54 protein-coding genes, 1 tRNA gene, 1 other RNA gene and 4 pseudogenes (2 of these 60 only partly in view) are annotated in these 57671 nt (G+C 70.1%); 28 read left to right on the top strand and 32 right to left on the bottom strand.

Translation table 11 applies throughout. The features are described 5' to 3' along the window. Positions 1-203: the 5' portion of a DUF4326 domain-containing protein gene (locus tag CED_RS06530; protein ID WP_023840114.1), read on the bottom strand. Its footprint begins 133 nt before the window's first position; the window shows 203 of its 336 coding nt (coding positions 1-203); its start codon is at positions 201-203; its stop codon lies beyond the left edge, outside the window. A gap of 631 nt (positions 204-834) precedes the next feature. Between CED_RS06530 and CED_RS06525 the strand changes: the two genes are divergently transcribed. After that, positions 835-3801: a TIR domain-containing protein gene (locus CED_RS06525; RefSeq protein WP_235186934.1), complete on the top strand. Its 2967-nt coding sequence runs from the start codon at positions 835-837 to the stop codon at positions 3799-3801. Positions 3802-3838: 37 nt separating this feature from the next. Here CED_RS06525 and CED_RS06520 read toward each other — a convergent pair whose 3' ends face one another. From CED_RS06520 to CED_RS06505, 3 genes are all read right to left on the bottom strand, one after another. Continuing rightward, positions 3839-4876, bottom strand: a complete 1038-nt coding sequence (locus tag CED_RS06520; protein ID WP_023840116.1) for a hypothetical protein — start codon at positions 4874-4876, stop codon at positions 3839-3841. A 293-nt stretch (positions 4877-5169) separates the two neighbouring features. Next, positions 5170-5934, bottom strand: coding sequence for a radical SAM protein (locus CED_RS25090; RefSeq protein WP_235186933.1), 765 nt, complete (start codon positions 5932-5934; stop codon positions 5170-5172). Between the two features lie 31 nt (positions 5935-5965). Further along, positions 5966-6439, bottom strand: coding sequence for a hypothetical protein (locus CED_RS06505; RefSeq protein WP_011434739.1), 474 nt, complete (start codon positions 6437-6439; stop codon positions 5966-5968). Between the two features lie 61 nt (positions 6440-6500). On the opposite strand from CED_RS06505, the gene CED_RS24630 reads away from it, so the two are divergent. From CED_RS24630 to CED_RS06495, 4 genes and pseudogenes are all read left to right on the top strand, one after another. After that, entirely contained in the window at positions 6501-6737 is a 237-nt protein-coding gene (locus tag CED_RS24630) for a hypothetical protein (protein WP_023840118.1), read from the top strand. 19 nt (positions 6738-6756) lie between these two features. After that, positions 6757-7302 (top strand): hypothetical protein, encoded by a 546-nt coding sequence (locus tag CED_RS24625; RefSeq protein WP_023840119.1) that lies wholly within the window; start codon positions 6757-6759, stop codon positions 7300-7302. A 627-nt stretch (positions 7303-7929) separates the two neighbouring features. Next, entirely contained in the window at positions 7930-8106 is a 177-nt protein-coding gene (locus CED_RS24215; RefSeq protein WP_023840122.1) for a hypothetical protein, read from the top strand. Positions 8107-8352: 246 nt separating this feature from the next. Beyond that, a pseudogene (locus CED_RS06495) lies at positions 8353-8586 on the top strand (zinc ribbon domain-containing protein); the annotation flags it as partial. A gap of 279 nt (positions 8587-8865) precedes the next feature. On the opposite strand, the gene CED_RS06490 reads toward CED_RS06495, so the two are convergent. After that, a tRNA-Ser gene (locus CED_RS06490) sits at positions 8866-8950 on the bottom strand. 106 nt (positions 8951-9056) lie between these two features. On the opposite strand from CED_RS06490, the gene ffs reads away from it, so the two are divergent. From ffs to recR, 4 genes are all read left to right on the top strand, one after another. Continuing rightward, positions 9057-9153: signal recognition particle sRNA small type (gene ffs / locus CED_RS21835), an RNA gene on the top strand. A 38-nt stretch (positions 9154-9191) separates the two neighbouring features. Next, entirely contained in the window at positions 9192-11630 is a 2439-nt protein-coding gene (locus tag CED_RS06485; protein WP_035909174.1) for a DNA polymerase III subunit gamma and tau, read from the top strand. A gap of 58 nt (positions 11631-11688) precedes the next feature. Then, complete coding sequence (locus tag CED_RS06480) at positions 11689-12165, top strand: YbaB/EbfC family nucleoid-associated protein (protein ID WP_035909171.1); 477 nt, start codon at positions 11689-11691, stop codon at positions 12163-12165. A 15-nt stretch (positions 12166-12180) separates the two neighbouring features. Beyond that, positions 12181-12780: a recombination mediator RecR gene (gene recR, locus CED_RS06475; RefSeq protein ID WP_035909169.1), complete on the top strand. Its 600-nt coding sequence runs from the start codon at positions 12181-12183 to the stop codon at positions 12778-12780. 107 nt (positions 12781-12887) lie between these two features. On the opposite strand, the gene CED_RS06470 is transcribed toward recR, so the two are convergent. Beyond that, positions 12888-13496 carry a hypothetical protein gene (locus CED_RS06470; RefSeq protein ID WP_023840124.1) on the bottom strand — a complete coding sequence of 203 codons (609 nt, stop codon included), beginning with the start codon at positions 13494-13496 and terminating at the stop codon, positions 12888-12890. A gap of 606 nt (positions 13497-14102) precedes the next feature. Between CED_RS06470 and CED_RS06465 the strand changes: the two genes are divergently transcribed. Next, positions 14103-14555: a hypothetical protein gene (locus CED_RS06465; RefSeq protein WP_035909168.1), complete on the top strand. Its 453-nt coding sequence runs from the start codon at positions 14103-14105 to the stop codon at positions 14553-14555. 145 nt (positions 14556-14700) lie between these two features. On the opposite strand, the gene CED_RS06460 is transcribed toward CED_RS06465, so the two are convergent. Next, on the bottom strand, positions 14701-15699 hold the full coding sequence (locus CED_RS06460) for a zinc-dependent alcohol dehydrogenase family protein (protein WP_035909166.1): 999 nt from the start codon (positions 15697-15699) through the stop codon (positions 14701-14703). A 13-nt stretch (positions 15700-15712) separates the two neighbouring features. Then, on the bottom strand, positions 15713-16297 hold the full coding sequence (locus CED_RS06455; protein ID WP_011434730.1) for a TerD family protein: 585 nt from the start codon (positions 16295-16297) through the stop codon (positions 15713-15715). A gap of 299 nt (positions 16298-16596) precedes the next feature. On the opposite strand from CED_RS06455, the gene CED_RS06450 reads away from it, so the two are divergent. Then, positions 16597-17865: an aspartate kinase gene (locus CED_RS06450; RefSeq protein ID WP_011434729.1), complete on the top strand. Its 1269-nt coding sequence runs from the start codon at positions 16597-16599 to the stop codon at positions 17863-17865. Positions 17866-17974: 109 nt separating this feature from the next. Then, the gene (locus tag CED_RS06445; protein ID WP_011434728.1) at positions 17975-19054 is read left to right on the top strand and encodes an aspartate-semialdehyde dehydrogenase; all 1080 of its coding nucleotides are present in this window, start codon (positions 17975-17977) and stop codon (positions 19052-19054) included. A 209-nt stretch (positions 19055-19263) separates the two neighbouring features. On the opposite strand, the gene CED_RS06440 is transcribed toward CED_RS06445, so the two are convergent. The 5 genes from CED_RS06440 to CED_RS06420 form a co-directional block, all read right to left on the bottom strand. Next, complete coding sequence (locus CED_RS06440) at positions 19264-19467, bottom strand: cold-shock protein (RefSeq protein ID WP_009740954.1); 204 nt, start codon at positions 19465-19467, stop codon at positions 19264-19266. 406 nt (positions 19468-19873) lie between these two features. Beyond that, on the bottom strand, positions 19874-21442 hold the full coding sequence (locus CED_RS06435) for a CYTH and CHAD domain-containing protein (RefSeq protein ID WP_035909163.1): 1569 nt from the start codon (positions 21440-21442) through the stop codon (positions 19874-19876). A 186-nt stretch (positions 21443-21628) separates the two neighbouring features. Further along, positions 21629-22429 (bottom strand): CPBP family intramembrane glutamic endopeptidase, encoded by an 801-nt coding sequence (locus CED_RS06430; protein ID WP_232234979.1) that lies wholly within the window; start codon positions 22427-22429, stop codon positions 21629-21631. 141 nt (positions 22430-22570) lie between these two features. Further along, positions 22571-23563 carry a cytochrome d ubiquinol oxidase subunit II gene (locus CED_RS06425; protein WP_011434725.1) on the bottom strand — a complete coding sequence of 331 codons (993 nt, stop codon included), beginning with the start codon at positions 23561-23563 and terminating at the stop codon, positions 22571-22573. Continuing rightward, positions 23563-25230, bottom strand: a complete 1668-nt coding sequence (locus CED_RS06420) for a cytochrome ubiquinol oxidase subunit I (RefSeq protein ID WP_035909160.1) — start codon at positions 25228-25230, stop codon at positions 23563-23565. Before CED_RS06420 ends, CED_RS06425 begins: the two co-directional genes overlap by 1 nt. A gap of 596 nt (positions 25231-25826) precedes the next feature. Here CED_RS06420 and CED_RS06415 point away from each other — a divergent pair. The 8 genes and pseudogenes from CED_RS06415 (at position 25827) to CED_RS06380 (ending at position 34904) form a co-directional block, all read left to right on the top strand. Further along, entirely contained in the window at positions 25827-26384 is a 558-nt protein-coding gene (locus CED_RS06415; protein WP_023840127.1) for a BlaI/MecI/CopY family transcriptional regulator, read from the top strand. Between the two features lie 13 nt (positions 26385-26397). Then, entirely contained in the window at positions 26398-27636 is a 1239-nt protein-coding gene (locus tag CED_RS06410; RefSeq protein ID WP_035909159.1) for a M56 family metallopeptidase, read from the top strand. Positions 27637-28070: 434 nt separating this feature from the next. Continuing rightward, positions 28071-29507, top strand: coding sequence for an ROK family transcriptional regulator (locus tag CED_RS06405; RefSeq protein WP_369807797.1), 1437 nt, complete (start codon positions 28071-28073; stop codon positions 29505-29507). 310 nt (positions 29508-29817) lie between these two features. Further along, positions 29818-30744, top strand: coding sequence for a TauD/TfdA family dioxygenase (locus CED_RS06400; protein WP_035909157.1), 927 nt, complete (start codon positions 29818-29820; stop codon positions 30742-30744). Between the two features lie 189 nt (positions 30745-30933). Further along, complete coding sequence (locus tag CED_RS06395) at positions 30934-31974, top strand: ABC transporter substrate-binding protein (RefSeq protein WP_035909156.1); 1041 nt, start codon at positions 30934-30936, stop codon at positions 31972-31974. A gap of 42 nt (positions 31975-32016) precedes the next feature. Further along, positions 32017-32859, top strand: coding sequence for an ABC transporter permease (locus CED_RS06390; RefSeq protein ID WP_011434718.1), 843 nt, complete (start codon positions 32017-32019; stop codon positions 32857-32859). Continuing rightward, positions 32832-33740, top strand: a complete 909-nt coding sequence (locus CED_RS06385) for an ABC transporter ATP-binding protein (protein ID WP_035909154.1) — start codon at positions 32832-32834, stop codon at positions 33738-33740. The genes CED_RS06390 and CED_RS06385 overlap by 28 nt, the downstream gene beginning before the upstream one ends. A 322-nt stretch (positions 33741-34062) precedes the next feature. Then, positions 34063-34904 (top strand): annotated as a pseudogene (locus CED_RS06380) (transposase family protein). A 52-nt stretch (positions 34905-34956) separates the two neighbouring features. Here CED_RS06380 and CED_RS24210 read toward each other — a convergent pair. Together CED_RS24210 and CED_RS06370 are read right to left on the bottom strand one after the other, a co-directional pair. Then, positions 34957-35136: a hypothetical protein gene (locus CED_RS24210; RefSeq protein ID WP_035909149.1), complete on the bottom strand. Its 180-nt coding sequence runs from the start codon at positions 35134-35136 to the stop codon at positions 34957-34959. A gap of 717 nt (positions 35137-35853) precedes the next feature. Continuing rightward, on the bottom strand, positions 35854-36123 hold the full coding sequence (locus CED_RS06370) for a type II toxin-antitoxin system VapB family antitoxin (protein WP_011434714.1): 270 nt from the start codon (positions 36121-36123) through the stop codon (positions 35854-35856). Positions 36124-36285: 162 nt separating this feature from the next. Here CED_RS06370 and CED_RS06365 point away from each other — a divergent pair, with 162 nt between their 5' ends. Then, the gene (locus tag CED_RS06365) at positions 36286-36693 is read left to right on the top strand and encodes a YciI family protein (protein ID WP_011434713.1); all 408 of its coding nucleotides are present in this window, start codon (positions 36286-36288) and stop codon (positions 36691-36693) included. Positions 36694-36701: 8 nt separating this feature from the next. Beyond that, positions 36702-37847 (top strand): DUF6596 domain-containing protein, encoded by a 1146-nt coding sequence (locus tag CED_RS06360; RefSeq protein WP_035909241.1) that lies wholly within the window; start codon positions 36702-36704, stop codon positions 37845-37847. A gap of 99 nt (positions 37848-37946) precedes the next feature. Here CED_RS06360 and CED_RS26065 read toward each other — a convergent pair. The 5 genes and pseudogenes from CED_RS26065 to CED_RS06345 all read right to left on the bottom strand — a co-directional run. Then, positions 37947-38051 (bottom strand): annotated as a pseudogene (locus CED_RS26065) (RNA polymerase subunit sigma-24); the annotation flags it as partial. 6 nt (positions 38052-38057) lie between these two features. Further along, positions 38058-40010, bottom strand: coding sequence for a molecular chaperone HtpG (gene htpG / locus CED_RS06355; RefSeq protein WP_035909146.1), 1953 nt, complete (start codon positions 40008-40010; stop codon positions 38058-38060). Between the two features lie 166 nt (positions 40011-40176). Then, positions 40177-40386: a hypothetical protein gene (locus CED_RS24620; RefSeq protein ID WP_023840136.1), complete on the bottom strand. Its 210-nt coding sequence runs from the start codon at positions 40384-40386 to the stop codon at positions 40177-40179. A gap of 134 nt (positions 40387-40520) precedes the next feature. Then, positions 40521-40613: pseudogene (locus CED_RS26060) on the bottom strand (VapC toxin family PIN domain ribonuclease); the annotation flags it as partial. Between the two features lie 32 nt (positions 40614-40645). Beyond that, the gene (locus tag CED_RS06345) at positions 40646-41182 is read right to left on the bottom strand and encodes an ABC transporter ATP-binding protein (RefSeq protein WP_051868694.1); all 537 of its coding nucleotides are present in this window, start codon (positions 41180-41182) and stop codon (positions 40646-40648) included. A gap of 67 nt (positions 41183-41249) precedes the next feature. On the opposite strand from CED_RS06345, the gene CED_RS06340 reads away from it, so the two are divergent. Then, entirely contained in the window at positions 41250-42095 is an 846-nt protein-coding gene (locus CED_RS06340) for a TetR/AcrR family transcriptional regulator (RefSeq protein WP_051868693.1), read from the top strand. Positions 42096-42196: 101 nt separating this feature from the next. On the opposite strand, the gene CED_RS24205 is transcribed toward CED_RS06340, so the two are convergent. Further along, positions 42197-42376, bottom strand: a complete 180-nt coding sequence (locus tag CED_RS24205; protein ID WP_035909144.1) for a hypothetical protein — start codon at positions 42374-42376, stop codon at positions 42197-42199. Positions 42377-42550: 174 nt separating this feature from the next. Here CED_RS24205 and CED_RS06330 point away from each other — a divergent pair, with 174 nt between their 5' ends. Then, entirely contained in the window at positions 42551-42964 is a 414-nt protein-coding gene (locus CED_RS06330) for a hypothetical protein (protein ID WP_035909141.1), read from the top strand. 1 nt (position 42965) lies between these two features. Continuing rightward, positions 42966-43997 (top strand): tyrosinase family protein, encoded by a 1032-nt coding sequence (locus CED_RS06325; protein WP_023840138.1) that lies wholly within the window; start codon positions 42966-42968, stop codon positions 43995-43997. Positions 43998-44131: 134 nt separating this feature from the next. Here CED_RS06325 and CED_RS06320 read toward each other — a convergent pair whose 3' ends face one another. The 7 genes from CED_RS06320 to CED_RS06290 form a co-directional block, all read right to left on the bottom strand. Then, complete coding sequence (locus CED_RS06320) at positions 44132-45058, bottom strand: putative protein N(5)-glutamine methyltransferase (RefSeq protein WP_235186931.1); 927 nt, start codon at positions 45056-45058, stop codon at positions 44132-44134. A gap of 288 nt (positions 45059-45346) precedes the next feature. Next, positions 45347-46780, bottom strand: a complete 1434-nt coding sequence (locus CED_RS06315; protein ID WP_235186937.1) for a cell wall metabolism sensor histidine kinase WalK — start codon at positions 46778-46780, stop codon at positions 45347-45349. Positions 46781-46845: 65 nt separating this feature from the next. Beyond that, entirely contained in the window at positions 46846-47574 is a 729-nt protein-coding gene (locus tag CED_RS06310) for a response regulator transcription factor (protein ID WP_011434703.1), read from the bottom strand. Next, on the bottom strand, positions 47571-48452 hold the full coding sequence (locus tag CED_RS06305; protein WP_035909135.1) for an FAD:protein FMN transferase: 882 nt from the start codon (positions 48450-48452) through the stop codon (positions 47571-47573). The genes CED_RS06310 and CED_RS06305 overlap by 4 nt, the downstream gene beginning before the upstream one ends. Next, positions 48445-49026, bottom strand: coding sequence for an FMN-binding protein (locus tag CED_RS25080; RefSeq protein ID WP_023840141.1), 582 nt, complete (start codon positions 49024-49026; stop codon positions 48445-48447). The genes CED_RS06305 and CED_RS25080 overlap by 8 nt, the downstream gene beginning before the upstream one ends. Then, positions 49023-50369 (bottom strand): ferric reductase-like transmembrane domain-containing protein, encoded by a 1347-nt coding sequence (locus tag CED_RS06295; protein WP_035909133.1) that lies wholly within the window; start codon positions 50367-50369, stop codon positions 49023-49025. The genes CED_RS25080 and CED_RS06295 overlap by 4 nt, the downstream gene beginning before the upstream one ends. 139 nt (positions 50370-50508) lie before the next feature. After that, complete coding sequence (locus tag CED_RS06290) at positions 50509-50787, bottom strand: hypothetical protein (protein ID WP_011434699.1); 279 nt, start codon at positions 50785-50787, stop codon at positions 50509-50511. Positions 50788-51366: 579 nt separating this feature from the next. Between CED_RS06290 and CED_RS06285 the strand changes: the two genes are divergently transcribed. From CED_RS06285 to CED_RS24610, 3 genes are all read left to right on the top strand, one after another. Next, positions 51367-52227, top strand: coding sequence for a helix-turn-helix transcriptional regulator (locus tag CED_RS06285; protein WP_035909130.1), 861 nt, complete (start codon positions 51367-51369; stop codon positions 52225-52227). Then, positions 52224-52466 (top strand): DUF397 domain-containing protein, encoded by a 243-nt coding sequence (locus tag CED_RS06280; RefSeq protein WP_035909129.1) that lies wholly within the window; start codon positions 52224-52226, stop codon positions 52464-52466. Before CED_RS06285 ends, CED_RS06280 begins: the two co-directional genes overlap by 4 nt. Before the next feature lie 991 nt (positions 52467-53457). Further along, positions 53458-53616 carry a hypothetical protein gene (locus tag CED_RS24610; protein ID WP_023840144.1) on the top strand — a complete coding sequence of 53 codons (159 nt, stop codon included), beginning with the start codon at positions 53458-53460 and terminating at the stop codon, positions 53614-53616. 287 nt (positions 53617-53903) lie between these two features. Here the strand turns inward: CED_RS24610 and CED_RS06275 are convergent, their stop codons facing one another. The 4 genes from CED_RS06275 to CED_RS06260 form a co-directional block, all read right to left on the bottom strand. Then, positions 53904-54998, bottom strand: a complete 1095-nt coding sequence (locus tag CED_RS06275) for a DMT family transporter (protein WP_011434695.1) — start codon at positions 54996-54998, stop codon at positions 53904-53906. A 52-nt stretch (positions 54999-55050) separates the two neighbouring features. Further along, positions 55051-56358 (bottom strand): glycosyl hydrolase, encoded by a 1308-nt coding sequence (locus tag CED_RS06270; protein WP_035909128.1) that lies wholly within the window; start codon positions 56356-56358, stop codon positions 55051-55053. Positions 56359-56360: 2 nt separating this feature from the next. Next, complete coding sequence (locus CED_RS06265; protein WP_035909126.1) at positions 56361-57338, bottom strand: NAD(P)-dependent oxidoreductase; 978 nt, start codon at positions 57336-57338, stop codon at positions 56361-56363. Between the two features lie 2 nt (positions 57339-57340). Further along, a protein-coding gene (locus CED_RS06260) for a DegT/DnrJ/EryC1/StrS aminotransferase family protein (RefSeq protein WP_035909124.1) crosses the window boundary here: on the bottom strand, positions 57341-57671 show its 3' portion. Its footprint extends 800 nt past the window's final position; 331 of the gene's 1131 nt are visible here — the last part of the coding sequence; its start codon lies beyond the right edge, outside the window — the gene reads right to left on this strand; its stop codon occupies positions 57341-57343.

The following is a 57671-nucleotide window of genomic DNA, read 5'->3' as shown; positions in this document are numbered from 1 at the left end:
CGACCGGACCGGTCGTACCGGACATCCGGCCCACTGCCGGTCATCCACGCCGCGTACAGCTCTACCGCCGCGGACCGCCCCCACTCGCGCTGGTCGAAGGGATTGCCCCATCGGGTCGGCCGGGCGACCACGACCACGTCGTCGGGCCTGCGCCACCCGGCGGCGCGGGAGAGCCGGACATGGGACTGTGCGACGGTCATCATCGGAGGCCTCCCAGCTCGACGACATCCCTGGCGCCGCCCAACTCGCCCGGATCGTCGGTGAGATCCAGATCGTCGGTGAGAATGGCGTGCGTGGATGGTACGGACACCACCATCCCCCCGCACGGGGTTCGCAACCGATCGGCGCGGACCGGGCCGGCTGTCCGTGCCGATCAGGCCNCCTCACCGCCGATCCACGTACCAGAGGAGCCACATCGGGCCCGGGAACCAGTGGACGGTCCACGTTCGGCGGACCCGATTCAACGCCACCCCAATAAACAAGCAATCTCTGTGCAATAACCACACAATAACCGTACGATCGTTAATCGTGTGATCGTTGCAGTAAGAAACGTGCCGGAGGCACGGGAACAGCGCAAAAGGGGGCAGCCACAACCATCCAGCCATTCCCCCTTTACTTTCCGTACACCGGAAATTTGATAACGGGTAAAGTACATTTTTTCGACGCGACGAGGTTGCCGTCCCGGCCCTTCTGGTGATATCTCGCGGCGATGCGGCGGGATCGTTCCAGGGCGCCGACGGGACCGGTTGCGACCGGGCGCCGACGAGTATCCATGCCGCCTGCCGGAGGTAGGACAAGCGGCGCATAGAATGTCCGCGAGAATGTGCGCGGCAAATGCGGCGAGTCCTGGGGGCGATGGTGGCACGAGTCTTCGTCAGCCATGCGGGCTCCGACGCGGAGCTGGCCGACAGAGTGCATCAGACGCTGACCCTTCTTGGCCACCGGGTGTTCCTCGCTCAGAACATCCGGGTGGGCGTCCAGCCCGGCGACATGTGGAAGGATCGGTTGCACCGCGAGCTGCGAGCCGCCGACGCCGTGGTCTGTGTCATCACCAACGCCTACAACGCCTCCCCGTGGTGCGCCTACGAACTGGGAATCGCCTACGAGGTCGGCAGCCTGCTGCTGCCGCTGCGCGTGGAGCCGACGGTCACCTCCCCGCTTCTGGAGGACCGGCAGCACGTTCACCTGCACGAGAATCCGGGGTGGGCCGACAACCTGAACATTGGGCTGCGGCGCGTCGAGGCCGGCGGCGGGCTGGGCTGGGCGGACGACCGGTCCCCGTTCCCGGGTCTGCGGCCGTTCACCCGGGACATGGCCAAGGTGTTCTACGGGCGCGGCAACGAGCTGCGGCGACTCACCCACCGGCTACGCTCCCTCGGTGAACAGCGTCTGCTACTGGTGGTCGGCGCCTCCGGATGCGGCAAGTCGTCGCTGGTCACCGCCGGCCTGCCGGCCCAGCTGGCGGGCGAGCCCGGCTGGGAGGTGGCCGACCCCTTCTGGCCGGGCCGGGACCCGGTCCGCAAGCTCGCCCACACCCTGACCCAGGCTGCGAGGCGTGTCGGCCAGCAGTGGGCGGTCACCGACATCGACCGGCAGCTCAGGGAGGACGACCTGGCCCTGATGGGGCTGGCCGAGGAACTTCTGACGGCCGGCTCCGGCCCGGTGCGGGACAGCCTGCTGCTACTGATCATCGATCAGGGCGAGGAGCTGTTCACCCGATCGGACGAAGAGGAACGGGCCCGGTTGGCGACCCTGTTGCGGCATGGGGTCACCGGTCCCGTGCGGGTGGTCATGGCGCTTCGCTCCGAGTTCCAGGACCAGGTCTTCGCCCTGCCCGAACTGAGCGGCCCCCCCGAACAGGGCGGGGTCAACCTGCACGTCTTCCCCCTCCGCCCGCTGGCCCGGGACATGCTGCCGGTCGTCATCACCGAGCCGGCCCGGGTAGCCGGCCTGCACGTGGAGCCGGAGCTGGTCGCCAGGATGGTCGCGGACACCGAGGACGGCGAGGCGCTGCCGCTGCTGGCGTTCACGCTCCATGAGCTGGCCAAGGACCAGACCCGCGGCGGCACCCTGTCGATGGACCGGTACCACGAGCTGGGTGGCGTGCGGGGGGCGCTGGCCCGCCGCGCCGACGCCGTCCTCGACGACGCCGTGGAGACGAGCGGGCTGGGCCGGGAGGAGATCCTGGTCGGCATGGCCGAGCTCGCCACGCTCGACGAGGCCGGTCGGCGGACCCGCCGACGCATCGACCTCAAGGACCTGCCGTCCGACGCGTTGCGGAGAACCTTCCAGGTCTTCGTGAACCAATGGCTGCTGTCCACCCCCAGCGACAGCCTGGGGACCGCCGTCGGGGTCGTCCACGAGGCGTTGCTGACCGCCTGGAAGCCACTGGATGCCGTCATCCGGGAACGGGAAGCCGCCCTGCTCAGTGAGGGCAAGGTCGAGCGTGCCGCCGCCGAGTGGGAGCACAACGACGGCCCGCTCTGGGACGAGGACCGGCTGACCACCGCCATCACGACGCTGTGGCAGTCCTATGAGCGTTTCCGCGCCGGTGAGGAGCCGGTGGTCCATCTCAAACCGGCCGGGCGGAGGTTCATTGACGCGTGCGACCAGCGGATCGAGGAAGCCCGTCGCCAGGAACGTACGCGCGTCGAGGCGGCCCGCCGCCGGGAACGTCACGAACGTCAACGCCGCCAGCAGGTCATCGCTGTCCTTTCCGTGCTCCTCGTCTTCACCGTCGTCGGGGCCGCGGTCGCCACCTGGCAGTCCCTCACCGCCCGGCAGGCGCAGCGCACCGCGGAACGGGCGCAGCGCACCACCGAACGGGCGCGGCACGCCCTGATCACTCACACCCTGCTCGCCGACGCCGACGCCGCGCGGGCGACGGACCAGGTGCGCGCGTTACGACTCGCCATCGCCGCCGAGGACATCGACCCCGGTACCGGTGGTGCGGCCGGCGGTAAGGCCGACAGGGGCGCCGACAGCCGGGCGAACCTGCTGCAAACCCTCGCCGAGGACCCGAACCCACTCGCCAGCCGCGGCGATCCCGTCACCTCGGTGGCGTTTTCCCCGGATGGACGCATCCTGGCCGTCGGCGGCGCGAACGCAACGGTCGTGCTGTGGGATGTGACGGAGGGTCAACATCGTCGGATCGACCCGCCCCTCACCGGCCAGCACAGCGGGATCACGTCGGTGACGTTCTCGCCGGACAGCCGGAACCTCGACGCGACCGGCGTCGACGGGACGGTGCTGCGGTGGGACGTCACCGACCCAGACCGGCCACAATTGCGGGGGCGTGTGAACGCCGCCGCGGCCCTCCCCACGCCGTGGGATGCGTTCTCCCCGGACGGGCGCCTCAGAGCCACCGGCCAGGACGGATCAATCATGCTGGCGGATGTCACCGCCCCGGATCGGCCCCGGCCGCCCAGCATCCTTCTCGCCGACCCCGGACCGGTCCGGGCCGTGGCCTTCTCCCCGCACGGGCAGGTCCTGGCCGCGGTCGGATCTGGCCGGAGGGTATGGCTCTGGGATACCAGCGTCACCCCGCCGCGGCAGATCGGGCAGCCGCTGACCGGGCACACCCGCTCCGTCCTGTCGCTGGCGTTTTCCCCGGACGGCGGGACGCTGGCCTCCGGCGGCAACGATGGCACCGTCCGGCTGTGGCGGCTCGCCGCGGTCGACGCGTTCCGCCGCAACGGCGTCGTCGAGTACGCCTGCCACGAGGCCCAGGGCGGGCTCGACCGGTCGGCGTGGAGCTTCCACATTCCCGGCCTGCCCTACCAGGACACCTGCGCGGGGTGACCGCCGGCGGCACCGGCGGCTACCTCGGCAACGACGGCTACCTCGGCAACGACGGCAACGACGGCAACGTCCAGGTGTCGAGGCGTTCGGCGATGTTGTTCGTGCCCTGGCGCCGCCCGGCGATCCGCCGGGCGTCCGCGAGGAACCGGTGGGTCCGCGTGACCATCACGGCGTTCGGCCGGTGCTCGGAGATGTCCAGTGCCTCGGTGACGAGCGCTTCAGCCTCGTCGACGTGGTGGCGGTACAGGGCCGCTGTAGCCGCGGCGATCCTCGCCATCGACCGCAGGCCGGTCGCCCCGGCGACATCGAGATGGTGCACCGAGGCGTCGGTATAGACCGATGCCGCGTCCGGCTGGCCGAGTTCGACGTACGCTGCCGCGGACAGTTCGGCGAGCGTCAGCATGTGCAGGGTGTCGATCGAGAACCCGGGGTTACCCGACTGCGCGCGACTCAGCGTCCCCTGGATGCGCCAGGCACGATTGATCGCTTCGTGCACGCCCGCCCGTTCACCGAGCGCGCCCAGGGTACGGGCCTCTATCGCCGCGGCGCGGCTGGCGGCCGGCGAGCCCGCACCGACGTGGGACGTGGCGGCGCGGGCCAGCGCGAGGGCGGAGGTCAGGCGGCCGGACTTNCGGGCCAGGGAGCTCTGCCACAGCCGAACCCAGCACTGAAGTGTCCGGTCCCGCGCCTCCTCGGCGTGGCCGAACGCCTCGGCGAACGCGGCCGTCGCCCCGGGGATGTCACCGAGGTCGTGGCGGGTGGTGGCCCACAGGGCGGCCAGGCGGCCGGCGGCGCGGTGCAGGCGGGCGTCGACGGCGGTCGGGTGCCCGCCCTCGGCGAGCAGGGAGCGGACGGCCGGCAGATGCCGGCGTAGGTACACGCTCGTCGCGCCGATCGGAGTCCGCTCGTACGCCCCGGTGATCTGCTCGATGCGGACGTCGATGTGGTTCAGGACGTCCTCGGACGCGATCACTCTCGGGATCACTCGCCCGCTCCGGACCATGAACAGCCCGGGTGGCAGGGATGCCCCCGCCGCCAGCCGGAGGAACCGCCGTCGATCGGACTCGTCGCCCATGCCGCACCTGCGCTTCGGGATGTCGCCCGCCTCCCATGACCATGATCCGTCCGTGGGCAGTCGAGAAACGGGTCATCGTCCATGGTCACGCCCCGTCTTCCATGATCATGCCCCGTCTGCCGGTCCGACTGCACACTCGCTGGACGCTAGCCGGGGCGGCCGCCCGCCGGAAGCGGAAACACCCAGCACAACGTGGTCTCCCGCGGCCTGCGGGCCACGGCCCACGGCGTCCCACGGCGGCACCGGTCGACCCGGCGCAGGTCACTAGCCGTGACTTTTGCACCGGCGGAGCCTCAGTGCGGTCGTGGCAGCCGCCCGCCGGCAGCCGGCCGCGACGGGCGAGGTCGGCGGNGNTGTGGGNGAGGNTCGCCGCGTTGTGCAACCGCCAGCGTTCCCAGCCGGGAGTGCCCTTGCGCACCCGCTCCGGCCGGACGTCCGCGGCGTCGGTAACGGTCTCGAAGGGTTTCTGCTCGTGCGGCCGCACGTCCGTGACGTGGCTCAGCCCCTGCGGTGGGGTGCCGACGAAGCCGCAGCGCAGGATGCGGATGGCGGCGAGCAGCCGGTCCACGAGGGCCGGCTCGCAGAGCACATCGTCGTCGAGGTAGAGCACATANCGGCCGNGGGACGCGTCGAGCAGGANCNGGCGCTGCNCCNCCATGCCCCGCCACATCCGCCCCCGGTGCACCTCGACGGCGCCGCCCCGCGGTGTAGTAGCTGGTGGACATCCGTACCCCAGGCCGCGTCAGTGTCGGCCAGAGGCCATCCGGGATCCGGACCAGATTGGTGAAGATCTCCACCGTCATGCCGGTGTCGAGCGCCCGGCCGACAAACTCGGGCAGCGCCGGGTGCAACGTCGGCTCACCGCCGATCATCGACACCAGGCGGACCCCGAGCTCGGCGGCAGCGTCGATGACCTCCGCCCAGTCGGCCGCGGTCATCGGCCCGTGCCCGCCGGCCGGGCCCGAGTCGGCGTAGCAGTGGGAACAGGAAAGCTGGCAGCGGCCGGTGAGCTCCAGCGACAGCCGGTCGATCGGCGGTGGGGCAAGGGNGGNGGTCACTTGTTCTCCTTGCGGGNGGNTGCGGNGGGGNTCAGTGGGCGGTGAGGGCTCGCGGGGGATGGAGCTCGCCGCCCTGGTGGAGGGCGGCGCGCTGCGTGAGCTGGTCGGGGGTGAGGGCCTTCATCCCGTGGTAGGTGCCGGCGACCTGGGCGCGGGCGAGTTCGAGCGCGAGCGCCGCCCACTGGACGAGCTGGCGGTCGATCTCCTCCATCTGCTCGGTCGCGGGCAGCGTGCCGCCGTACAGGAGGTGGTGGACGAGCGCGACGGTCCGCGCCATCTGGCGGACGTTGGTGTCGGCGGTGCCCTGGTAGCGGGTGCACTCCTCGGTGAGGATCTTCACCTGCTCGTCGCTGAGGTTCAGGGCCTCGCGGTGCTCGACGTCCTGGCCGAACAGTCGGCCTGCTCGGAGCCGCTGCCGTTGCCGCCCAGATCTCCGGACGGATCGCGGCCGCCGCCGCCATCGCCCCCCGACGCTGCGGGAGATCGAGGCGAACATCAACCGCATCGCCCGCGCCTACATCGTCACCCCGCCGGCCGAGCTCGCCGCCGAAGCCGAACGGGAGTGGATGGCCGTCGAGCAGATGCTCGATCGCCGGGTGCGAGGGAAGACCCGGACCACGTTGGACCTCCGCGCCGGCCAGTACGCGATCTATCTCGCGTTGACCGCCAACGACCTCGGCGCGCAGGAGGATTCCGACACCTATCTCGATCTTGCCGGTCAGCACGCCCAGGAAGCCGGCGACCGGCTCCTGTCCGACTGCGTCGCCGCGGTCGGACAGCTCGTTCGCCTACTTCCGGAATGATCCGCATCGCGCGCGGAGCGTGGCCGCGGAGCGGCGCCGTGACGCGCACCCCTACGCGCGGCCCATGCTGGCCGCCTGCGAATCGCGGTCCGCCGCCCGCGGGGGCGACGAGTCGACCGCGCGAGCCGCGCTAGACGACATGTGGGACCACCTGTGGAACGGACCCGTCATGCCCGGTGAGGTCCGCATCGATGAAGGCCAGGCCGTGGCTCAGACAGCGGCGATCCTCGCCACCCTGCGGGACCCGGCCTCCGAGAAGTTCGCGCAGCGCGCCGTCGACGCCTACCTCGGAAGCGGCCGGTCGGCGAACCTCGGCGGCTCCTACAACGCCCTCGCCCGCAGCTACCTGCACCGGGCCGAACCGGACCCGGAACGGGCCACCGCTGCGACGCGCAGTGCGTTGGAGGCGGTCGGAGACCAGCGGACTTCGTGGGTCGTCGGACCAGCCGCGAAGACCTGGCGCACCCTGGATGCCCGCTGGGGAACGATGCCGGCGGTCCGGGAACTCGGCGAACCGGTCGCGGCAGCGCAACGCCCGGCACTGACGTCCGGAACGAACGTCTGAGCCGCGCCTTTCTGCATGCCTACCGCGTGCTCCGCGGCCATAGGGACCGCGGCGGCGCCCGTTCTGCCCATAGCGGGCGGGCAGCGTCACGGCGTCGGTGTGCGACGCGCAGATGCAGTAACGGATCCCGAGGCCGCAGATCTGGCCGCGAGGGTCGTCGGTGGCCAGATGTCCGCAAATGCCGCCGCGCGGGAAATGGGCTGGCGGCACCCGCGGATCGTCGTCTCCTCGCCTACCGCGGNCGCTGCCGCTCTCCGTAAGCACATGTCCCGCGATGACCTAGCGCGCCTGATCGCGATCCTCCAGGAAGGCAACAGCCATGGATGACCTGTACGCCCGCGCCGGGCTGATCCGTCACAAGGTCAACGTGTTCGCTGCGATGGACACGGACGGGAAGGCGTATTCGCCGCTCCGTCCCGAACCGGAATCCGGCCCGGAACCCGCAGCCCCGGCCCCCAATCGCGTGATCTCAGTCACATAGCGGGTCAATCAATAGAAGNTCATAGATCTTGNTGTTTCAAGATCAATAATTTGCCGTAGCCGGATGATCGTCGATATGAACGGATGTGGGTCGCCCTCGGTCGGTCCGCTCCACAAGGGAGTGGTCTGGCTAAAGGGAGGAACCCCGTGTTTCTGATCGTTCTGATGACCGCGGTACCCGAGGCGCTGTACCGCGGTGTCTGGCTGCTGGGGCTGATCGTGGTGCTTCGCGGCGCGACTCCGGCGGAGCGGGAAGCCCTCCTCAGAGCCTACGGACGGGCATATCCAGCACCGCGAGCTCAGAGAGTGTCACGGCAGCGGTGACCGTCAGCCGGCGCGGTGTCCAGCGAGGGCGTAGGCGGGGTGCCGGGCGCGGTTGTACCGCTGAGTGGTGCGCGGGTCGGCGTGGCCGGCGGCGTCCTGGACGTCGTGCAGGGGCAGGTCGGATCGCCACGTTGCGGAGCGGGTGGTTCCTGCGGAGGTCGGTCTGCCGGGTGTACCGGTCGAGCGCGGTCGACGTTGGAGACCACCGGCCTCCCTCCGCGATCGCCGCGCGGGGCGCGCCTGCGGACGCTGTCCGAGCGCACGTTCACCTGCCAGTCCTGCGGACTGGTACTCGACCGCGACCACAACGCCGCAATCAACCTGCACAACCTCGTCGCCGCCAGTGCGTCGGAGACGGTAAACGCCCGTGGAGACGACCGTAAGACCCGCGCAAGCGGGCAGGTGGCTAAGAAGCGGGAACCGAGCGCGGCTTCGGCCGATCAGACTCGGGGCGCCTCGCCGAGAGGCAAGGCGGCATGAGAGCACCATTGGACGCTCACATGCAACGGTGTCGACATCACGCTGGTGTCCAAGCGGCACGGGCACAGCTCCACCGCGATCACCGGCAACCTCTACGTCCACCTGATGCGGTCGTCCGGCCAGCGGGCCGCCGAGGCGGTGGCTACCGCGGTGCCCCGCACACGCCGGACTCTCACGGGACTCTCACAACGATCATCGGAGGATGGTGACCCTGTGTCCGACCCGGAATCCGCCCAGGTCAGGAGCCTTGATCATAATTGCCGGAATACAGCGAAACGGCGGAGGATGCGAGATTCGAACTCGCGAGGGGTTGCCCCCAACACGCTTTCCAAGCGTGCGCCCTAGGCCACTAGGCGAATCCTCCGTGGATGAGACTATCTGATCGTTGCGGGGCCGGGCGCCGGGCCTGCCGCCGTGCCGCCCGGCAGACCTCGGAATTCATGATCGTCCATCACGGGCTAGACTGCACAGCAGACCCCTCGTGCGGCGTTACCCTCGTGAACCCCCCCAGGGCCGGAAGGCAGCAAGGGTAAGCGGGCTCTGGCGGGTGTGCGGGGGGTCCTCTCGTTTCGCCGATCGTCTCGTCGAGCACGCGGAGCAGGTCAGTGAGCACAGCGTTGTACAACCGCTACCGTCCCGCGACGTTCGCTCAGGTCGTCGGCCAGGAGCACGTGACCGACGCGCTGCGCAAGGCCCTGCGCACCGGTCGGCTGCACCACGCCTATCTCTTCAGCGGCCCCCGGGGCTGCGGCAAGACCTCCTCCGCCCGGATCCTCGCCGCCTCGCTGAACTGCGTCCAGGGCCCGACCCCTGAACCCTGCGGGGTGTGCGACGAGTGCGTGGGCATCCGGACGGGCGCCTCGATGGACGTCACGGAGATCGACGCCGCGTCGCACGGTCTCGTTGACGACGCCCGTGACCTGCGCGAGCGGGCGTTCTTCGCCCCTGCGTCGGCCCGGTTCAAGGTCTTCGTGGTGGACGAGGCGCACATGGTGACCGCGGCGGCGTTCAACGCGCTGCTGAAGGTCGTCGAGGAGCCCCCGCCGTACCTCAAGTTCGTCTTCGCCACCACCGAACCGGACAAGGTCATCCCGACCATCCGGTCCCGGACGCACCACTATGCCTTCCGGCTGGTTCCGCCGGGCGTGCTGCGCGAACATCTGGCGTCGGTCTGCGCCCGGGAGGGGGTCGTCGTCGATCCAGCCGTGTTGCCGCTGATCGTGCGGGCGGGCGCCGGATCGGTTCGCGACTCGCTGTCCGTTCTCGACCAGCTGCTGGCCGGCGCGGACGACGACGGCCTGCGCTACGACCGGGCGGTGGCGCTGCTCGGCATGACCGACGGCGTCTTGCTGGACGAGACCGTCGACGCGCTGGCCGACCGCGACGGCGCGGCCCTGTTCACCGTGGTCGACAAGGTCGTCTCCGCCGGTCACGACCCGCGCCGGTTCGCGACCGATCTCCTCGACCGGTTCCGCGACCTGATCGTGATGGCGGCCGTTCCGGACGCGGACGCCCGCGGCCTGCTGGAATCCTTCTCCCCCGACCAGATCGACCGGATGCGGGCGCAGACCACCCGGATGGGCCCCGCCGAGCTGTCCCGGACGGCGGACGTCCTGCACAACGGCCTGGTCGAGATGCGGGGGACGGCGAGCCCACGGCTGATACTGGAACTGATCATGGCCCGTGCGTTGCTGCCCACGGCGTCGACCGACCCGGCCGCGCTGCTCACCCGGTTGGAGCGGCTGGAACGGCGGGCCGTGCTCGGCGGGGNAGAANCGGAGCCGGGCCCCCCGGCCCCGCTGCCGGTCGGCCGGGCTCCCGCGCCGGTCCACCCGCCCGCCGCGGACCCGGAGCCCATGCCGCTGGCAGTCCGGGCATCCGCTCGGACCGGACCGGTGTCTCGACCGGCGGCGGGCCCCCAGCCTGGTTCGCCGGGTCCCGCGTTCACGTCGGGTGATCGCCCCTCGGGCCCGGCAGGTGTTCCGGGCACGGCCGGCACGCCCGGGACCGGGCGGATCGACGCCGCCGGCCTGCGGATGCTGTGGGACGAGCTTCTCGCGCTCGCCGGCCGCCACAGCCGGAAGACGCATGCGATCCTGAAGGATCACGCGACCGTTGCCGACGTTCGGGGCGACGAGGTCGTGCTGGCCTTCGCCACCCCGACGATGGGCCGGATGTTCGGGCAGGGGAACAACGCCGAGCTGTTCTGTACGGTGCTGGCGGAGAGACTCGGCGGGACCTGGCGGGTCACCGTCGCTCCCGCGGGCGGATCTGGTCGCGGCAGCGGGCGGCCCGCAGCGGGTCCCGGTCCGGGCGGCGGTGGCTACTCCGGCCCGCCCGGTCCCTCCAAGGCCTCGGGGTTCGCCGGCTCGGGCGGAGCCCCCGGGCCCACCGGCCAGGCGGGAGCATCCCGCTCACCGGCACCAGCACCGGCGCCGGCACGGGCCGCCGGCCCGGCAGGACAATCCTCCGGCCCCTCCTGGGGCCCGCGGCTGGATCCGCCCGTCGGCGCCGAGAACCGCGCCGTCTCGCCGGGATCCCCCCGAGCCATGCCCGGCCAGATGCGCGGACCGGCGGGGNTGTCCCCCGACACCGGGAACGGCTACGGCGGCTCCACCGACGGAACCGAAGGCGGCACGACAGACCCCGGCCGCGGCCCGGACGGCTACGGCGACCCCCGCGAACACGGCGACCCCCGCGAACACGGCGACCCCCGCGAACACGGCGACTCCCACGGCGCCGGGCACGGTTCCACCGGCCCGGGCCCCGGCCCCGAGGGCGGCCCCGGCCCCGAGGGCGACAGGCCCTGGTCCGCCACGGGCCGGGACGGCTCGTCGCCCGGACCGGCGAACGGGGTCGCCGCCGCTGCCAGCGCACCTCCCGCCGGGGACGAGCCGGGTCCGCGGCGCGAGGACGAGCCGTCCCTCGACGACGAGGCCGTCCCGTCCGGTCCCGGCGGGGCCCGCGGGGGCGAGGAGGCCGCCGTGTCCCTGCTACGGAGCGGACTGGGTGCCACGATCATCGAACAGATCTCGTCCGGCTGATCTCGTCCGGCTGAAGGAACAGATCTCGTCCGGTTGAAGGAGACGTAGGCTCATCGACATGTCTAACCCACAGAACCGCGCCGGGAGTGGGGCCTCCGCCGGGGGCGGGGCGCTGGGGCAGCTCTTCGAACAGGCGCANAAGATGCAGGCCGCGATCCTCGCCACCCAGGAGGACCTCGCCACCGCCCGGGTGGACGGGACGGCCGGCGGCGGCCTGGTCCGCGCCACCGTCAACGGCGGCGGGGAACTGGTCGATCTGACGATCAGCCCCGAGGCGGTCGACCCCGAGGACACTGAGACGCTCGCGGATCTGATCCTCGCGGCGGTCCGTGACGCGACCACGAATGCCCACAAGCTCGCCGCCGACCGGATGGACGCGATCACCGGTGGCCTCGGCGCGGGCGGCCCGGCAGGTCCGGGTGGCGCCGACGGACTCGGTGGACTCGGTGGACTCGGTGGACTCGGTGGCCTGCTGTCCGGTGGCGGCCTCGGAGGCCCGCTTCCGGGTGGCCCGGGCCTTCCCGGGCTCGGCTGACAACCGGCGGCACCGGTGTACGAGGGCATCGTCCAGGATCTGATCGACGAGCTCGGGCGGCTGCCCGGCATCGGTCCCAAAAGTGCCCAGCGGATCGCGTTTCATCTGCTGGCCGCCGACCCCGTGGACGTCCGCAGGCTGGCCACCGCCCTGACCGAGGTCAAGGAGAAGGTCCAGTTCTGTCGGAGTTGCTTCAACGTGGCGCAGTCGGAACTGTGTCGGATCTGCTCCGATCCCNGCCGCGATCCGAGCTCGATCTGTGTGGTCGAGGAACCCAAGGACGTCGTGGCGATCGAACGCACCCGCGAGTTCCGGGGGCGGTACCACGTGCTCGGGGGCGCGATCAATCCCATCGGCGGTGTCGGTCCCGACGACCTGCACATCCGGGAACTCGTCGCCCGCCTGGCGGACGGCACGGTGACCGAACTGATCCTCGCCACCGATCCGAATACCGAGGGTGAGGTCACCGCATCCTNCCTGGCCCGGCAGATCGCTCCGATGGGCCTGAAGGTCACCCGCCTCGCCAGCGGCCTGCCCATGGGCGGTGACCTCGAATGGGCGGACGAAGTGACCCTGGGACGCGCCTTCGAGGGACGCCGCGTCGTCAGCGCCTGACACCCCGGCCTGCTGTCACCCGGTCCCACCCCGAAGCCACCCGGCTCCACCGGTCCGCCACCGGGTCCGCCGGTCCGCCACCGGGTCCGCCGGGGCCGCTGCAGCCGCTAGAACCCCAGGATGGGGGCATAAGCCGAGCTGGGAATCGAGGCCAGGGCCAGCAGGACCACGCTGACGTCAAGGTGGTCGGCCTCGGCACTGAACACGGCGTGTAATCCTCTGGTGCGGTAGATCCGTACCTCGGGATCCCGGACGACCTGTACTCCGAAGACGTTCGTCGCCCGTAGCCACCAGACCCGCCCGGCCGCCCGGACCCTGACCTGACGGGCGTCCCGGCGCAGCCCGGTCGTGAGCCGGGCGAGTCGGGTGGCCGGCAGGCAGGGCTGATCCAGATAGCCGATGATGTCCCGGTCGGAGCCGTGCACCACCAGCCGGACCGGCCGGGCCGCCGAACCCGGCTCGACGAGGTCGGCCTCCGCCGCGATCTCCCGGTCCCGCGGATACATCTCGGCCGCCCAGATCCCCTCACCGTGCAGGACCCGTTTACCCTGCGGGCCAGCCCCCGGATGGCCGCGGGGCACCATGCCGCCGATGATCCGCCCGGCCCCTTCCAGCCGCCACGCGACGGAGACGACCACCCCCGACGGCACCGGCGTGGCCAGGTCGCAGACGGCTGGTAGGTGGCACATGCGTAGATCACGGACGCGCCTATCCATCCACACCGCTCAGGTCTCCAGCGCCGCGGTGCCCCGGACCCACGCCGCCGCGGTGCCCCGGACCGCCCGGCGAACCGCCATCCTCACCGGAGGACATCCCGGTAGCTTCCCGCACCAACGCCACCCAAACCTCAAAATTGATCACTCTGAGTTATCTCCTTCACGCTACAGCAGCCCTTCATCCATGGATTGCCGCCGAGTCGCTCCGCTACGCGCCCAGATGCTACGAGGCGCGCCGATCTACCCATGATGCGCATTCGCCCGAGCATCTGCGCGGGCATTCGACGAATTCGTCGGCTCGCGCGTCGGCGTGGGAATCGGCCGGAGCATCGACGAACGCATCGAGACGGGCGGCAGCAAGAGCATCCAGAGAAAGGTGGGACGGCGTCCGCGCGCACCTTCGCGCGAGCATCGGACACCCGGATCCGATCCCGGGAGCGGTGGTACCCGCGCCCCCAAACACGGAGACCACCGGGCGACCACTGATGGTGACCACCGGAAGGCCCCACCATCACCCCGCGGTACGCATCCTCCAATCGGGACGTCAGGGTAGGGGGTACCCGGCGAACGCTCTGCCGTCCGTCTGCCACCAGGAGGTCCTGAAGCATGATCATCAGTTCACATGTCGGGGCGGGCGCTTTCGTGGGCATGGCGATCCGGCACCCGGTGTCCGCCCTCGCCGCCGGCTTCGTCTCACACCTGGTCATGGACGCGTTGCCCCACTGGGGAACGGGTCCGAACACCGAGCCGGAATGGTTGCCGATCGCACGCAAGGNCGGCGTGGCGGGACTCGCGGCCATGGCCTTGTTGACGGCGTCCGCCCCCGCCGGGCGCCGACTCGCCGTCCTCGCCGGCATGACCGGTGCCTGCCTACCGGACACCGACAAGGTGGGCCGGTACTTCGTCGGGGTGAGTCCCTGGCCGAGCCGGTTCGACCGTTTCCACGAAGCGATCCAGAACGAGGCCCGACACCGCCTGCCGCGCGAGATTGCGACGGCCGCCGTACTGACCACCGCGGGCACCCTACTCCTGCGCCGACTCGCGACCCGCGGCGACTGAACGCGGAAGCTCAGCGCGCATCCCCCGGCAAGGTCGCCAAACCTCCGGGCCCTTCCGGATCCCGGGCCCTTCCGGATNTACGAACCAGATCCGGAAGGGCCGGCATCGGCAGGAAGGCCCGGCACCGACAGGACAGGCAAAACGGTCAGGGCAGCAGCACGGCCGCGCCGGTGACCCGGTNGGCGGCGAGGTCGGCGAGGGCCCGGTCGGCCGCGGACAGCGGGTAGGGCGACACGGTCACCGCGAGCCGGTGCTCGGCGGCGATCGCCAGGAACTCCTCACCGTCGGCGCGAGTGTTGGCGGTCGTGCTGCGTACGGACCGTTCCTGGAACAGATGGTCGGAGTAAACGAGCGGCGGGATGTCGCTGAGGTGGATGCCCGCGATGGACAGCGTGCCGCCACGGTCGAGCGCGGCGAGCGCCACCGGCACCAGGTCACCCACCGGGGCGAAGAGCACGGCCGCGTCCAGCGGCTCGGGCGGTGCGGCATACGCCTCGCCCGCCGAGGCGGCGCCGAGTTCCAGAGCAAGCTCGCGGGCCCGCGCCGAGCGCGTCATCACGTGGACGGTGGCGCCCTGTGCGATCGCCACCTGGGCGGCGAGATGGGCGGACGCGCCGAACCCGTAGATGCCGAGCCTCCCGCCGGGCGGCAGCTCCGCCCGGCGCAGCGCCCGGTAGCCGACGATGCCGGCGCACAGCAGCGGGGCAAGCTCCGCATCGCTGTAGCCGTCGGGCAGCCGGTAGGCATAGTCGGCGCGCACGCAGGCGTACTCGGCGTATCCGCCGTCGACATCCCATCCGGTGTAGGTCGAGGCCGGGCAGAGGTTCTCCGCTCCGCGCCGACAGTACCCGCAGGTCCCGTCGGTCGAGGCCAGCCAGGCGATGCCCAGCCGGTCCCCGGTGCGCACGCCGCTCACCCCCTCGCCAACCGCGTCGACCCGTCCGACGACCTCATGTCCGGGCACGGTGCGCGGTCGGTGCGGCGGGAGATCACCCTCGGCGAGGNGCAGATCGGTACGGCAGACTCCGCAGGCGTCGACGTGGACCCGAACCTGGCCCGGCCCTGGCCGGGGCACGGGCAGCTCGGCCGGGCGCAGCGGGCGGGTGCTCATCGGCCCGGGAGCGACTACTTGCCAGGCACGCATCCGCTCGGGTAGCTCAGATGTTGACGCCATGATCACGAGCCAGACCACCAAGGTCATTGTGGCCCTGGCCGACGGCGCGGAACTTCCAGTCGGCGCCGTTGCGGTAGACCTCACCGAAGATGACGACGGTTTCGGTGGAGTAGTCCTCGGACAAATCGTAGCGGACCAGCTCGTTTCCGCCCTGGTCGACCACGCGGATGTAGGCGTTGCGCACCTGGCCGAAGTTCTGGTTCCGGTTCACCGCGTCGTAGATGGAAACCGGAACGATAATCCGGTCAATGTCGACTGGAACCAGTGCAAGGTTGATGATAACGGACTCGTCGTCCCCCTCTCCCTGTCCGGTCAGGTTGTCACCGGTGAGCGTGATCGCCCCCTCGGGGGACGCGAGGTTGTTGAAGAAGACGAAGTAGCCGTCGTTGAGGACCTTGCCGTCCGCCCGGACGCCGATGGCAGAGGCGTCCAGGTCGAAATCGGTCCCGGTGGTTGTGCGGGCGTCCCATCCGAGCCCGACGTTCAACGCGGTGAGCTGGGGGGTGCCGGCCTCGGCGGCCTGCTTCGTGAGGCTGACGTTGCCGCCCTTGGCAAGGCTGACTGCCATTGAGGATCGTCCTTCCTGAGCTGGTCCTCGGCGTCGGGGACCATCGCGTGGACCGCGTGCGTCGCAGTCGGTCATACGGGTGAGCCGGTCGTACGGGTGAGTCGGTCATACGGGTGAGCCGGTCGTGCGGATGTCATCACCCTGGCACACCGGAAGGAATACGCCCAGCACCCCGTCGCCGGGGCGACATCGTCCCGGCGGCGGAAAAGGGACACCGGACCAGATCCGGGCAAGGCCGCCGAGCAAGGGCGACGGGCGGCCGCGCTCGGTCAGCGGCCGCGCTCGGTAACCTGGCTGCCATGGCGCTCTTGGTCGCGAAGTTCGGTGGGTCCTCCGTTGCCGACGCGGACCGCATCAAACGAGTCGCTGAGCGAATCGTGGAGAACCGGCGGGCCGGCAACGACGTCGTCGTGGTGGTCAGCGCGATGGGTGACACCACCGACGAACTTCTCGATCTGGCCGAACAGGTCTCGCCGCTTCCGCCCGCCCGGGAGCTCGACATGCTGCTCACCGCCGGTGAGCGAATCTCGATGGCGCTGCTGGCCATGGCGATCACCACCCTCGGCGCCGAAGCCCGCTCGTTCACCGGCTCCCAGGCCGGAGTCATCACCGACTCGGTGCACGGCAAGGCGCGCATCATCGACGTTACCCCCGGGCGGATCCGCGCCGCCCTGGACTCCGGCGCCATCGCGATCGTCGCGGGCTTCCAGGGTGTGAGCCAGGACACGAAGGACATCACCACGCTCGGTCGAGGCGGCTCGGACACGACCGCGGTGGCGCTCGCTGCCGCGCTGGGAGCAGACGCCTGCGAGATCTACACCGATGTAGACGGCGTGTTCACCGCCGACCCGCGCATCGTCCCCGACGCCCGCCGCATCGACACGATCTCTTATGAGGAGATGCTGGAGATGGCGGCGTGCGGCGCGAAGGTCCTCATGCTGAGGTGCGTCGAGTACGCCCGCCGTTACAGCGTCCCCGTGCATGTCCGATCGTCCTTCTCTGCGAAGCCGGGCACGTGGGTCACCGAGATTCCGGAGGAACAGCTCGTGGAACAGGCCATCATCCGTGGGGTCGCGCACGACCTCAGCGAGGCGAAGGTGACGGTCGTCGGATGCCCGGACAAGCCCGGGGTGGCGGCGGCGGTGTTCCGGGCCGTGGCGGACACCGACGTCAACCTGGACATGATCGTTCAGGTCGGCTCGGTCGCCGGGTCGGGGCGGACGGATATCTCGTTCACCCTGCCCAAGGCGGATGGACGTACCGCGCTCACCGCGCTCACGAAGGTCCAAAGCGAGATCGGCTTCGAGCGCACCCTCTACGACGACCACATCGGCAAGCTGTCGCTGATCGGCGCGGGGATGAAGTCGCACCCGGGGGTGTCCGCCCGGTTCTTCGGCTCCCTCGCCGACGCGGGGGTCAACGTCGAGATCATCTCCACCTCTGAGATTCGCATCTCAGTAGTGGTGCGCGACACCGACCTCCCGCTCGCCGTGCGGGCCGTGCACGGCGCCTTCGACCTGGGTGACCCGAACGGCGGGGCGATCGTGTACGCGGGAACCGGACGATGACGTTGGCGACGTCGTGGGTCCTCGAGACGGCGGCACACCGCGGCAGCTGGACACGCCGCGGCAGCTGGACACGCCGCGGCGGCACAGTGGCGAATCAGGAGGATGGATCGTGACGAGCAACGAGGCGGGCCGGCGACCGACGCTCGCAGTGGTGGGGGCGACCGGCGCGGTCGGCACGGTGATGCTGTCGCTGCTCGACGAACGCCCCGGCATCTGGGGAGAGATCCGGCCGATCGCCTCGGCCCGATCCGCGGGACGGACGGTACGGGTGCGCGGCGCGGACGTCGTCGTCCAGGCCCTGGCACCGGAGGTCTTCGACGGCGTGGACGTGGCCGTGTTCGACGTTCCCGACGAGGTCTCCGCCCGGTGGGCACCGGTAGCGGCGGCCCACGGCGCGGTCGCGGTCGACAACTCCGGCGCGTTCCGGATGGACGCCGACGTGCCGCTGGTCGTGCCGGAGGTGAACGCCGACCAGATCCCCACGCGGCCGCGGGGCATCATCGCGAACCCGAACTGCACCACCCTGTCGATGATCGTTGCGGTCGGCGCTCTGCACCGGGCGTTTGGGCTGGAGTCGATGTTCGCGGCCTCCTACCAGGCCGCGAGCGGCGCCGGGCAGGCCGGCATCGACGCCCTCTACGACCAGCTCACCGTCGTCGGTGGCACCCGCGAGCTGGGGCGGACCGCCGGTGACGTGCGTAAGGCCATCGGTGAGGACGGCCTCGGCCCCTTCCCGGCGCCGCTGGCGCTCAACGTCGTGCCCTGGGCCGGTTCACTGAAGGACGGCGGCTGGTCCTCGGAAGAGTTCAAGGTCCGCAACGAGTCCCGCAAGATCCTGGGTATCCCGGATCTGCGGGTGTCGGCTACCTGTGTGCGGGTGCCGGTCATCACCACGCACGCGGTCGCGGTGCACGCCCGCTTCACCCGGCCGGTGACCGCGGACGAGGCGCGCACGGTGCTGCTGAACGCTCCCGGCGTCGCCGTCGTCGACGATCCGTCAGCCGGCGAGTTCCCGACCCCGGCCGACGTCGTCGGAACGGACCCGACCTGGGTCGGCCGAATCCGGCAGTCGCCGGACGACCCGCACGAGGTCGCGCTGTTCCTCTGCGGGGACAACCTGCGCAAGGGCGCCGCGTTGAACACCCTGCAGATCGCCGAACTTCTCGTGCAGGATTGGCTGTACCTTTAATCAGGCGTTAAGCTTTTGGCCGCGAACCACGCCATCCGGGAACCGATGAACGCCCCGCGCTTTCCGGCCCGAGAAAACGATCGAGATCAGCCGGAAAAAACATACCTTCCACCGAACTGTCGGATATCGAACTGATCGAGAAGTCGAGAAGCGGTCAGCCCGCCCCAGGAGGACCCTTGGGCGGGCTGACCGTTGAAGTCTCTCGTGGCTCAGACGACGCGGACGGCGTCGGCCTGCGGACCCTTCTGACCCTGGGTCACCTGGAACTCGACCCGCTGGCCCTCCTCAAGTGCCTTGTAACCGTCCATCTGAATCGCGCTGTAGTGAACGAAGACGTCGGAACCGCCGCCGTCCACGGAGATGAAGCCGAAGCCCTTCTCCGAGTTGAACCACTTCACCGTGCCCTGAGCCACGTGCCGTTCTCCCTGCTGGTGCAGTCAGGACCCGCACCGCGCGGGCCCCGGGCCGAACATCAGGAAGCTGCAAGAGCCCCTGACGTTGTTCCGCCGCGCCTCGGTTGAGACGCGAACCGCCGAACTCCGGCCAGGGACGACGCTACACGGACGGAGGCCTTCGCGGGAGTCCTCCGGGCAAGGAAGTCCACTTCATACCCCGGTCACAGAACAACGCAGCAGGTCCGGCCGCCGGCAGCTCCACCCGTCCCGTCCCGCAATCCGTCGAGCTGACAGGGATTTCCCGAGCGCGCCGACCCGTGGCGGATGGTCGTGCGCCCGATGGCCCGGATGTGGCGCACGAATGGGTGACGCGGAGGAGGTAATCGGTCAGACCACGGCAGAGCCCACCCGGCACGGCCTCAGGTCAGCGGATCCAGCGACGGTGCCGGGCTGCCGAGATCGCGGGCCACGCATCGAAGAAGTCTCGTTCCGCCATGCGTGCCCGGCACTCCTCCAGGCCCAGCAGGACACCCAGAGTAAACGCGGTGGGGGCGCCCTGGGCCTGCGCTGCCGTCCCCCAGTCCCCCAGCAGCCTGCGCGCGATGGTGGCGTCCTGATGGGTTCCGAGCAGCTCCTGCGCGATCTGGGCCTGCTCGACCAGCCGCGCCGCGTCATTCCCGTACAGCGGTGCGACGGCTTCCGCCGCGTNCCGTAACCGCTTGGCCTGCTTGCGGGCGGAATGCAGCAGTTCGTCCCGTTCCGAGCCGGCCTTCAGGGCGCTCGCGGCACGGACCTTCTTCGCCAGCTTCCGGTCGGCGCCGAGCAGCAGATCGGGGAGGGCCTTGCCGGCCGGACGGGCCGCCGCGGGGGTGAGCGGGCCCCGCAGTAGGGTGAGCAGGTTGGAGACGAGCGCGAAGTACCGGTCACTGCGCAACATGGCCAACGCCTCCGCCCGGCCGTTGGCCGTGCCGGCGCCGAGGTGCGCGGTGACCGTCTTGCGCACGGGCCCCGCGACCAGCTCGGTGGGCAGCTCCGCCAGGCGGGTCTCGAAATAGGCGGCCTGGACCTCGGCGTCGCGGGCGCCGGAGAGCGCGCCGGCGAGGTCCCGCAGCTCGCCGTCCAGGAAGAGCGCTCTCTCGGGCGGGAACAGCGGCGCGAACGTCCGCAGGGTGCTGCGGGCCCGACGGCAGGCGACGCGCATCTTGTGGACCGCCTCGGGCTCGTCGAGCCGCACCCGCGGATCGGCCGCGAGCAGGGCACGTGCCTGTTCGATCAGGTAGGCCCGTACCACCTCGCCCGCCGGCGTCCCGCGTCGTGGCTTGCGCGGCGGCGAAGGAACGTCCGGCCCGGGGCCGGCGGCCAGCGCCTCACCCAGGACCCGCGCGAGCTTCGAGGAGTCCGCCGCCGGGGTGGCGCCCGCGGCCGTGAGCAGACCGGCGNCCTCGTCGAGCNCCTCGGGCCCGCCGTTGACGAGTTCGACCTCGATCTCCCGCCAGCTGCTCAGTACCGTCGTCTCCCCCAGGGTCTGCGCGGAGACCTGGTCATCGACGACCTCGGCCAGGTCGACTCCGACCGTGTCCCGCAGTCGGCGCGCTGTCCGCAGTGTCCGCAGCCTGGCGACCGGCCGCGGCTCGGCGCCGCGCAGATGGACCGACACCAGATCGACGAACTCCGCGGGAGGGCTGTACCGCGGGCCCTCCGCCCCCACGCCCACGCCCACGCCCGCGTCGAGCGGGAGCTGGAGCTCGTCCCGCTCCCCCACCCGGACGGGCAGCTTGAGGTGCCATCCGGCGTCCGCCCCACCGGTCCGACGCCGTATCGTGATCTTGTTACGGGCCAATCGGAGATCGTCGCTGTCGTAGTAGACGGCCTCCAGGCTGACGGTCTTGCGGGTGCGCGCGGTGGCGACGCCCGCAACCTCCCCCAACTTCGGGAGCACAAAGGTCGGTTCGACCGAGAACTTGCGCTCGATCTCGCGGATTCCGTTGACCATCGGTCCTCCCCGACCAGCCGTACCGCGGCAGGCACTCGACGGCTATGCCTTCCGGCGCCCCATGGCCTTCCGGCGCCCCGAACCCGCCGACGTTGACGTCCTCGAACGATCCACCGCCTCCGCGATACACCGTTGAGATACGCATCGTATGCCCATCAGACGATCTCTATTTCCCCACCCGTAACCTTAGCGCGGCGCCGGGATCCAGGAGATCTTTCCGACCAACGCTACGTATCCGACGAACGCGACGGTGTCGATGAGTGCGTGGGCGATGACGAGCGGCAGCACCCGGCCGGTCCGCTGGAACATCCGGCCGAACAGCAGGCCCATCGCGAGGTTACCGGTGAACCCACCGAGCCCCTGGTAGAGGTGATAGGAACCGCGGAGCAGGGCGCTGGCCGCCAGCGCCCGGTTGGCCGCGACACCAAGTTCACGCAGCCGCACCAGCAGGTACCCGGTGACGATGACCTCCTCGGCGAGGCCGTTCTGCGCCGCGCTGAGGACCAGGACCGGTACACGCCACCACACGTCCGGCAGGCCCGAGGGCGCGACGGTGAGGTTCGCCCCGCTGTGCCACGCCAGCAGGTAGAGGCCCAGGCCGAGCCCGCCGACCCCGGCCGCGATCGCCGCTCCCCGGCCGGCGTCGCGACCGGTGTGCCGACCGTCCAGGCCGATCGCCCGCGGTCCGCCTCCGTGCCTCGTCAGCAGGTATACGGCGAGCAGCGCTGGCACCAGCCCGGTGACCAGGTCGGCGAGTTGGAGCGCAAGGTCGAGCCAAGGCCGTCCCGGCGCCGCCGAGGTGTTCAGCCGGGCCACCTGGGAACGGACGGGGCCCGGCCGGGTCAGCACCCCGACGTAGCGGATGACCGCGAACAGCGCCGAGGTGGCGAAGGAGACCCCGAGCACGAGCCAGACCTCGACGACGAGCTGCCGGCGGGTGAGCGACTCACCCGCGATGACCGGCGCCTGAGCGGGGGCAGAGGTCACGCGATGACCGTAGCCCACCGCCGCGGCGGGCCGGCCCGATCACTGCACCGGCCCGATCACTGCACCAGCCCGATCACTGCACCAGCCCGATCACTGCACCGGCCCGATCACTGCACCGGCCCGATCACTGCACCGGCCCGATCACTCCGCCGGTTCCGGCCGGGAGAACAGCCGGAACAGCATCATCAGGGACGGCACAAGCACCACCAGACCGCCGGCGATGGCGAACAGCATGGCCCGGATGTTCGTCGTCGGCGCCGCGGCCGTGTCCACCGTGGCCTGCCCGACCACCAGGTCCGGGTACTGGGCCACCGCCCAGCCCCAGAGCATCGCGCCGACGGCGAGACCGGCCGCGATGCGGGCGGCACCGAACTGCTCGCGCCAGAGCGCGACGAGGGCGCCGATCCCGCCGAGGGTGGACAGGGCTACCAGGGGAAGCGAGCGGTCCCTGAACCGGCCGGCGACCTGCGGGGCGTCCGCCCACAGCAGGGGCAGCAGGATCGCGGCGAGTGCACCGCAGAGCACGGCGCCGCCGATGGCCCGCCGGCGGAAGTCGGCCACCAGGTGCGCGGTGGCCGGGGAAGAGGCGGCGTCCCGGCAGAGGTAGACGGCGGCGAGGAAGGCCGTCGCGGCGACCGCGAAGGCCCCGCAGACGAGCCCGAACGGGCTGCGCACCGGCGCGAACGGGTCGTCGGTCGACAGATCACCGCTGGCCAGAGCCGCACCGGCCACCCCGAGCGCGAACGGGGCGATCGTCGAGGAGACCGCGAAGACGTGCCCCCACCAGTGGTCGGGACCGGCCCCACCCGCCCCGTAGGACCGGTACACGTACGCGGCGCCACGCAGCACGATGCCGACGAGGGCCACGGACAGCGGCACCTCCAGAGAGGAGCCGATCACCCCGTAGGCCTCGGGAAACCCGCTGAACATCGCCACCACGATGAAGATCAGCCAGACATGGTTGGCCTCCCACACCGGGCCGAGTGACGCCGAGATCAGTTTCCGCTGGTCGCCGGCGTGCCGTCCGCGTGCCAGTAGGTCCCACACCCCGCCACCAAAGTCCGCGCCACCGAGCAGCGCGTAGGCGGTGAGCCCTACCACCATGATGATCAGAAGGAGGTCAGCGCTGGTCATCAGTCTTCTCCCCGCCCGCCGAAACCGGTGGTGCCGTCGGATCCCGTTCCCGTTGTCTCACCCGGGTGCGCCGAACCGCGGGATCCCTCGGGACCGCCGCCGGTGCGCCGCCTGCCGGCCACCGGCGGTTCGACCGGCAGTTCGACCGGCAGTTCGACCGGCGGTTCAACCGCCGGTTCAACCGCCGCCGGTTCAACCGCCGCCGGTTCGGGTCGCGGCTTCGGGATGGATGGCGAATCGGAATCGGTTGTCCGTCCGGGCCTGGCCGGGCTCGCCTGCCCCGCGCCGTGGACGGCCGTGCGGTGGACGCCCGCGGCGGGCCGCCCGGACCGGATCTCCGCGACGGCCGGGCCGCCGGTGGCCATCCGGCGCAGGATGAGGATCAGCGCACCCGCGAGCCCCAGGTACAAGACCAGGGAGCCGGCGAACATCGGCGCGACCCCGTCGGCGCCCGTCACCGCGTCGTGAACCCGCATGTGACCGCCCACGATCCACGGTTGACGACCACCCTCGGTGACCTCCCAGCCGGCCATCATCGACAGCGCGGACGCCGGTCCCGTGGCCGCCGCGGCGAACAGCCACGGCCGTCCGGTGGGCAGCAGCGTCTTCTCGCCGCGACGGCGCCGGCGGACGACGGCGGCACCAGTCAGAGCGGACAGTCCGATCAGCGCGGAACCGAACCCGACCATCGTCGCGAACGACCCGTGCACCAGCAGGCCGTTCGGGCGCTCGTCCGGCGGCGCGGCGTCCAGACCGGTGATCACGTGATCTGTACTGAATCCCTCCATCAGCGAGAGCAGACCGGGGATCTCCAGCCCGTAGCGGACCTCGCCGCTCTTGTCGTCGTAGAACCCGCCGAGGGTCAGCGGCGCGTGCGACCTGGTGTGGTAAAGCCCTTCCATCGCGGCCAGCTTGAACGGCTGGTTGGCCCCGGCGATCCGGGCCGCCCAGTCCCCCACGATCAGCTGAAGCGGCGCACAGACCANCNCCNCCGCCAGGCCGATCCGCAGCCCGCGCTGGTGGTAGGCGTCCCGGCGACCGCGCAGCATGCCGACCGCGTAAATGCTGGAGACGGCCCCGCCGGTGCACATCAGCGCGGCCAGCAGCATGTGGACCACCTGGGGCGGAGTCCCCGGGCTCAGAAAGGGCGCGAACGGCTCGGCGGCGACGACCTTGCCGTTCACCTCGGTGATCCCCCGTGGCACGTTCATCCAGGCGTTCACCGTGATGATGAACAACGTCGACAGGGTGCCGGAGATCGCGATCGGCCATAGCGTGAGCCAGTGCGCGCGCGGCGACAAGCGCTTCCAGCCGTACAGGTACATCCCGACAAAGATCGCCTNGGTGAAGAACGCGAAGCCCTCCAGGGAGAACGACAGTCCGAGCGCACTGCCGTACTTCGACATGAACGCGGGCCAGAGCAGGCCGAACTCGAACGAGAGCACCGTTCCCGAGACGGCCCCGACCGCGAACAGCACGGCGAATGCCCGCGACCACTTCTTCGTGAGCGCCAGCCAGGTCTCGTCACCGGTCCGCACCCAACGCCCCTCGGTGTAGATCAGCAGCCACGGCATGCCGACCCCGAACACGGCGAAACAGATGTGAAACGCGAGGGAGAACGCTGTCTGGGCGCGGGCAAGGTCGACGGCATCAGCGGCGAGAACCATGCGCACAGCTCCTTCGGTGGGCCGCGAGGGGAAAAATCGGCCGAGAGCCAACCGATCCTCTACGAGGCATAGAGGTTTCTACGGTATGTAGCCAATTCTCCTGGCGACGAGCAAAGCGCAGTGAGCTCGATGACATGGTCAAGACCGACGGCACTACCGACGGCGCTGTCGAGACGTGCGCCACGGTCGACGGCACGGGGCGGGACCGAAAGATACCTCCATTGCGGCCGTCATCCTGTTTGATGGATAGCCCGTTCGATGGATAGCCCGTTCGATGGATAGCCCGTTCGATGGATAGCCCGTTCGGCGGATAGCCCGTTCGGCGGATAGATAGTCCCCTAAGTCATGAAGATGTTTCCTTGTAAAGGAATTCGGGCCGCGTGAACGGCGGCGGATCAGTCAGCCGGCGGGTTCGCACTGGTCCGGAGCCGGGCGCCGATCGGGAGCCGGGAGGCAGATCGGGGGCTGGAAGGCCGGTTCCTCCCCGGTTCCTCCCCGACGGCCGGCACCGTTGCCGCGTGGCTGTGACGCAACAGGCCTCAACGAAGCACCCCGTTCGGTTCCACGAATGTTCTACGCCACGTAGGATTGGCACCATGGCGCGCCTGGGTGACCTCGAACGGTCGGTCATGGACGTGTTGTGGGCGAGCGACGACTGGCTGACCGCCCGCGAGGTCGCCGGCCGTCTCCAGCATGAACGCGATCTCGCGTACACCACCGTGCTGACCGTGCTCGAACGGTTGGAACGGAAGGGATTCGTGCGGCGTCAGCGTTCGGCGCGCGCGCATCGCTACGCGGCCAGCGACAGTCGCGAGGCCGTCGTGGCCGAGGCGATGATGGAGGCGCTCGGCACGGCGGACGATCGTGGTTCCGCCCTGGTCCGCTTCGTGGGGTCGGTGTCCGCGGAGGAGGCCGAGATCCTTCGCCGTGCCCTGGAACCCGTCGGTTCCGGGGCACCCGGCATCTTCGTGCCTGGCGGAGAGGCCCCGCGCGCCGAGGATCCGCAGGCCGAGGATCCGCACACGGAGGTCCGGCACGCCGAGGCCCGGCGCGGTCCGGCGATCGGAGACCCGCCCCGCGACGACCCGGAGCAGATCGTCACGGTAGCCACCGACCCGGATCGAACGGCCCAGATTCCGCCCGACCACCGGTAGCGTTAGCCGGGACATGACGACCGCGGCACTTCTCGCCCTGTTCGCGGGCGTGTTGGCCTGGCCGGTCCCACGCCTGCTGGCCGCCGCGCGCTGGCCCTACCGATGTCCACGGGCGGCGATCGTGCTCTGGCAGGCGGTCGGTCTGGCCGGCGGAGTGTCGGCGCTACTCGCGGCGATCGCGTTCACCGTCTCACCGCTGTCCGGCGACACCCCGACCGCCATCGTCGACCATCTCGACAACATCGCGGCCGGCGCGCCGCTGACGGGCCTGGGCCTGATCAACCTCATCGGCCTCGCTGTGGCGGCGGCCTTGGCCTCCCGGCTGTTCGGGGTGCTCGGCACCTCCAGCGCCGCCACCCTTCGCGAGCGTCACCGACACCGCGACCTGGTCGATCTGGCTGGCCGTCGGCATCGCCGGCATGAGACCTGCGTCCCGCCCGGCCATGCGTCCCATCATTCCGGCACAGCCGCGGACTCTGGTGCGGCCACCGACCCTGGCACAACCGCCGACGGCGGGGGCGCAACCGGCTGCTGCCTGTGCGAACACCGGGACCGGGCCGGCATTCTACTGCGTATCCTCGATCATCCCGTCGCGGTCGCCTACTGCGTGCCGGGGGTGCGGCACGCCCGGGTTGTGGTCTCCCGCGGGCTACTGAACACCCTCGANGCCACCGAACTGGACGCCGTGCTCGCCCACGAGGCGGCCCACGTCGCCGGTCGTCACGACCTCGTCATCCAGCCGTTCGTCGCGTGGGAGCGGACCTTCCCGTTCCTGGACCCGGCCAGGGAGGCGACCGCGGCCGTCTCGCTCCTCGTCGAGATGCTCGCCGANGACGCGGCGGCCCGGCAGACAAGCCGCCGATCGCTCGCGCGGGCCTTGGCCCAGCTGGGCGGGGCAAGGGCACCGGTCCCCGCCGGGGCGCTGGGGATCATCGATTCTCCGGCCGCTGTGCTGCCCGCACTCGGCTCCCACGAGCCTACGGCGGTCGGCGTCCGCGATTCCNGCCCNCCCNGCCCGGGCAACCCAGACGCCGGCGGGCCAGACCCCGGCGATGCGGCGCCCGGCGATGCGGCGCCCGGCCAGACACGACCGGTCGGCGGCGGCCCCCGGCGCGGCACGGCCAATCCGGTCATCTCGCGGATCACCCGGCTCCTCGACCCGCCGGAAGTGCCATGGTGGATGCCGCCGTGCGCCTACTTCGGGGCGATCATCGTGCTCGCCGCGCCCCCGCTTATTCTCCTAGTCGGCTGAGTGGAAGGCGATAATCTCTACTTTTTTTATTGACAAGCGGCGGAATGATATCTACTGTCAGCGTCATGAGCCGGCGCCCGCTTCTGGTCTGCCGTGCACACATTGACTTTCATCGCGTCGCGAGCGCGCTCTGTCACCCTTACCATCGATCCCGCTGATCATCAGGCCCCGTTCCGCCGACTGGNATCCGTCACCGTAAGCCCCCGGCGCCCGGTGACGGCACCTGCCGCCTCGTACCCGAGCCGGCCAACGGCCGCCGACCTGATGTCAGCGAAGGGTGGGCCCCTCCCTCCGGTCCACCGTCCCTGTGGTCAGCCGGGCCCCCGGTCCTGACTTTTCCGTGCGTTCCACCTGCCCTGTGTTTGCACGCCTTGCGCGTGCGCGGCGACGAGAGGCCCCGTCGGCCGCGTGGTCGCATCGCGAGGAGGTTCTCCGTGCCCGTACGCGACAAGGCGCCAGTACGCGACAAGATGTCGGCGCGGGAAACGCTGCCGGCGCAGGGAAGGCCGCGGGCCGCGGCGGGGGTCGTCTCCAGGCTTGGAGCCGGGAGAACCACTGCCGGCGGCCCAGGCAGCCCAGGCGGCTCCGGCGGCTCCGGCGGCTCCGGCGCCCCCAGTGGTTACGGTGCCCCGGGCGGCCCCGCGGGCTCCGCGGCGGCGATCCTGCGGGCGGTCCTCGACCACGGTCCGGTCGCCCGCACCGCCATCGGGAGGGCAACAGGGCTCAGCCCGGCGGCGGTCTCCCGGCAGACAGCCGGGCTGATCTCCCTGGGTCTGCTCCGAGAGCTTCCCGCCTCCTCGCTGGCTCCCCGGGCCGGGCGGCCGCACGTGCCCCTGGACGTGGACACCGACCTTCATCTGGCCTGCGGGGTGCACATCGCCGTCCCGTTCGTCACCTTCAGCCTTGTCGACCTGCGTGGACAGGTGGTGACGCGGGAGCAGTTGCCGCGGGAGGGGGGCCCGGCGGACGTCCTTCGGATGATCGCCCGACATCTGCCCGACTTCCTCGCCCGGCGCGCCCAGGGCAACCGTGTCCTCGGCCTCGGCGTCGTCACCGGCGGCCGGGTCGACCCCGACCTCGGCGTGGTGATCGAACACGAGCCCCTGGACTGGCATGACGTGCCGGTCCGGGAGGTGCTGGCGGCGGCCATGGGCATGCCGGTGCACGTCGACGGGCACGCCCGCGCCCTGGCCCAGGCGGAGATCCTCTTCGGCGACCCGCGCGCCCGGCGCAGCCTGCTGCAGCTGTTCGTCGGCAACGTGGTCGACGCCGCGTTCGCCACCGACGGATCGGTGCACATCGGACCGCATTCCGCTGCGGGCGGCATCGCTCACCTGCGGCTCGCCGACAGCGACGTCCCGTGCCGCTGCGGCCGGTCGGGCTGCGCGCAGGCGGCGCTGTCGGAACGGACCATGCTGCTGCGGGCGACCCAGGACGGGATCATCTCCCGTCCGGACCTGCAGGTGCTGCTGCACGCCGGGCTCGCCGGCGACCCGCGCGCGCTGTCGCTGTTGCGCGCCAGGCTCCGGCTGGTGGGTCGGATGATCAGCCTGCTCGTGGACATGATGGACCCGGAAATCGTCGTTCTCACCGAGGCCGCCGCGCTCTGCCTGCCGGATCTGTTGGTCGACCTGCACGAGGAGATCGCCGCGCACTCACGTGTGTGCACCGATCCCGAGCGGATGGTGCTGCCGAGCAGCTTCGGCATGAACGTGCTGGCCGTCGCGGCGGGAGCGACCGTCCTCGACGCGGTCCACCGCCGCCCGCACAGTCTGCCCGTCCCGCTGCCCGCCCCGATGCCGTCGCGGACACCATCACGGACACCATCACGGACACCGACAGTCGCCGCAGCCGCCCGCCGGAGGTATTAATTCCACCAGAACACAAAACGTTGACGGCCCGGAAGGGCGAGACCGAAGATTGACCGGTGAGCGACTCCAGGAACGGCGGTACGGGAAGATTTCCCGCAGCCAGCGCTCGTTGTCGCCGATATTGCCGCCCGGCGTCACGTTCCGCTGTCCGTCGCGACAGAATCCGTAGTCGATCGCAATAGTGCCGATCACGATAGCGCAGGCGTTCCCGGCACTCCCCGAGAACGCGTCCCACCGGTCCGTCACCCGGAATTCCGGCTGCCCTCCCCGCCGTCTTCGCATCTTTTCCCAACCTCTGGAGGAACACAGGATGACAACCACGACCCCTCTTCTGGGACTCGACGTCCGCCCGCTTTCCGGCTATATCGGGGCCGAGATTCACGGAGTGGACCTGCGCGAGGACCTGGACGACGCGACCATCGCCGAGATCCGCTCCACGCTGCACCAGTGGAAGGTTGTCTTCTTCCCCGGCCAGAACATCGACCACGCCCAGCAGGTCGCCTTCGGCCGACGCTTCNGCAAGCTGACCCCGGCCCACCCGCACGAGGACGCGCCGCCGGCGGGCTTCCCGGAGATCCTGCCGATCGACAGCCGGCGGTACGCCAGGTTCTTCGGAACGAAGAAGAAGGTCACCTACGACAATGGCTGGCACNCCGACGTCNCCGCGCTGGTGANCCCGCCCGCCGCGTCGATCCTGCGGGCCGGCATCGTCCCGCCATACGGCGGCGACACTGCGTGGACCAACCTGGTCGCCGCCTACCAGGAGCTGCCCGAGCAGCTTCGGGACCTGGCCAACGGCCTGCGCGCCCGGCATAGCTTCGGAAACTTCCCCAGCGAGAGCGAGTACGGGCGGAAGGTCGCCGCAAACCCGCTGGTCGCGATCCACCCGGTGGTGCGCGTCCATCCGGAGACCGGCGAGCGGGCGCTGTTCGTCAGCCCGAGCTTCACCTCCAAGGACAGCGAGATCATCGGTTTCTCGCCGAAACAGAGCCGCCGGATCCTCGACCTGTTCTACGAGCAGATCTCCCGGCCCGAGTTCACGGTGCGGTTCAAGTGGAACCCCGGTGACATCGCCTTCTGGGACAACCGCGCGACCTCCCACCTCGGCCCGTCGGACCTGGGCCACCTCGACTTCGACCGGGTGCTGTACCGGGTGACCATCGAGGGCGACATTCCGGTCGGCGTCGACGGCAAGGAATCCGAACTGGTCGCCGGGGAACCGTTCCTCGGCTCCTGATCCGCTGTCCGCCGATATCCGCGGACACCACGAATACCGGAGCCGGCAATCCGCTGACAGCCGCGAGGGCCAAGTCCCTCGCGGCTGTCGGCACCCCGACCAACGATCCACCTCGAACGACAAGCCACCCCGAACGGCCACCGTCTGTCCGCCGGATCACGACCGAACGACCCGATAGGGAGATTTCCGATGCAGCATCGACGACCGCGCGGGCGGCGTCTTTCCCTCCTGGCCGCCGGACTTGCCGCAGCCGTCGCGGTGACCCTGGCCGCCTGTGGGAACGACGGCGGCAGCGGCAGCGCGGGTTCGGCCGCTACGGGTGGCCAGGTGACGCTGCGGATCGGCGACCAGGGCAAGTATTTGGAACTGCCGCTCACGCTCTCCGGCGAGGCGCGGGGCACTTCCTACGGGTTGAGCTGGAACACCTTCGCCGACGGTCCGCACATGAACGCCGCGTTCAGCGCGAGCAAGATCGACGTGGGCTTCATGGGCGATACACCGGTACTGTTCGCGAACGGGGCGCACGCCGGCGTGACCGCGGTCGCTGTCGCGGAGAACCCGGTGAACACCCAGACGATCATCGTCAAGGCCGGCTCCGGGATTCACAAGCCAGCCGACCTCAAGGGCAGGCGCATCGCCCTCACCCTCGGTACCTCCCTGCACGGTTATCTGCTCAACCAGCTCGCGTCCGCCGGTCTGAAGCAGAGCGACATCACCCCGGTGAACGTGCCCATCACGAGCCTCGGAGCGACACTCGCCTCCGGTCGGGTCGACGCCATCGTGTACGCCAAGCAGTACGTCGCCGCGGTCGGCCAGCAGGCTCCCGGTTCCTATGAGATCGAGACCAAGCCGCTCCCGGTCTTCTCGGTCGTGCTGGCATCGAAGAACACCCTCAAGGATCCGGCGAAGCGCACGGCGGTGCAGGACTTCCTGATCCGCCTGTCCCGGGCATCCGCCTGGCCGAAGGCCCATGAGGACGAGTGGATCAAGAAGTACTACGTGGGCCAGCTCAAGCAGAACCCGCAGACGGCGAGGAAGTACTTCGACTCGCTGCCGCGGGCACTCTACAAGCCGGTCTCCGAAAGCTTCATCGAGAGCCAGCGCGTGCAGGCCCGACTGCTGATCGACGTCGACCAACTGCCGAAGACCCTGAACGTCAACNACGAGATCGACAAGGGTTTCAATGCCGAGCTGACCGCCGCGTTCACCAAGGCCTCGCTGGCCACCTGAACCTCAGGGCACCGGGACGTTCCATCCGAGGGGATGATAAACGTGAACGAACTCATCTTACCCGACGGCGTCATCGCTGACGGCCGGACCGAGGCCGGGCCGCGCGGCTCCGGCGGGCGCCGGTGGATTCCGCCGGAGGTCCGCCGGTTCACCGGTCCCGCGCTGTTGTTCGCCGCCTGGTGGACGGTCACGGGATTCGGCCTCGTCAGCGACCAGTCCTTGGCCTCCCCGGCCGCGGTGTTCGGCGCGGGACGGGAGCTGTGGAACAGCGGCGAGCTGCTGGACAGCCTCGGCATCTCGCTCTACCGGTGCGGGGTCGGCCTGATCCTCGGAGTCACCATCGGGCTGACTCTCGCGGTGATCGCCGGTTTCTTCCGCGCCGGCCAGGACGTCGTCGACTCCGCGATGAACTTCCTACGGACGATCCCCGTCATCGCGTTGCTGCCGCTCATCATCGTATGGATCGGCATCGGCGAGGAAGCAAAAATATTCCTGATTACCGTGGGGGTCTCCTTCCCCATCTATATGAACACCTACTCCGCCATCCGCGGGGTCGACATCAAACTGGTGGAGGCCGGCCAGACCTTCGGCCTCGGCCGGTTCGGGCTCATCCGGCGAGTCATCGTTCCCGGCGCGCTCCCGGGCTTCCTCGTCGGTCTGCGCTGGGCTCTGGGAGTCGCCTGGCTACTGCTGGTCTTCGCCGAGCAGGTCAACACCGACAAGGGCATCGGCTACCTGCTCAACAGCGCGCAGTCCTGGAATCGGACCGACATCATGGTCCTCTGCCTGGTCATCTACGGAATCCTGGGACTCGTCAGCGACGGAATGGTCCGCATCCTGGAAAGGACGCTGCTGTCATGGCGCCGCGGCTTCGACGGAACCTGAGCACCGACACCGACACCAACACCACGGCGGCGGCCACGGCCGTCGCCACCCTGGAGCGCCCGGCCACCGCCGACGCTCAGCACACCGCCGACGCTCAGCACACCGCCGACGCTCAGCACACCGCCGACGCTCAGCACACCGCCGAAACCGCCGAAACCCGCGGTGCCGACGGCGCCGCCATCCGGATCCGCGGCCTGCGTCGCACCTTCGGGAATCACACGGTCCTCGACGGCCTCGACCTCACGGTCGCCTCCGGGGAGTTCGTCGCCCTGCTGGGCCGCAGCGGGTCAGGGAAGAGCACGCTGATCCGCATCCTCGGCGGCTTCGACGGCGGCATCTCCGGCGAGGTTCTGGCCACCCGGCAGCGTTCGGTCGTCTTCCAGGAGGCCCGGCTGCTTCCATGGACGCGGACCCTGGCCAACGTGACGATCGGTCTGTCCGGCCGCGACGTCGCCGAACGCGGACGGGTGGCGCTCGCAGAGGTCGGGCTGGCCGGGCGGGAACGGTCCTGGCCGGTGGCGCTGTCCGGTGGTGAGGCACAGCGGGTCGCGCTCGCCCGGGCGCTGGTTCGGGAGCCGGACCTTGTCATGCTCGACGAACCGTTCGGGGCCCTCGACGCCCTGACCCGGATCAGGATGCACGCCCTGCTCCAGCAGCTGTGCCGTCGCCACCGGCCGGCGGTACTGTTCGTCACGCACGACGTTGACGAGGCGATCCTGCTCGCGGAGCGGGTGCTTGTCCTCACCGAGGGACGGCTCTCCCTCGACGTTCCAGTCGATGTGGCGTCCCCTCGGCGACGGACCGACCCCGCCTTCGACCGGCTGCGTTCCACGCTGCTGGCCGAGCTCGGCGTCGACGAACTCGCCGAAGGCGATCATTGACCTGCCGCCGCCTCGCGGACGCGCAGCCCGTCCGCCGACGATGTGGGCACCCGTACCGGGGACGGCCTGCTCGGACTCCACCGCCTCCGCCTCGGCGGCTTCGGCATCCTCGGCCGCGTGCTCGGCTCGGATCGTCTCCCGCCGGGCACGTCTGGACGGATCAGTCATTGAGCCTTTCCGCGCAACGATCGGTCGCTCTGCGTGAGAGTTACGGATGGTAGTCGGCGGGCGGTCCGAAAGAGGGCGGTGAAAGAAGAAACGCGGGACCCCGGTAGAAGTCTGTTCCGACCAAAGACCAGCTTCAGGGAGTCCCGCGCGCGCCATGAGTGCGACATACACGGCCGTACTGCCGTTCCAGGACCACACGGTCGAGTTCGTCACCGGCCTGCTGGAAGCGGAACGTGTCCGCCGCGGCACCCGGAAGGGGACACGGAAGCTCACCAGTCGTGAGCAGGCGGTGCTCGTGCTGCGCTGGTTCGCCGACGCCACCCAGGTCGCCCAACTGATCGTCGACCATGGGATCAAGAAGTCGACCGGCTACGACTACCTCCACGAAGGGATCGCCGTGCTGGCCGAGCGCGCCCCGAAGCTGGAATCCGCCCTGCTCGCCGCGAAAGCCGCCGGTCACAGCCACGTCAGTGTCGATGGCACGCTGATCGAGACCGACCGGAACGCCACCCCGGGCCCGACCGCGGGAGTGGACCTGTGGTGGTCGGGCAAGCATGCCAATCACGGCGGGAANATCCAGGNCGTCACCGCGCCCGATGGCTGGCCGCTGTGGACTTCCGAGGTGCGCCCCGGCCGCGAACACGACACCACCGCGCTGCGCGCGCACCCGCAGATCTTGCCGGCGCTGGCGGTCTGGATCGCCGCAGGCCTGCCGGTCCTGGGCGATCTGGGCTACGAAGGCGAACGCGACACCGTGACCGTCGCGATCAAGAAGCCCAAGGGTGGCTGAAGCCCAAGGGTGGCTCGCTCACCGACGACCAGAAAGCATCCAACAAGGCGCACAACGCCCAACGGGCCGTCGGCGAACGCGGGAACTCGCTCTTGAAGATGACGTTCAAGGCGCTGCGCAACGTCAGCGTCTGCCCGTGGAAGATCGGGAAGATTGTCGCCGCCGCTCTCGTGCTCCTGCACATCGAGCATGATCGAACGACGTGATCACTAAACGTGACGATCGGTTACGCGGAAAGGCTCAATGGTCGTGTCGGCATCACACTGCCGGGCGAAACCGGCCGCGGCACCGTCCAACAGGCCGACGAAGGCCTCCCTCGCCCGCTCGAAATCGGTCCTCCAGGGTTTCCCTGCCCATCGCGGTGAGCAACAGCAGCTGCGCGATCGCCGCGGGGTCGACGAACACCAACCGCTTCCACAGCTCGAACTGGAACGCCATCCTCGGGTCCGCGCTGATCCATCCGGCATGCGCCGTCAGGGACCGTACCCTGTCGGGTACAGCCCTGCGGTGGCCGTGGCCACGACGGCGCCGAGCGAGTGACCGACGAGGTGCAAGTGATCGATGCGGGCGTCCCGGGCCGCAGCGACGACTGGCCCTAGCCAAGGGGACATGCGGCAGGCTGTCACGATCAAGCGGAAGAAGGCCGGGCCTGGTGGGCATCACCGCGCTGGTGAGCACCACCACGCTGGTGGGCAGGGACAGCGTGCCGTCGAGAACCCCCGGCGGCCAGAAACTCTCGCTGAAGTATGGAAAGACGCGCGCCCCGTGCCCGACCGCGACCGACACCGCCATACTGAATGACAACACGTCCACGACGACGTGGATGTCGCTTGTTGGCGCAAGAACGGCAAGATCCTCAAGTCCCCAGCCAAAACGAAGGGAGAAGCGGCGCTGGCCCGCAAAGCCTGGTGCGTCAGAAGCCAACGGAATGCCTACTCAGCCGGTCATTCGTCGGTGTGCCTATTCGTCGTCCAGCTCCGCGGCGATCAGATCAGTGTGGACGAAGTCCTCACCCTTGAGCCGACGAGTGCCGACGAGTGCCGACGAGTGCCGACGAGTGCCGACGAGTGCCGACGAGTGCCGACGAGTGCCGACGAGTGCCGACGAGTGCCGACGAGTGCCGACGAGTGCCGACGAGTGCCGACGAGTCTACGATCACGCTGGCAACCCATGCTCATCGTAGAGATCCTCGATGCTCAGGCCGGGCGGGGGCACCGCGGCCGCTGTCTGACGACCCAGGGCAACGATGCGGGCCGCTCGCTGCTCACCTTCGTCGCGGTCGGCGCGCATCCGCTCCAGGCGTTCCCGGACAGCGACGAGCACGGCCGTCGTGACGGTCTCCCCCGTCAGCTCCGCAAGCTCGCGGCTCAGACGCTGGGCTTCCTCATTTTTGATGTTCAACACCGTCAAGGCTCCGTCCACCATGGAGGCGGGTCCTTCCACCAAGGTACCCGCCGTCCGTTGGGTCTTACCGGCTGAGACTCCGGCGCTCGGGATGCAACCGGCGATGTCGAGAACCCGCGACTGGCTCCGTCCCCGCGGTGAACGTGACCAAAATGGGTAGCACCAGCACCGAGGAGAAACACGATGGCTAAGTACTTGCTGCTCAAGCACTACCGCGGCGCTCCGGCTCCGGTCAACAACGTGCCCATGGACCAGTGGACCCCGGAGGAGATCTCGGCGCATATGCAGTACATGCACGACTTCGCGGCCCGGCTCGAGGGGACCGGCGAGTTCGTCGATGGCCAGGCGCTTGCCCCCGAGGGGACGTTCGTCCGGTACGACGGTGAGGGGCGCCCACCGGTCACCGACGGCCCGTTCGCCGAGACCAAGGATCTCATCGCCGGCTGGATGGTGATCGACGTCGACAGCTACGAGCGCGCCATCGAGCTGGCCGGGGACCTGTCGGCCGCCCCTGGGGCGGGCGGGAAGCCGATCCACGAGTGGCTCGAGGTGCGCCCGTTCCTGACCTCACCGCCCACCATCACAGAGTGACCTCTCAGATAAACGAGGCCCTGCTCCGGAGCCTCACCCCGAGCGTGCTAGGGATCCTCGTCCGCCGCGGAGCCGACTTCGCGGCGGCCGAGGACGCCATGCAGGACGCGCTGGTCGAGGCGGTCCGCGTCTGGCCGGCCGACCCNCCNCGGGNCCCGAAGGGCTGGCTGGTCACCGTGGCCTGGCGCCGGTTCCTCGACGCGACCCGGGCGGACGCCGCCCGCCGCCGGCGTGAGGACCTCGTCAACGAGGAGCCGGCGCCCGGGCCCGCGCCCACGGTGGACGACACGCTCCAGCTCTACTTCCTGTGCGCCCACCCCTCGCTGACGCCGTCGTCCGCGGTCGCGCTCACGCTGCGCGCCGTCGGCGGGCTGACCACCCGCCAGATCGCCCAGGCCTACCTGGTGCCCGAGGCGACCATGGCGCAGCGCATCAGCCGTGCCAAGCGCACCATCTCCGGCGTGCGGTTCGGCCAGCCCGGCGACGTCGCCACCGTGCTGCGCGTCCTCTACTTGGTCTTCAACGAGGGCTACTCCGGCGACGTCGACCTTGCCGCCGAGTCCATCCGGCTCACCCGGCAGCTCGCGGCCGCGGTCGACCATCCCGAGGTGGCGGGGCTGCTCGCCCTCATGCTGCTCCACCACGCCCGGCGCGTCACCCGGACCGCGCCCAACGGCAGCCTGGTGCCGCTCGCCGAGCAGGACCGCAGCCGGTGGGACACTGAGCTGATCGCCGAGGGCGTCAAGATCCTGCAGGCGGCCCTCGCCCGCGACCGGCTGGGCGAGTTCCAGGCCCAGGCCGCCATCGCGGCACTCCACGCTGACGCGCCCACCGCCGAGGAGACTGACTGGGTCCAGATCGTCGAGTGGTACGACGAGCTCGCGCGTCTGACCGACAGCCCGGTCGTCCGGCTCAACCGCGCAGTGGCCGTCGGCGAGGCCGACGGACCGCGCGCCGGGCTGGCGGCGCTCGCGGCGCTGAACGACTCACTGCCCCGCCACGCCGCGGTGGCGGCGTACCTCCACGAGCGCGACGGCGACCTGGCGACGGCGGCACGGCTGTACGCCGAGGCGGCCCACAAGGCACCCAACCTCGCCGAGCGCGATTACCTGACGCGCCAGGCCGCCCGGCTCAACGCCCGCCGGTGTCGCTGACGGGTCGCGCTCGGATTTTCCCGCAGCACTTGGCGCGGCCCCGCGGCCAGGGCTGTCGCCTCACAGTGAGTTCGAATCTCATTACGGTGTGCGGTCGCCTGCATGCTGACGGACCGCGGCAGGATTCCTGTCGACAGCCTGCGCCACTTCGGCGCACTCGAAGTCGAATACGTCGCGCGGCACAAACACGGCCCGCTCGGTTGGCGGCCGCTACAGCGCCTCCGCCAGGCGTTCGGNGAGGAGGCGGGTGAATCGCGCGGGATCGCGCAGTTCTCCGCCTTCGGCGAGCAGCGCCATGCCGTACAGCAGCTCCGCGGTGTCGCCGAGGGCGGCGGAATCCGCGTCCCGTTCGTGTGCGGCGCGCAGGCCCATGACCAGCGCGTGCGTCGGGTTGAGTTCGAGGATGCGCTTGGGGCGTGGCATCTCGTGCCCCATCGCCCGGTACNTCTTCTCCAGCGCGGGCGTCATGTCGAACGTGTCGCCGACGAGGCAGGCCGGCGACGTGGTGAGGCGGCTGGACAGCCGGACCTCCTTGACGTCGTCCTCAAGCTTGGCCGCCAGCCAGGGCAGTAGGGCGGCGAAGTCCTTGCGCAGCTGTTCCCGCTCGGCCTCGCTGCTCTTCTTCTCGTCNTCGGTGTCGAGGTCGACTTCGCCCTTCGCGATCGACTTCAGCGGCTTGCCGTCGAACTCCGCCACCCGTTCGACCCAGACCTCGTCAACCGGGTCGGTCAGGATCAGGACCTCGTAGCCCTTGGCCCGGAACGCCTCCATGTGCGGCGAGTTCTCGATCATTCCGCGCGAATCGCCGGTCAGGTAGTAGATCTCGTTCTGGGCGTCCTTCATACGCTCGATGTACTCGCGCAGCGTGGTCGGCCGATCGGCGTCGTGCGTCGAGTCCACCGAGACGAGGCCGAGGATCGCATCCTGGTTGTCGGCATCCTCGAGGAGGCCCTCCTTGAGGGCGGCGCCGAACTCCTTCCACAGCGTGCGGTAGCGCTCGGCGTCGTTCTCCTGAAGAGCCCTGATGGAGGCCAGTATCTTCTTGACCAGCCGGCGCCGCACAAGTTGGATCCGGCGGTNCTGCTGGAGGATCTCTCGGGAGATGTTGAGCGACAGGTCGTGCGTGTCGACGACGCCCCGGACGAAGCGCAGATAGTTCGGCAGGAGCTCCGCACAGTCATCCATGATGAACACGCGCTTCACATACAGCTGGACGCCGCGGCGTGCATCCCGGGTGAACAGGTCGAGCGGCGCTCGCGACGGGATGAACAACAGGGCCTCGTACTCGAACGTCCCCTCGCCCTTCATGTGGATGACCTCGAGCGGGCCGGTCCAGTCATGGCTGAGGTGCTGGTAGAACTGGTCGTACTCGGCCTTGTCGACCTCGCTCTGCGGCCGGGCCCACAGCGCCTTCATCGAGTTGAGCGGCCGGTCGCCGGCATTCTCGGCGCCGGCGCCGGACTCGGCTGTCCCGTCGTCGTTCGAGTCTCGGTCCTTCGCGGCGGGGGCCGACACCAGCCGGATGGGCCAGGCGATGAAGTCGGAGTACCGCTTGACGATCTCCCGGATCTTGTTCTCGTCGGTGTAGTCGTAGAGACGGTCCTCGCTGTCCTCGGGCTTCAGGTGGACCGTGACCGCGGTTCCCCGCGGCGCGTCGTCCACCGTCTCGATGACGTAGGTGCCCGCGCCGTCGGACTCCCACCGGGTGCCGCCGCTCTCACCGGCCTTCCCAGTCAGCAGGGTGACCTTGTCGGCCACCATGAAGGTGGAGTAGAAGCCGACGCCGAACTGCCCGATCAGATCGGATGACGCCGCGCCGTCCTCGGATTCCCGCAGCTTGCGCAGCAGCTCGGCCGTGCCGGACTTCGCGATGGTGCCGATGAGCCCGACGACCTCGTCGCGGGACATCCCGATGCCGTTGTCGCGGACGGTCAGAGTGCGAGCGTTGACGTCGGCCTCGATCTCGATGCGCAGGTCGGCGCTGTCGACCCGCGGGCCGTCCTTGACCAACGACGCGATGCGCAGCTTGTCCAGGGCATCGGACGCGTTAGAGATCAGCTCCCGCAGGAAGATGTCCTTGTTCGAGTAGATCGAATGGACCATCAGCTGCAGAAGCTGACGCGCCTCGGCCTGAAACTCCAGCGTCTCGACCCGGGTGCTCACGGGGCTCCTCCATGCGGACACGAGCAGACTGCACGACGGCTACCCGGTCCCGCGCGTGACGGCCAGCGCCCAGCGACGCCTCGGGCACGCAGCGGAACGGGCAGCCCGTATCATATCGGGCGTCCACGAACCTCCGCCGACGGACCAGCCGGTGGGCGGCCCGATGCTAGCCCTGCTGACGGCGCTTGAGGCGGAACGCAACCTGCAGTTCGGCGGGCAGCACCTCGGCCTCCCAGGGGTCGACCAGTTCCAAGCCCAGGCCGGTGAAGTCGCTGGTGTTGCGGGTAGCCAGGACGGCGTTGCGGGCTCGACAGATAGCCGCGATCTGGGCGTCGAAGCCGCTGATCGGAGTCCCGGCTTGTTCACGCTCGACCACGAGGCTGGCGTAGTGACGGGCCGCCGTGGCGCGAAGGGCAGGACTCTGTCCTGGAACGCCGAGAAGACATCGTCCGCGGCTGCCATCAGCAACTCACGGCGGCGACCGGATGGCAGTCGGACGAGGCTGTAACGGACCTCAGCCACGGTGATCGAGGTCGTGTTCAAGGCGTCACCGGGTCGGCTGGTTACCCACCTTACGACGCGGTCGGCTGGTGCTGCGCGCATGAGCTCGGAGATGACATTGGTATCGAGAACAATCATTCTGAGGGTGGCACCCGGTCACGCGAGCAGGTCCGCTGCCCGCGGTGCCTGTGCCCGCGCTGGCACAGGAGGGGCCGCTTGACCATGCTGGCCGCCAGGTCGAGGCGCCGGCGCATCCCGCCGGAGTACGTCTTCACCCGGCGGTCCCGGGCGTCGGCCAGGTCGAACTCGGCCAGCAGGTCGTCGACCCGGGACCGGACCACGCGCCTGGGCAGGTGGCGCAGCCGCGCCATCATCTCGAGGTTCTCCCGGCCGGTAAGCAGATCGTCGATCGCGGCGTACTGGCCAGTCAGGCTGATCGCGCCCTTGACGCCGACCGGGTCGCGAAGCAGATCACAGCCCGCGATCACGGCCGTCCCCGTGTCAGGGGCGACCAGGGTTGCCAGGATGCGCACCATCGTCGTCTTGCCCGCCCCGTTCGGACCGAGAAGCGCGAAGACGGAACCCTGCTCGATAGCCAGGTCGACGCCGTCGAGCACCGCCCGGCCATCGTAGGACTTGCGGATCCCGTCCGCGATTACTGTGTATGGCATACATGAAAGGTATGCGCCATATACAGTTGACGTCAAGCCGTATTCTCGCAGTCAAGGAGGGAGGTCGATGGTCAGCGAGAAGTCACCGCCGCTACCGCCGGGCCTCGACCTGCTCTGGGGCCGCCGCGAGCGTGGTCAGCGCGGGCCGCGGCCGGAGCTGTCGGTAGACGCGATCGTGGCGACGGCGACCCGGATCGCCGACGCCGAGGGCTTGGACGCGGTGTCGATGGCCCGCGTGGCGAAGGAGCTCGGCTACACGACGATGTCGCTCTACCGGCACTTGGCCACCAAGGACGAGCTGCTCCAGATGATGTGGAACGCCAGCGCCCAGGGCGCCGAAAGCCTCGTCATCGAGGGCGATGGTTGGCGGGCCCGGCTGCGAGCCTGGGTGATCGTCCAGCGCCAGATGATCGACCGCCATCCCTGGATCACCCAGATGCCGATGGCCGCGCCCCCGCTTGCGCCGAATTCGCTGACCTTCGTCGAAAAGGGGCTGGAGACCCTCGACGGCACCAGCCTGTCTGACGCCGACAAACTCCGCGTGATCGGCCTGCTCAGCTCGTACGCCCTCAGCGAGGCCCGAATGGCCCACAATGCCGCCCGGGCTGCCGCCCAGGCCCGGACGGCTGTGGCTCCTTGCGCTGGGGCTGGAGCTGACGCGGAGGCAGGGCCGGCTGGGGGCGACGCGCCGCCTGTCTGGGGCTTCGAGGCGTTGCTGCGCGAGCTCGTCGACGAGCGGACCTATCCGCGGCTGCANCGCATCGCCTGGGCGGGCGAGATCGGCGACGGCCCGGCGGGCTTCGAGGAGACCGAGGAGTTTCTCTTCGGCGTGGACCGGATCCTCGACGGCATCGCCGCTCTCATCGACCGAACCTCGGCAGCCGGCGGGACGTTGGGCATCGGCTCGAGCTGAGCGACCGCCGCGGTGATGACATCATCCCGCGCGGCGGCTACCCGGCCCTCTCCAAGCGACGGCGGAGGCCCAGGTCAAGGCGGACCTCAACGATCTCGCGATCAGCAGCCCGCATCGGCGAGCTCGTCGAGGTCCTCGGCGACCCCGGCCATCCGGAACACGACGAACGCCTGGAATGGCTGGGCCTGCGGGACGCAGACGAGTTCGACCCGGTCGAGTTCGACCCGGTCGAGTTCGACGCCGAAGACGTGAACAAGGCGCTGTCGACCATCCGATAACACCTCGGTCGGCAGGTTGACGCATCCCCGGCACCGGCGGCGCCGCGGCGTCGCCGGCCCACGTGACGCACAGACGCCTGGACGACACCTCGTTGCCAGACCCGTACCGTCGGTAGATTCTTGGTCACCTCACCGCCTCACCACCTCACCGCACCGCCTGGAATTCGGGGGAACTACATGCCACCGGACCCGACAGACGTCACTCATCCCGCCTTTCTCGCCAACTATCTTGCTAGCCTTCCCCGGCCGGAACACGTACATGGCGACCCGGCCCGCAGTGTCCGCGAGGACGACTTCGACGGTCACCACGTCGTCATCACGACCACCTACGAGATCACCNTCGACGGCCAACCATTGAACGTCCACATTGGGGTTTCCAACGACGGCACGGCACACTGCCACGGCCTGCCCAACTATCAGATCCCCTCGGTCGTCGACCTGGTACGCCTGATCATCACCGCCTTCCCCGAGGAGTTCTCCCCCGGGGCCTCTGGCGACGACCATGGCCCGCACGGCGATCCGGGCGAGCACCATCACCACGACGCCCACGACGCCCACGACGCCCACGACGAGCTCCCGGAAGGGGCATGACATGGCGGTCGTCCGGCGCGACATCCTTCTCGACGACGACGCGAGAAAGGCCTATATCCGCGGAATCAAGCTCCTCAAACACGAACCTACGACGCTGCGCACGAATCAGTTCGGCATCCCCGGTCCGAGCCGACCGGTACGGACCTACGACCTGTTCGTCATCTGGCATGTCATCGCGATGAACACCCCCGTCCCCCCGGGAGGGTCACCGAGCAACCGCAACGCCGCGCACGCCGGCCCCGTCTTCCTGCCCTGGCACCGGGTCATGCTTGGCTGGCTGGAAGTGCACCTCCAGCGCGTTCTCGGCGACCCGAACTTCGGGCTGCCCTACTGGGACTGGGCGCGCGACGGGACACCCTCCGCCCCCGCCACGGCGCCGAACCCCGCTGCTTCGGCACTGTGGCGGAACACCCCGGACGGTTTCGGGGGCCAGGGCACCCCGATCCCCGGCGGTGCGTTCTTCTTCGACCCCGCCGACCCGACCAGCTTCCGGGTACGGATCTCCACCAGCAGCAGCGGCGCGCTCCAGCAGGTCGCCGAACGCGGCGTGCGGCGTAGATTCGGCAGCGCCACGTTCGGATCGTCGATCCTGCCGAGCAACGCCGATATCACCGCAGCCTTCGACACCGTCGCCGATCCGACACTCGCGAGCTACGACGAGGCTCCCTTCAACGTGAGTTCGCGGGGGTTCCGCAACCGTCTCGAAGGCTTCATCGGCACCGGACTGCACAACCAGGTCCACCGCTGGGTTGGCGGGGGCAGGGACATGTCGCTGGCGTCGTCCCCCAACGACCCGGTCTTCTTCGTGCACCACTGCAACGTCGACCGTGTCTGGGAGGGTTGGATGCGGCGTCACGGCCGCGTGTACCAGCCGGACATGACCGCCCCGGCAAGCCTCCTCGGCCATCGGATCGACGACCCGCTGGTCTCCCCGTTCGCCCCGTCGAGCACGTCGAGCACGCCGAGCACCCCGGCGACCCCCCGCAGCGTGCTCGACATGACCGACACCTACACCTACGACGTCCTGCCCTGAAACATCTCCTGTTGGCTGACGAGCAGGTCCCGGGGATTCACCGAGGACGGCTTCGGTCCATCCGCATCCATTGCATCCGGCCGCATCCGGCTGCCCGCGGCCTTTCCGCGGGCAGCCGCGGATAAGGGCTGGGCCTACCCGACTGGCGGCAGCTGTCCAGCTGCCGCGCCCACCGCGGACACGGGAGCCGCGGCCGGCCTGGTGGCGATGACGACGGTGGCGTTCAGGTCGGCGGAACTGGCGACCGTGGGGATCAGACCGGCCTGGGCGCTGGCTTCGACGATCGATGCCGCCTGCCGCTCGCCGGTCTCGACCAGCAGGTGACCGCCCGGGGCCAGCCNCCGCGGCGCCTCGGCGGCCACCCGCCGCAGAACATCGAGCCCGTCCGCCCCGCCGTCGAGCGCCACCCGCGGCTCGTGCTCGCGAGCCTCCGGCGGCATCAGCTCGATCGCGTCGGTGGGTACATAGGGGGCGTTCGCGGCCAGCAGGTCCACGTGGCCCCGTAGGACGGCTGGCAGCGGCTCGTAAAGATCACCATCGTAGACCTGGCCACCGGCGGAGGCGAGGTTGCGGCGGGCGCACCGCACCGCGGCCGGTTCGATGTCGGCGGCGTGTACTTCGATCCCGGGCAGGGCTGCCACCAGCGCGACCCCCNTCNCCCCNGAGCCACAGCACAGATCGACGACAGTGACCGGCCGGGACCGGCCGGCAACCCGTTCGACCGCCTGATCGACAAGGAACTCCGTGCGGCGGCGGGGCACGAAGACCCCGGGGTCCACGGCTATCCGCAGGCCGTGGAACTCCGCCCAGCCGAGCACGTGTTCCAGGGGCAGACCGGCGACGCGCCGCCGCACCATCGCGGCGAGTTCGCCCGGGGTCCGGGCCGCATTGACGAGCAGCCGTGCCTCGTCCTCGGCGAAGACGCAGCCGGCGGCCCGCAGCCGCGTGACGACGACGGACCGCGGCAGGGACGAAAACGGTGAGGAAGACGGACGAGAAGAGGAGGGAAAGGACGGACGAGAAGGGGAGAGAAAGGAAGGAGAAGGGCCGGATGTCGACACGGGAAGCCTTTCGGGATGCCGAAGGGCACCCTCCCGATCGCCTACCTCGAGCGAACCGCGCGACCGCGGGAGGAGAGCACCCACCCTGACACAGCGGAAATGGGTCTCACCCCCTCAAGACGATCACCTGTGGTGACGGCCATCTTACCCGAGCTATCTGATCCGGATCGCCGCGGGCCCAGGGCGCCGGCCAGCACGACCGAGGTGATGAACCAGAACNCCNCCCCCTNCGCCGCCTAGCGCGCGCCCGCCACGTCTCCGGGCCCGTTTCCGGCGAAGGTGAACAGGTCAGTCGGGCTGCGACGGACCGGGCAGGACGAGACGGAACGTCGCCCCGCCGCCCGGGGTCGGCCGGTACTCGACCCGCCCGCCGTGCGCGGTGGCGACGGCGTCGACGATGGACAGGCCCAGACCGGTCCCGCCGGCGTCCCGGGACCGCCCGGCATCGGCCCGGAAGAAGCGTTCGAAGAGGTGGGCCACGGCATCCTCGGGGACGCCCGGGCCGTGGTCGACCACCGAGACCACGATCCCGTCGGTGGGACCATCGCCCGTCGGCCCCGGGGAGCCGGCTTCGAGGGGGCCCACGGAGACGGAGATCCCGGCGTCGGGCGGGGTGTGGACGACGGCGTTGCGGACGAGGTTGCCGACGGCCTGCCGCAGCCGGCCCTCATCGCCGAGCACCTCGAGGATCGGCGGCACGTCGACCTCGATCGTCCGTCCCGGGCTCACCACACGGGCGTCGGTGACGATGTCACGGACCATCGCCGCGACGTCGACCGGCTGGCGCTCCAGCACCGGTCGCTGGTCCAGCCGGGCGAGCAGCAGCAGGTCATCCACCAGCTCGCTCATGCGCGCGGACTCCTCCTCGATGCGGCGCATGACCATCGCCAGGTCCTCGGGCCGCTCCGCGGCGCCGCGGTGGAACATCTCGGCGTACCCGCGGATCGATGTCAACGGGGTCCGCAGCTCGTGGCTCGCGTCCCCGACGAAGCGGCGCAGACGCCCTTCGGAGACCTCACGCGCCCGGAACGCCGCCTCGATCCGGGTGAGCATCGCGTTGAAGGCGAGCCCGAGCCGACCCACCTCGGTCCGGCGGTCCGCGTCGGCGACCCGCCTGGTCAGGTCGCCGTGGGCGATCAGGTCCGCGGTCTGCTCGATCCGGGTCAGGGGACGCAGCCCAAGCCGGATGATGACGTATGCCATCACGGCCAGCGCGGCCGTGACCACCGAGGTCGCCACGACCTCGATCCTGGTGACCCGGTCAAGGGTGGCGTTCACCTCCGCGAAGGGCACGGCGACGATCAGCACATACCCGTTGTCGAAGCGCTCCGCGAGCATCCTGAACCGGCCGCCATGGTCCTCGGCGCCCACCGTGCACAGCGGGACGGTCGCGAGGTCCGGATGCAGCCGGGCGGTGGCGAGCAGGCGTGCCGACACCGCCGGACGCTGCGTCGGCGCCGCCGGGCCACCCGGACCACCCGGGCCACCCGGGCCGGGGCTGGCCTCGGCGAGCCGGCGGCCGGCGCCGTCGTACAACGCGCCGTAGGTGCCCACCAGGAACGTGGTGCCGAAACCTGGGTAGTGGTCATCCCCGTCCCCGTCCCCGCCGGCCCGCAGGAGCAACTGCTCCATCAGCGGATGGGCGTCCCGGACCTGCTGGTCCAGCCGGCCACGCAGGTAGGCCCCCAGAGCCCCTCGCGTGCCGACGGCGCCGAGAGCCATCCCGACGGCCAGCAGGCCCACCAGGGCCAGCAGCAGCCGGGCCCGCAGGGACAGGACCGGCCGGCTCAACGCGGCAGGCGCAGCACGTAGCCGACGCCGCGCACCGTGTGGATCAGCGGGGGTGGCACGTCGTCGATCTTGCGCCGCAGATAGCTGACGTAGGTCTCCAGGACCCGCGCGTCACCGCCGAAGTCATGTCCCCAGACGTGGTCGAGGAGTTGGGCCCGGGTGAGCACCTTGCGGGCGTTCGCGAGCAGGTAGTGCAGCAGGCGATACTCGGTGGCGGTGAGGTCGACGTGCCGCCCGGCGCGCCGCACCTCGCGGGTCTCCGGGTCGAGCTCGAGATCGGCGAAACGCAGCGGCGTGGGCGCGCCGTCGGCGGCCCCGGCCCGGCGCAGGATCGCCCGGACCCGGGCGATCAGCTCGCTGACCGCGAACGGTTTCGTCACGTAGTCGTCCCCGCCGAGGGTCAGTCCGTGCACCTTGTCCTCGGTGGCGTCCCGGGCCGTCAGGAACAGGGTGGGCACGCCCTGCCCCGATCGCCGCAGCCGCTCGCAGACCGCGAACCCGTCGATGTCGGGGAGCATGACGTCCAGCACGAGCAGGTCCGGCGGGGACAGGGCGGCCTGTGTCAACGCCGCCTGCCCGGAGTGCGCGGCGCGTACGTCGAAGCCCTCGTAGCGCAGTGCCATGGTCACGAGGTCGGTGATCGCCTCCTCGTCGTCGACGACGAGGACCCTGATCGGACGGTCCACCCACCCAGTCTCGTCCTGCTCGCCGGGAAGACCGGTCATCGGGATCCGGCGGACGCGGAACGGGACCCGTCCGATGCGGGGGGTGATGCGGGGGGTGCGGACGCGGCGGCGGCCACCTGGCCGGGGAATCCCCCCGAATGGTCCAGCCGACCGACGGCGTCGACGATCAGCCAGGCCCATCCCTCCCGAGCAAGATCGACAAGCAGGGTCCACGCGTCCCGGCCGGCGGCGAGGGCGGCCGTGGCGTAGGCGTCCGCCAGGGTGAGGNCCGGTCCAACGAGGGTGACCGCGACGAGCTCGGTCGCCGGGATGCCGGTGCGCGGGTCGATCACGTGCGCGCCCCGCTCCAACACCCCCGAGGTGGCGACGGCCAGCTCGGTGCCCTCGACCACCGCGACGAGTCGGCTCCGGTCGAAGGGATCCGACNCCCCCNCCCGCCAGGGTCGCCCCGGCGCCGAGGCGACTCCCCTGGCCCGCAGGTCCCCCGCCGCATTGACGCAGTGGTCCGCGGCTCCGGCGTCAGTCAGCACCCGGGAGGCCGCCTCGGCCGCCCAGCCCTTGACCAGACCGGTGGGGTCCAGCGTGCCGTCGCCCCGCCACGCCGGGTCGAACCTGCCGCCGGTCCGCTCCCGGCAGGCGCGGGCCACCCGGTAGACCTCGCGGACGTGGTCGGGACAGGCACCGAGGTCGACCTCGCCGCGCCGGATTCGAGAGACCCAGGACCCGGGCAGGAACGTGCTGAAATCCTCGTCCGCCCGGTGCAGGACCGCAGCCGCCGCCTCGATCGCCGCCGCCAGATCCGCTGGGGCGAGCGGGGTGCGGACGTCGATGCTGACGACGGTGCCCATCACCGGTTCGGCGCGGACCCGTCCGGGCCGAACCGGCACCGGCCCGCCCGACACCGGCAGGCTAGGCACCGGCCTTGTCCAGGGCGGACTGGACGGACCACGCGTACCCGTTGCTGGTGTACGAGGCGCCGGAGACGGTGTCGATCCGGGCGTTCTGGGCGTCGAGCACCTCCTGGCGCAGGATCGGCACGGCCCGTTCGTTGATCTCGATGTCCCGCCGCTCCCGGTCCGGCATCTGCAGGACAACCACATCGGTGATCTTCTTCCCGACCAGGACAAGCTGGACCTGCACCGGCCCGTAGCGGGTATCGATGGCGTCCCCGGTCACCGTCCGGGTGGTAACCGTTCCGGCGGAGCCCGAACCTGTGGACCCCGCGGTGGCGGAGAAGGACGGGGCCGGTGTGCCCGCCGACGCGGAGGGCTGAGCGGGCTGAGCGGAGGGCTGAGGGGTCGCCCCGGCGGAGGGCTGAGGGGTCGCCCCGGCGGCGGTCGGCGACGCGGCGAGTGCCACCAGCCGCTCCCCGTGTCCGGTCGCGGCCTTCGCACCGACCACGAGGATGGCGGCTCCCATCAGCGCCACGAAACCGAGCCTTCCCCGGTAGGGTTTTTCGGCGTTGTCGTTGTTGTCGTTGTTGTCGTTCAACGGAGATCGAACTCCTCGGTGTGAATCTGGTCACGGGAAACGCCGAGACCGCGAAGCGCCCGGACGACCGTGGTGGTCATCCCACGAGGGCCACAGACGAAGACGTCGCGGTCGGCGGCGTCCGGGATGGCGGCATCGAGGAAGCGGGCCTCCAGCGGGTCGTATCCGAGCTCACGCCGGGAACCGATCACCCGGTGGACGATCATTCGACTGCTCTCGGCGAGCGCCTCAAACTCCCGTCCCAGCGCGAGATCGCTCGGCCGGCTCACCCGGTGCACAACCACGACGTCGTCGCCACGACCGGCAAGATCCTCTGCCAGCGCCCGAACCGGTCCGATTCCGCTGCCCCCGCCGACGAGCAGCGCCCGGCCCCGGTGGGCCCGCGCGGCGGTGAAATGTCCGAAGGGACCTTCCGCCACGACCGGTGTGCCCGGTCGCAGCAGGGCGACCGCCCGGGAGTGGTCGCCGGCGGCCTTGACCGTGATACGCAGCTGATGCGCTGTCGGCGGGGCCGACAGCGAGTAGGGGNGCGCGGTCACGAGATGCCCGCGGGNGGCGAACCGCCACAGCAGGAACTGCCCCGGACGCGCACCGAGCCGGTGCAGGTCGTGACCGCGGATCCACACCGAGACGACGCCGGGTGCCTCCTCCACCACCCGATCGACCGTCATCCGGTGCCGGGCCACGGCCGCGATCGGCAGGATCAGGCGCCAGACGACGAGACAGGCGGCGACGGAGACGTACATCGCGGTCCACAGCAGCCGGTTAACCGGGTGACCGACGAAGTCCCCACCGGTCTCCGTCTGGTGGAAGAAGACCAGGAACACGGCGAGGTAGGTGGTGAGATGCAGCGCGTACCAGACTTCGTACGAGATGCGCGGCCGGGCCGCCCGGGCACTCGCGACCCCGACGGCCACGAACAGCAGGGTGCCGACGGTGGCCTTCCACATCTCCGGGTATGTCATGATCACCGTGACGAGCTCGGCGAGCGGCTGATGATGCCCGGCCAAGCCGTAACCCCACACCGTCAGCAGGATGTGGACGACGATGAGCAGGATGACGTTCGTGCCCAGGCCGCGGTGCCACGCGGCCAGCCGGTCGAGACCGACGGCGCGTTCGAAGGCCGGTATCCGTGCCATGAGCAGCAGTTGCACGAGCACCAGATAGGCCGCCAGCAGGCCGCAGACCCGACCGACCGCGGTCATGGCGGGCCCGGCGCCGTGGACGCTGGACGCGGAGGNGTCGAACCACCACAGGGCCACCACGGCGATCCCCCAGGCCACCAGGGCGAGACGCACCACGAGGNGGGGAGACCATCGGGCCGGGTGCCGCGTCGAACTCATGGGACGGACGATGTCCGGAGAGGCTGTGGACTACCTGAGAGAAGCCTCGGAACTTGCCGGGACTTCCCCGGAGCCGTCACGGGCCGGGGGCCACGCCAACCCGCAGGCGGGAGTCACCAGCAGCCACGAGTGGACCGGCTCAGGACGCCCGGGCGTGCTTACGAGCGTTAGCGGCATGCCGCAGGTCGCCACTCCCGCAGTATCCGTACTCGACCCGTCGCCGCCACACGGTCAGCCGGCAGCGGTCCGCCTCGATCGTCCAGGTACGGCGTTCGACCCGATCCTCGATCTGCACGGGCCGCGAGGTCACCGGCTCGTTCGCGCGCAGATGAGCCCAGTTGTGCGCCGCCTCCCATTCCGGGAAGGTGGCCACCAGTTCGCCATCGCCGTCATAAACCTGGAATTGGCGAGTCGTCATTGTCGCGCCTTTCGGTGATTGTCCGATAATGATGATCGTGTATCTGCCCGCCGGAGCCGCCGCGGAAGAAATCCCCTCCGCGCACAGCCGCGCGACGCACAGCCGCGCGACGGAGAGCCGCACGACGGAGAGCCGCACGACGGGGACAGCGCGGCGGACAACGGCGAGATGGCCGGCTCCGGGCGAGGATCGTCATCCACTCAGCCGGAACCGGCGGTTGACGGTTGACGCCTGAGGGGNGACGCCTGACAGCCGCCGGCGTCGACACATGCGGGACCGGCGACGCGGCCGCCGGGCATGGAGGCACCACAGGTGCGGGGCGCCGTGTCTCGGCGCGGTCTCCCTACCGACATCCCGGACCCTGCGCGATGACCATCGACGTCTCCCCGCAACCAGCTCTGCCCCACACTCTCACCTTGAGGTGCATCATCGCTACTCAAGGTAAGCATGACCCCTGCACGCCTCTTCTGCAAGAGCTTCTGTAAGAGTTTCGCTACCCAGCGATGCGCGCCCTGGGTGAGGAGTGGCGAACAAGTGGCAGGATGCATCCATCACCCCGAAGAGCCCGAAGGACGAGCGATGGCCACGAGCGGCGGTCCGACCGTGCGGCGAAGGCGCCTGGGCGCCGAGTTACGACGACTTCGCGAGGGGGCGGGCATCTCCGTCGACGAGGTCTGCCAACTGCTGCGCTGTTCGGTTTCCAAGGTCAGTCGGATGGAGAACGGCCGCGTGCCGGTCCGCACCCGGGACGTGTCCGACCTGCTGGCTCTCTACGGCGTGACCGACGACGAACGCCGGGACGCGTTGCTGGCCCTGGCCCGCGAGTCCCGGCGCCACGGCTGGTGGCACACCTACCACGACGTGGTCCCCGCCTGGTTCGAGATCTATATCGGCCTGGAGGGCGACGCCGCCTCGATCTCGGTCTACGAATCGCAGCTCGTCCATGGGCTGCTGCAGACCAGCGACTACGCCCGGCCCGTCATCCGGGCCGACGATCCGGAGGTGAGCGAGGACGAGGTCGAACGCAAGATCGCGCTCAGGCTGGACCGGCAGCGCCGGCTCACCGCCGCCGATCATCCTCGCCTCTGGGTGATTCTGGACGAGGCGGTCCTACGCCGGACAATCGGCGGCAGAGCCGTCATGCGAAGCCAACTTGAGTTCCTCGCCAAACAGTCCGAGCTGCCGAACGTGACAATTCAGGTACTTCCCTTCTCCGTGGGCGCGCATGCCAGCCTGGGAAGCACATNCTCGATACTCGGATTCCCCGAGTCGGGAGACAACGAAGTGGTCTATATAGAGGAAGCGGCCGGAAGTCTCTATATTGAGCGCCCCTCCGAAGTCAGGCGCTATAGAGTGAAGCTGGATCATCTTCTGGCGGCAGCCCTGCGGCCGGAAGAGTCCATCCAGATGATACTCTCGGTCGCAGAGGAAATGAAATGATCAGATATATGAAGCCGATCACCGACAATGCCATCGAGGCGGCTTGGCGCAAGAGCAGCTACAGCAACGGCGCGGGCGGTATGTGTGTGGANGTCGCGGCGCTCGGCGGGGGCGTCGCCGTCCGTGACTCGAAGAACCCGACCGGGCCGGTGCTCGCCTTCTCGGCGGCCGAGTGGGACGCGTTCCTGGCCGGCGCGCGGGACGGCGAGTTCGACCGGAGCCGGATCATCCCGGGCTGAACCACCACCCAGCCCTGATCCGGGGGAATGGGGTGGGATGTCCTGTTCCCACCGAAAAATCCCATCGGAAAAAGCGAGATCGCCGCTGGTCGGCCTCGGCCCGGTTCCGGTCGCTCCGGCACGTCGCGACCGGAACCGGGCCGTCCGCTTTCGGCTCTCCCCCACGGTTCGATGCGCATCGCTCCGGTGACCGTANCCCCGCCGATCACGCCGGTAACCGGGTGATCCTCGGTCAACCCCTACCCGGGCCGGGATGCCCGGGCCAGGATGCACCGCCCTGGTGTTTCAGGCCCTGGTGTTTCAGAGCGGGACCGGCGCCGGGCCGGACCCGCCATGCGGAGACGATTCGATCAACGGCATCGTTCCATCGGCCTGGGGGCCGAGATACCTGTTCAGGAAGTCTCGCCACGAGCCGGTTGGCTCTTGCGCAATGCCTCCCGGTCGCGCACTCTTGTAGATGTTCGGTCGAGCTTCGTTGCCTGGACGTTCGTCTTGTCGCGGTTGTTACATGATTGTAACGTGATGTGGATACGGCAGCGCGTCACTCGCCGCGAGGCGATCGGGTGACAAGGCTCCTGCGGTCTCCCGTCACAGCCCGGCAGGTCGGCGTCTGGCCACCTTGCACCCGACCGGAACAGGCCACGCGGGCGTCAAGCGCCCGCCCAACGCGGAGGAGGGCAGTCGTTGTGACCATATGTGATAATACGGCTACCCGCGTGCGGCGCCATAACGCACCTGCCCGGATCCTCGGTCAGCCGGGGCGGGCGGAGCGCAGAGTCGCCATCCCGTCGCCCTCCTAGCGAGGCGGCGCAGNGCAGCGTCCGCCCGCTCTCCGGGTCCATCTGCTCATCTCCGATCTCGGATCGACCTCGTGTCGAAAGGATCGGCCGAGGCATCGTCGCCTCGTTCCCCGCCTTCCGGTCCGGTGTGCCGNCCGAGGNCNCCCGCGAGTTGCAATNCCNTNTTNCCCTGCCACTGGGAGGTGATTGCCGTGGCCACCGCCACGACCAACCTGCTCAACACTCCGATCGAAGATCAGCGCGTCGAGCGTGTCCGCCGCGCGGCGCTGTCGGCCTACGTGGACGGAAAGATCTCCTTCGCGCAGGCGAACCTGCGGGTGCGCAAGGCCCTTCAGCGATTCGGGGTCTGACGAGCCAGCCGGGTCGTCGAGATGCGGCTGGCGGCGCCTCGACGACCCGGCCGGAGAGGAAACCCTGATCGCCCGGTCCGCGCCTGCTCTGCTCCGGGCCGGGCAGCAAACCTGGGCGGCGGGGATACGCGGGAAACGTGCGAGCGGGAAACGTGCGAGCGGGAAACGTGCGAGCGGGAAACGTGCGAGGCGGGCAAGCGGGAGACGGCCGGGCGCCCGGGCGATCGGGGGGTGAACCCGAGCGGCCGGCCACGACGACTATCTCACCGAAAGCACACGGCGCATCACTATAAGTTCTTCGACATGCCGCTGCGGTGAGCAACCGTGCCGGTACGAGCGTTAGAAGCCGCTTCGTCCCGGGCCCTTGCCGGCTGCCCCGGCTCCGCCTCCGATGGCTCGACCACCTCCGGCCGGCCGTCCAGGGGCGCGACGCCGTCCCCCAACCCGCGGTCGTCGGGGGTGGGTCGCAGCACGCTCTCAAGTTCGTCCACGGACCGGTCTGCCGCCATCCGATCACGGCCGAGAGCGGCGATTCCGGCCGCGACCAGGACCATCGCGACGATGAACGCCGCGCGGCGGACGCCGTCGGGCGCCGGCTCGCTGAACAGCGTCAGGCCCAGAGTCACCGGCAGGAAGGCGGAGACCCCGCTGGTCACCGGGAAGGCGATGACGGCGGCGCGCCCTTGCAGGCCACGCTGCTGAAGACCGAGCGCCAGCACGGAGAACAGCACGAGGACGTAGGGCGTCGGAGTGGTGAGCAGGTCCACCAGCGTGGACTGCCCCTCACGTCGTTCGTTCACCGCCAGGCCGATCTGGCGGGTCGCCAGCGTGGCGATGGCGTAGCTGACCCCGGCCGCGGCCCCGAATCCGAACGCGGCACCCGCGACCATCTCCCGCACCGCGGCCAGGTTGGCGAGGGACGCGCAGAGCAGCGCGAAGACCAGACCGAGGACCAGGAAGGCCAGCAGGACATCGGTGCTGGCCGAGCTGCCGACCTCCGCTCGGCGCGTGAAGGCGAAGGCGAGCAGGCCGATACCGCCGACCATCGCGACCACGCCCAGCCAGCCGGTCAGGCTGATGTTCTCGCCGAGCACCCGCTGCGCCAGCAGGGTGAAGACGATCATGTCGAGGGCCATCACCGGGGCGACCATCGCCACCGGGGCCACGGACAGCGCATACACCTCCAGCAGGAACGAGCCCGCCTCCACGGCGAGGCCGATCAGCCACAGGGGGCGCAGCACCAGTCGGGCCAGCAGCGCAAGCCCCAGCCCCGAGCTCTCCTCCTCCCGGCGGGCAGCGCGGGCCTGGACGAGCGGCGCGATCCCGTAGAGAGCCGCCGAGACGACCGCGGTCGGCAGACCGATCACCAGGGCTCTGCTCATGTCCCGTCCAACATCGTGGCCCTCGGGATCCGTCCCGAACCGTGGGTTCGCCTCACCAGTCCGCGCCGAAACCGATCTGCGCCAGAGCCGCCCCGAATGCCCGCTCCCACGCGTGCGGGCCGATCGCCACCCGGTCCGACGGTGGCTTGACCCGGTCAAGGCACGCGAGCGCGGATCTGGTCAACGACACCGGGTCGGTGTTCGTCACCTCGGCATGACCTCGCTCGAGCTCCTTCTGAAGGTTATCCCGGCCATGCCCCGGCACCACGTCGATGAGCAGCAGGTCCCGGCCGATCACCCGAGCCTCGCTGCAGGTGTCCCCGGACGACGTGACGACCAGGTCGCTCGCCGCCATCAGCGCCGGGACGCGATCGGTGAAGCCGAACGGGATGACCTTGTGCTGCTGTTCCGACAGAGACGCCAACCGCGCGGCCAACCGCTGGTTGCGGCCGGCCACCGCAAGCACGTAGATGCCCGCCGCGGCCATGGCCGCGGCACCCTCTACCAACGGTCCCAGCCCCCAGGAGCCGGACATCAGCAGCACGCAGGGAGCGTCCGCGGGGATGCCGAGCGCGGCCCGCGCCTCCTCCTGGGTGGGCGGGTCGTAGAAGGGTTCCCGGACCGGGGTCGGGACCACCGAGATCAGCGCGTTCGGCGAGAACCGCCGCACGTACCGGGCGGCGGTCTGCGAGGTGACCAGGTAGAGGTCGGTGTTGTCGTGTACCCACAGCCGGTGCACGCAGCAGTCGGTGGAGAACACCGCCGTCACCAGGCCGGGGAACTCGGCCTTGACCCGGCTGGCCGCCGCGGCTCCGGTAGCGAAGATCGAGATCACGAGATCGGTCGGCTGGGCGGCCAGTTCCTCGCGCAATGCCGGGACGACGAACCGGCNCGAGGTCCTCTCGATGGCCTGGGCGAGCCGGCCACCGGTTCTCATCTGTGAGAAGTGCACGGCATCATACAGGCCCGGAACGGCGATCATGCCACGGAAGACCTTCTCCCCCCGGGAGCCGTTGCGCCCACCGAGCATGCGCAGGCTGTCGGCGGTCCGGGTGGTGAACCCGCGCCGGGTGAGCGACGCGCCGCACGCCTGTGCCATCACGTCGTGGCCCATCCCGAGCGAGCCCGACAGCAGCAGCGCGCCGCCGCGTCGCGTCGGCGTCCCGGCGGGCCGGACATCGACGCCGTGCGTGCGCGGATCGGCGGGGAGGGCGCCGGCGNCCGGNCCCCCCGCTGCGGCCGGCCCTGGCAGGACAGGTTCCGTGACCCCCGGTTCGCCGGCGGCTGGNGGGCCGCCGNCCCCCGCCTCAACATCATCTTCGGATGGTCCATTCACCGTGCTACCGCCGATCTGCGCCATGGTCACTCCGAGGAGGCCGCGGAGATATCGAGGTCGCCGACAGGCGGGAGCGCCTGAGCCGGAGGCCGTCGATTTGCCAGATACCACTCGATGTACTGCCGGACACCCTCCGAGAAGGGTGTGGTCGGTCGCCATCCGAGCACCTCCGCGGCCCGCTGCGCGGAGATCTCCCGACCGCGGAAGTCCCCGGGGCGCGCAGGCATGTGTTCGATGGCGGTGCCGGGGAAGTACTCCTGGACGGCCCGTGCCATCTCCAGCACACTGACCGATTCGCTGCCCTCGAGGGCGAGCGTAGTGTTGGCCGCGTCGGGGGTCAGAGCCAGCACGTGCGCCTCGGCCAGGTCCCGGACGAAAACGTAGTTGCGGAACTGCAGACCGTCGCCGGCCACCGTCAGCGACTCGCCGTTCAGAGCCTTGCGGACAAAGCGGGCCAGCACCAGCTCGTCACGCATTCCGGGGCCGTAGGGGATGCCGTAACGCAGGATCGTGAACGGCAGCCCGTAGGTCTGCTGATAGCTGTGCAGCAGCAGTTCGGCGGCCAGTTTCGTCGAGGTGTAGACATGCCCGGCGCGGCCCAGCGTGATCTCGGCGTCCTCCGTCAGCGGCGCCGAACCGGCCCGGTCACCGACCGCCCCGTACACCCAGACGGTGCTGGCGAACNGCACCCGGCGAACCCCGACCTGCCGCGCCGCCTCGCAGATGTTCCCGGTGCCCTCGACGTTGAGCCGCACGGTGCGCACCGGGTCGGCGAACGCGAAGTCCACATTGGACATCCCCGCGATGTGGAAGACGGCCTCGACGCCCCTCAGCGCGGCGGTGACCGCCGGCAGATCAAGCACGTCGAGGTGCTGGTAACTAGCCCGGGGGTCGACCGGCCGGTGTTCGACGTCCAGTGAGAGAACGTCGTGACCGGCGTCAAGCAGACGGTCGACCACATGGCTGCCGATGAAACCCGACCCTCCGGTTACCGCGATCTTCATCGTCATCCGTCCAGGCTCAGGCTCTGCAGCGCGGCGGCGAAGGACGCGACCACATGGTCGGCCTCCGCCTCGGTCATGTCCGAATGGATGGGCAGGCACACGTGCCGGGCGCAGATGTCCTCGGCGACCGGAAGGGACCGGAGCGCATAGTCGCCGAAGACCGGCTGCCGGTGCAGCGGCGACTCGTAAACCTCACCGCTCAGGGAGACGCCGTGGCGTTCCTTCAGCTNCTTCTTCAGCCGGCCGCGGTCGATTCCGGGGCGGGGCAGGACGATGTACTTGTAGTAGTTGCAGAGACCATCCGGCGGCACCTGCAGGCGGGTGNCGGTACCC

Origin of the sequence: Frankia sp. CeD (genome assembly GCF_000732115.1) — a bacterium.
Taxonomy (GTDB): Bacteria; Actinomycetota; Actinomycetes; order Frankiales; family Frankiaceae; genus Frankia; species Frankia casuarinae.
The sequence above is the reverse complement of the archived record's forward strand: the minus strand, read 5'-3'. Positions and strand labels throughout refer to the sequence as shown.

Excerpts from the sequence above, each read along its gene's own strand:
- CED_RS06505 (WP_011434739.1), bottom strand. The coding sequence starts at position 6,439 with ATGCGGTTGATGTTCGCCTCGATCTCCCGCAGCGTCGGGGGGCGATGG.
- CED_RS06325 (WP_023840138.1), top strand. The coding sequence starts at position 42,966 with ATGGCGGTCGTCCGGCGCGACATCCTTCTCGACGACGACGCGAGAAAG.
- CED_RS06275 (WP_011434695.1), bottom strand. The coding sequence starts at position 54,998 with ATGAGCAGAGCCCTGGTGATCGGTCTGCCGACCGCGGTCGTCTCGGCG.
- CED_RS06455 (WP_011434730.1), bottom strand. The coding sequence starts at position 16,297 with ATGGCAGTCAGCCTTGCCAAGGGCGGCAACGTCAGCCTCACGAAGCAG.
- CED_RS06425 (WP_011434725.1), bottom strand. The coding sequence starts at position 23,563 with ATGACCAGCGCTGACCTCCTTCTGATCATCATGGTGGTAGGGCTCACC.
- CED_RS06370 (WP_011434714.1), bottom strand. The coding sequence starts at position 36,123 with ATGGTGGACGGAGCCTTGACGGTGTTGAACATCAAAAATGAGGAAGCC.
- CED_RS06290 (WP_011434699.1), bottom strand. The coding sequence starts at position 50,787 with ATGACGACTCGCCAATTCCAGGTTTATGACGGCGATGGCGAACTGGTG.
- CED_RS06450 (WP_011434729.1), top strand. The coding sequence starts at position 16,597 with ATGGCGCTCTTGGTCGCGAAGTTCGGTGGGTCCTCCGTTGCCGACGCG.
- CED_RS06415 (WP_023840127.1), top strand. The coding sequence starts at position 25,827 with ATGGCGCGCCTGGGTGACCTCGAACGGTCGGTCATGGACGTGTTGTGG.
- CED_RS24210 (WP_035909149.1), bottom strand. The coding sequence starts at position 35,136 with ATGGCGTTCCAGTTCGAGCTGTGGAAGCGGTTGGTGTTCGTCGACCCC.
- CED_RS06365 (WP_011434713.1), top strand. The coding sequence starts at position 36,286 with ATGGCTAAGTACTTGCTGCTCAAGCACTACCGCGGCGCTCCGGCTCCG.
- CED_RS06470 (WP_023840124.1), bottom strand. The coding sequence starts at position 13,496 with ATGGATAGGCGCGTCCGTGATCTACGCATGTGCCACCTACCAGCCGTC.
- CED_RS06345 (WP_051868694.1), bottom strand. The coding sequence starts at position 41,182 with ATGCCATACACAGTAATCGCGGACGGGATCCGCAAGTCCTACGATGGC.
- CED_RS06310 (WP_011434703.1), bottom strand. The coding sequence starts at position 47,574 with ATGACCGGTCTTCCCGGCGAGCAGGACGAGACTGGGTGGGTGGACCGT.
- CED_RS06315 (WP_235186937.1), bottom strand. The coding sequence starts at position 46,780 with ATGGCTCTCGGCGCCGTCGGCACGCGAGGGGCTCTGGGGGCCTACCTG.
- CED_RS06385 (WP_035909154.1), top strand. The coding sequence starts at position 32,832 with ATGGCGCCGCGGCTTCGACGGAACCTGAGCACCGACACCGACACCAAC.
- CED_RS06525 (WP_235186934.1), top strand. The coding sequence starts at position 835 with ATGCGGCGAGTCCTGGGGGCGATGGTGGCACGAGTCTTCGTCAGCCAT.
- CED_RS24630 (WP_023840118.1), top strand. The coding sequence starts at position 6,501 with ATGGCCGTCGAGCAGATGCTCGATCGCCGGGTGCGAGGGAAGACCCGG.